The following is a 57,671-nucleotide window of genomic DNA, read 5'->3' on the forward strand; positions in this document are numbered from 1 at the left end:
GGCCTTTTTAATGTCGTTTCTCCAGTATTTCAATGAACTTTTACCGCCTCATCCGGCAGTATCGCAGGACTCTCGACCCATCTCTTTCTCCCGTTCCTTACAAACAGGAGTGCAAAGGTATGAATAATTAGAAGTTTTACAAGAGATGAAAATAAAGAAAATCAATTCTATAATTAAGTTTCATCTAACTTGTTGAAATTGTGGAACAAATTCTTTTAAAATTTTTCCCAGTTTCCAAAAAAGAACTATATATCCTCCAGCTGCCATTCAATAATTATCACATACCGTTGTCATGTGAAGTGTGACCTCGTCAGGATTCAAACCTGAAACCTCTTGAGCCGTAATCAAGTGCTCTATTCAATTGAGCTACGAGGCCATATTGGGGACACAAAAGTAGTTACGAATTTCGGATTTACAAAAACAAGATCAATTGTTTTGAGGAGCAAAATCTTTTCTTCAAAAAACAATTAAGAATTATTAAGACAAAAAGAAACGCAAATCAAGTTTGATTTTATAATTTAGCCCGAATTTTAAATATAATACCCTTTTCATGAAAAGCTTCTCATTAGTAATTTTACTGAATTTAATCATTGTATATTCCCTTTTTGCACAGGAACGAGAGAAAACACCTATCGGTGGAAGGCCAAATATTAAAGGTGACCTATTTTTAGAACTGGGTTTTAATACCCTAAACAATAAACCGAGTGAATTGAATACAGAGTTTTTTAAGTCCAGGTCTTTCAATGTCTATTACCAATATCCAATCAATATTTTTGGAGAAAATTCCGGATTTTCTTTCAACCCCGGAATAGGTATTGCTTCGGATAAATTTGCGTTTGAAGGAGGAAAAAATCTATTCAACAACGCTGAGGTTGGACCTAATTCAAGCGAATTGCTACCAGTATCTGAAGTATATGGAGACGATATTGTTCTAGGGGTAAATAATGTGGGACTTAATTTCTTGGAAGTGCCTCTTGAATTTAGGTACCACTTCAATAAAAATAATTATGACAAAAGTGTCAGGTTAGCGATCGGTGGAAAAGTGGGTTATCTATTCCAAGCACAGTCCAAAATTGCCTTTAGTGATCCGGATGGTCTGGAAAGAAAAATCAAGGACAGACAGGCCTTTGGCTTCAACCAGTTCAGATATGGTGTTCATGCCAGATTGGGATTTCCAGGGTTTAACCTTTGGGGCTATTATGGACTAAATGAAGTATTCCAAAAAAATAAAGGCCCTTTCAATACCCAAGCAACCCAAATTAATTTTGGAGTTTCTATAGCCTTGTTTTAAGACCATAAATTTTAATATCTAATGAAAAAAGGCCGGACATCCGGCCTTTTTTTATAAATATGAATAGAAGGTACCGAAGCAAACCGAAAACCCCAATAAGAAGCCTCCAAAAATTTCAATCGGCGTATGGGCATTAAGGTAAAGTCTGGAGGAAGCTACCGAACCAGATAATATTATACCTGCCAACAAAAAATTGACAAGGTTGAAAGCGGGATTTTTTAGCGCAATCACAATAATTATTGCAAGAAACCCAGCTATACCTGTCATGTGGGCACTGATTTTCCAAAAAAATGTGACACTGGTCAATAAGATAACGCAAATGGTAATAGAGGCCAGGGCGAGGATAAAAACCGGTTCAATTTCAAATTTTAAATAAAACAAGTAGGTTGAAATTCCATAAAACAGGCTGACTGTAGAAAAAGGGAAAACTCTCTCGTCTCTGTTCTCGAGATGTATTGATCCAATATTACCGGTTAGTTTCATAGTCAGCAGGCTCAAAACGGGGATAACAAAGGTGGTTACAAACACCATCATTAAAATAAACCACTCATTGTAATACTGAGATGCCGAAACCTCCGGTATACCAAACAATAAAAACACAAATATCAGCGTGGGAATTAACAATGGCTGAAAGGTATAAGAAAGAAACAATGCTAATTTATGTGCCACTTACAGTTCCTTTCTAAGTCTAGCAACGGGGATCTGCAATTGCTCCCTATATTTGGCAACTGTCCTCCTTGCAATGTTATACCCCTTATCATTCAGGATTTTAACCAATTTATCATCAGAAAGAGGCCTTTTTTTACTTTCTCCATCCACCATCGTCTGCAATACACTCTTAACTTCTTTATTGCTTACGTCTTCTCCGGAATCGGTAGCAATGCCTTCAGAGAAGAAATATTTCAGTGGAAAAATACCTACTTCAGTTTGAATTGACTTGCTGTTTGCCACACGGGAAACAGTTGAAATATCCATTTCGATCTTGTCTGCGATGTCTTTGAGGATCATCGGCTTCAGCTTCGTCTCTTCTCCGTCTACAAAAAATTCCTCTTGATAATCCAAAATTGCCTGCATGGTTCTAAGCAATGTTTGCTGTCGTTGTTTGATGGCATCAATAAACCAACGCGCGGCATCTAGTTTTTGCTTGACGAATGTGACTGTGTCTTTGAGCTTTTTATCCTTTTTATCGCTTTTGTCATACGCATCAAACATTTCTGAATAGGACCTACTCACACGAAGTTCAGGCGCATTTTTAGAATTCAGAGATATTTCGAATTTGCCATTGACGTTGGTCAAAATAAAATCCGGGATAATATATTGGGTCTTTATTAAACCATCAGAAGTGCCTCCTGGCTTAGGATTGAGGCGGGTTATCATATTGACCGCATCTTTTATATCCTCATCATTGAGATCAAGCTTTTTTTGAATTTTGGTGTAATGCTTTTTGGTGAATTCGTCAAAACATTCACTGATGATTTTAATTGAGTTTTGAACATTAGGATCATCAGGGTGCTCTTTTCTCTCCAATTGGATCAGTAGACATTCCTGGAGATTCCTTGCCGCTATGCCAGCCGGATCAAAACTCTGGATTTTTCTTAATATCTCTTCAATTTCATCAAGGTCTGTTTCAATATTTTGTCCGAAAGCCAAATCATTGATAATGGCCTCTAGATCCCTTCTTATGTAGCCGTCGTTTTCTATACTGCCGATCAATTGTCTCCCGATCAGCTTCTGCCTATCGTTTAACTTCAAAAAACCCAATTGAGTGATCAGCTGCTCATGCAATGAAGCGCCTCCGGAGATTGGAATCTCCCTGTCATCCTCATCAGGAGAATAATTGCCGTCTCCCTGCATTTTGTAACCACTGTAATCATCACTCAAGTAATCATCGATATTTACATCTTTGTCCTCAAATCCGGATTCATCATCAAAACTGTCTTCGTATTCATTTTCTTCAGATTCATTGCTATCCTCTTCTTTTCCTTCTTCCAGAGCCGGGTTGATCTCCAGCTCTTCCTCTACACGTGATTCCAATTCTGCAGTCGGAACCTGCAACAGCTTGATGAATTGGATCTGCTGTGGAGAAAGTTTCTGGGAAAGTACCTGACTTAAATGTAGTTTTTGCATACGCTAATATATTTCTAAAGAATTTAAACTGAAGGCTCACCAAAAACGGTGTTTATTATACTTTCAGTATTTCAAATTTAGGAAATAAGAACAAATTATTGATAAAAAGCTTATTTAATCGTTTTTTTGCATTCCCTTTAATTATCCATCATCCGTTGGGGTTATTTAAACAAAATCAATCTTCCATTTCTATGGCTTTCAATACAAGAATTAAAGTAAAAAAACTTCTCGAAAATGACTTAATCGGTCAGGATGCAACACTAATGGGATGGGTCAGGACCAAAAGAAGCAATAAAAACGTGACTTTCATAGCTGTCAATGACGGTTCCTCCATCCATAACTACCAAGTAGTGGCGGATCCCGCATATATCAGTGAGGAAATTCTGAAGAAAGTCACCACAGGAGCCTGTCTAAAAATAACCGGAAAAATAGTGGCGTCCCAAGGTGCAGGGCAGCAGGCCGAATTGGCTGCTTCCACCATCGAAATCCTTGGTGAAGCTGATTCTGAGACCTATCCACTTCAGCCAAAAAAACATTCTCTTGAATTTCTAAGAGAAATTGCCCACTTGAGAATCCGTACCAATACTTTTGGAGCTGTTTTCAGGATCAGGCACGCCTTGGCTTTTGCGGTCCATAAATATTTCAATGACAAAGGATTCTTTTATATCCATACACCGATCATTACCTCTTCAGACGCAGAAGGTGCAGGAGAGACTTTTAAGGTGACCATATTGGATTTGAAAAATCCTCCTTTGACGGATGAAGGTAAAATCAATTTCAAAGAGGATTTCTTTGAAAAAGAAACAAATCTGACGGTATCCGGTCAGCTTGAAGGTGAACTTGCTGCTATGGGTTTGGCAGAGATTTATACTTTTGGGCCAACATTCCGGGCAGAAAATTCCAATACAGCGCGGCATTTAGCTGAATTTTGGATGATCGAGCCTGAGATGGCATTCTATGATGCCCAGGACAATCAGGATTTGGCAGAAGATTTCCTGAAATATGTGATTTCTTATGCCTTGGAAAACTGTAAAGATGATCTGGAATTTTTGGACAAAAGAGCAGCTGAAGAAGAAACCTCCAAAAAAGCGGATCAAAGGAGTGAAATGGGACTCATTGATAGACTCAGGTTTGTGGTAGAAAATGAATTTCAGAGAATCACGTATACCGAGGCCATTGATATTTTAAAAAATTCAAACCATAACAAAAAGAAGAAATTCCAGTACCTGATAGAATCATGGGGCGTAGATCTGCAATCTGAGCATGAAAGATACCTCGTCGAAAAGCATTTCAACAAGCCTGTAATCCTCACCGATTACCCAAAAGACATCAAGGCATTCTATATGAGGCAAAATGATGACGGCAAAACAGTGGCTGCCATGGATATCTTATTCCCAGGGATAGGTGAAATTGTTGGCGGTTCTCAACGTGAAGAAAGACTTGAATATTTGACAAAAAGGATGGAAGAAATGCATATCCCAACTGAAGAGATGTGGTGGTATCTAGATACAAGAAGATTCGGATCAACCCCACATGCCGGCTTCGGACTTGGCTTTGAACGCTTGGTTCTTTTTGTCACGGGGATGGGAAATATCAGGGACGTCATTGCATTTCCAAGGACTCCCGGACATGCTGAGTTTTAATCAAAAAAAAAGCCGCTTAATCAGCGGCTTTTTTTTTACCTAGTTTTTTCAACTTCAAGCTTTACAGATGCTTCGCCTATATCGACTACTTTTATTCTCCTTGCCAGAGGAATACAAAGTAAACTAAAGAATATAGCCAAATATCCCACAAAATTGAAATTGAGCAATAACCCCCCTTCACCTTCTACCAAAATCAAACCGGCAATAAATGAGGCAATACCTGCTGCCAATTGTTGAACTGCGGAATTGAAACTCAGAAAACTTCCCCTGTTTTCGGGTTTTGCTGTTCCTGTAATCAAAGCCGCCGCAGGAACCATTCTTCCATTGGAAGTCACAAAAAACAGGGTTGATATCATCAATACAAAAGGAATGGGTGTTTGCCCCAAATGGGTTATCAACCCAATCGGGATGATATTCAAAGCCATAAAGACTGTAAAAACTTTAATCTTTCCATGGTTATCTGTCAATTTGCCGACCCAAGGAGAAGTAAATATGGTAAATAACCCTCCAGCCATATAAATATAAGTGAGCTGGATTTCCGAAAAACCAACATTTGCGACCATATACGGACTCAAAAAGGGTATGATCATAAACTGCCCAAACATCATCATAATGGTAAGAGAAATTGCCCTCATCTGATTGCTGTTTCCGGTCACCCGTCTGATAACCTGCATCGGAGTTGGCTTCATTTGATGGCTATCGAGATGTGCTGTAATGGAAGGAATAAATTTGAAAATCAATACCAATATGATCAGGGATAATCCGGTCAGAAAAATGAAAGGGGCGTGCCAATTCGAAATGCTTGCGATAAACAACCCAAAAGGAACACCTACGACTGAAGCTACAGAAAATGCCGCCATTACCAGACCCATGGCTTTGCCCCTTCTGGAATCAGGGATAACATCTCCGATAATGGCCATGATCAAAGCGGAAGTAAGTCCTCCAAAAACACCTGAAATAATTCGGGAAATCAAAAGGATCGGATAATTTGGAGAAAGTGCACAGGCTATTGTTCCAAGTAAAAAGCCCGTAAATACCCACAAAAGGATAGTTCTTCGGTCATATTTATCCAATACAAAAGCACCTAGAAAGCTACTTATTCCGGCGCTAAAAGTGTAAGAGGAAACAAGCAATCCAAATTCTCTTGGTGTAATTTCAAATATCCGCATCAATTGCGGACCAAGAGGCATCAAAATCATGAAATCCACTATGTGGGTAAAATTGATAGCCGCAATGGTCCAAAGTATTAATTTTTCTTTATTCATGAGATTGAAAAGATTCTTAATGCAACCACTGCGATTTTGTTAAAGTTCTCATTTAGGAAAAAAACTCAATCAATCCCAAGATTTAAATATGTTTCGGGTATGGCGTTAATAATATCGGAGGCAATCATTCCCCTTCTCTTATTTTTGGAAGCCAATTCCCCTGCAAGTCCATGATGGTAAACTCCGCAAATCGCTGCTTGAAACGGGCTATATCTTTGACCCAGAAAAGAGGTAATCATCCCTGTGAGGACATCTCCTGATCCCGCTGTGGCCATATATTTGGTTCCGGTAGAATTAAAATACTGAATACCATCAGGACAAGATATAGATGTTAATGCTCCTTTCAATATAAGATAAATTCCAAATTTTGAGGAAAATTCCCGTGCTTTATCAAGTCTATCAAAATGGTCTTTACTTGTCCCGACTAGCCTTTCAAACTCTTTGAGATGGGGAGTAAGGATACTGTTTGAAGGCAAACTTTGCAGCAAATGTTTATTTTTCGAAAGGAGATTTAAACCATCCGCATCGATGACCACCGGTTTTTTTGCTGATTTTAGAATCTTCTCCAAATAATTAGGATCAACATCAGTTCCCCAACCCGGACCTATTCCCAGCGCATCAAAAAGACCTATTTCGGAGAAATCCAGTTTGTCACTAACCATCACTTCGGGAGCACCGATCTGCAAAACAAACCTTTCCTCAAAAGGGGCGTGGACATGAACCAGTCCACTTCCGGTTCTTAATGCTGCCTTTGAACTAAGCAAAATCGCCCCCATCTTTCCAATGCTTCCACCAATCAGAAGGATCTTTCCGAAGTCTCCTTTGTGACTGAAACTATTAAAGTGCTTATGCAATGGTGGGACATCTCCCTGCTGAACAAAACATCTGTTTTGCCCAAAGGATTTCAAAAACGAGGAAGGAATACCTATGTCCAAAACTTCAATTTCCCCGGTATAACCTGCATGTTCAGGAACCAGGAGGCCCAGTTTTGGAAATTGAAAAGTACAAGTAATGTCCGCATGGAATGCTGCCCCTTCCAAAACAGATTCAGAAGGAATTCCAGAAGGCATATCAATTGCGATTTTTAAAGCATTTGACAGATTTAAGGAATCGATACAGTCTAAGTATTTCCCCGAAATCGGTTTATTTATGCCTACTCCAAAAATTGCATCGATACAAATATTGTCCTGTAATTGATGGTAATCGAATCCTTCATAACTCTTGACCCTAACACCGATTGGTAGTTTTTTGAAATTAATTTGATAATCGTGGCTACAATTCATAAAATCTTCAAAAGTCACTACAGTCAAGCCATAGCCTTCCATTTCTAGTAATCTGGCAATAGCCAAACCATCTCCCCCATTATTTCCTGGTCCACAAAAAATAAAAATACCTTTGTCGCAATTTTTGAAATGAATTTTAAACCAGTCCAAAAAAGAGGTTGCAGCCGATTCCATCAAATCCCAAGATGATATGCCCTTTGACTGAACAAAAGCCTTGTCCAATTCTGACACCCTATTTCCCTTAATGATTTCAAGCATTTTTTATCTCGACAATGTTTTGAAAATCCTGTTTTGGAATCCTTAAAAGAAGCAAAAACCCAAGACCAACAAAGAAAAACAAACCCAAAGCCAAAGAGCTGTTTCTCATATTTCCGGTAATCTGCTCTATGATTCCATATGAAAATGTACCCAAAACTATGGCAATTTTCTCTGTCACATCATAGAAGCTAAAGAATGAAGCATGTTGGGTTGTGTCTTTCGGAATTAACTTGGAATATGTTGATCGAGAAAGGGATTGTATTCCGCCCATTACCATTCCCACTACAAAAGCCAAAGCATAAAACTGGTATTCATTGACTACATAATATGCCGCACCGCATATCAAAACCCAGATAAAAACCATGATCACCAAAGAAATTTTATTCCCCAAAGCTTTAGACAAATAAGCAAACAAGTAGCTTCCTACAATGGCTACAATCTGGATAATCAATATGGTAATTATCAATTTGTCACCAGGCATGCCAAGTTCTTTGTCCCCAAATGATGCTGCCAAATACATGACGGTTTGAACTCCCATACTATAAAAGAAGAAAGCAACTAAAAATCTGTGCATTACTTTGGTCTTTTTTACGACTTGAAAGATCTTATTTATCTCTCGATAACCCTTTAGGAACAAAGCCTTTTTAACCTTTCTATGATAAGGATTTTCCGGAAGGTACTTAAATGGTATCTGTGAAAATCCTGCCCACCAGATCCCCGTTATCAAGAAAGACCACCGTGCTGCTTGACCACCGTCGGAGAGACCAAATGTTTCCGGAGATTGAATCATAAATAAATTCAATACCAATAAAATTACACTTCCTATATAGCCAAGGGCAAAACCTCTGGCGCTTAAAAAATCAAATTCATCTTCAGTGGCGATTTCAGGCAAAAAAGCATTGTAGAATACTATACTTCCGGCATAACCAATACTTGCCAAAACTGCGCAGATAATCCCATACTCTAAATTATTACCATCGAAAAAAAATAGTCCAAGGCATGAAAGGGAACCTAGATAGGCAAAAAATTTCATGTACTTTAATTTTTTCCCTCCATAATCAGCCATCCCGGAAAGCAAAGGCGAAACCAGAGCGATGACAAAAAAAGAAAATGAGATGGAATAGGAGTACAAAACTGTATTGACAATCTTAAACCCAAAAAAAGAGACTACATCTCCATATTCTTCAGACTTGGTAACCCCATTGAAATAAACAGGAAAGATGGTAGAAGTAATTACCAAGCTATAAACAGAATTGGCCCAGTCATACATTGCCCAGGCATTCTGAACTTTCTTTTTCTCATTAGTTTTTACCATCTCCATTTTAAATAAAAGTAAAAAAAGCTATCCTTTTGGGATAGCTTTCCATTTTTAAGTTTATTATAAACTAGTTTACAACCTTAGTAGTTGACGCATACAAGAGTTTTCTAGCATCAGCTTCTCTCAGTTCAAATTGAACATCAGAAATTGCACCCATTTTTACTTCCCTGTCGGCTTTTAAGGAAATTGTTATTTGATCCCTTTCAACCTCAGACAACATATCTTTCTCTTGGTTTACCCAAAGCACGATATCTTTTGTATTGATCAGCACATCATTGGCTTGAACCCTTGGCTCTGTACCATACAATGCGGGGTTCCTAGGTTTACCAATAAACAAGTAGGAAATCAAAGTTTTATTCTCCAGTTTTTGAAGCTGAGTTGCTTGTGGCAATCTTTGTTCCACCAGGATATCCTGCTCTCTCAACACAGTTGTCACCATGAAGAAAAACAAAAGCATGAAAATAATATCAGGCAATGCTGATGTCGGAATGTTTTCCGAGGTTTTGGTTTTTTTCTTGAACTTTCCCATATCAACTTCCTCCTATTTTATCTGGTTCTGCTATCGAGATTGCTAGAGGAATCCCTTCTTTCCCTCTATCCATCAATTCTTTTTCAGCCGGATTCTTCCCGGTCAAGGCTCTATATTGTTCAGCGGTCAGACCAACTCTTTCTGCATAAATTTCAAAATATGCTTTTTTGACTTGATCAAGCACCTCAAGGTATTTTTCATAACTTGTTCCCCTATTGGTCTTTATAGAAACAACTGCACCACCGCTCATTGGATGATCCGATGATTTAGGGTCTCTGTTTGCTCTTGCTTTTAAAGATTGGGGTAGGCCGTTGAATAAAGCTACTGCTTCCTCATCAGGGGCACCAAAGTTCAAAAGAAAATCTTTGATGTCTTCTGCAAGCATATCAGTATTCTCAACATATTCTCCTTCTACCAAAAGCTGGTCATTTGCATTCACCAAAATATTGAAAATGTTTCTTTCATTTAGGTTAATTTCCGGTGGGGGAACATTAGGGTCCTGCTTAGGGGGAAGAAGGTTTTGAATACCTTTGTTTGAGGCAATAGTGGTCGTGACCAAAAAGAAAATCAGCAACAGGAATGCAATATCCGCCATGGATCCTGCATTTACTTCCTGAACCATTCTATTCTTACTTTTTGCCATTACTTTACCGCTTTATTAATTTCCGCATAAACAATAGCAACCAAACTAACAATACCCAATAAATAGGTCGCCAACAAACAGCCTCCAATAAATTTTGACATTTCAGGAGTCAAATTAAACGGGTCAGCGGCAAACTTAGCACTGACTTCACCATCAGAAATAAGGTAGGATACCACCAAAATTCCTGCAATCGCTACAAATCCAATTCCAGTTTTAACCAGAGATCCGGGATCATCGAGTGATTTTATTAAAGGCAATACTATCGCCAATACTATACCCAATAAGAGCATTATATCAGCAAGATATATAAAGAAATCTATTAGATCCATATCATTTTTTAGATTAGGTTAGACGCAATTTAAATTGGATAACCAATTCAAACTACTTTGATAATTTATGCTTCACTAAGATATCTACCAAAGAAATTGATGCATCTTCCATATCATTCACAATAGAATCGATTTTGGAAATCAAATAATTGTAAAATAGTTGGAGGATAATTGCAACAATCAAACCCGCAACTGTAGTCAAGAGGGCCACTTTAATACCACTCGCAACCAAGGATGGAGATATATCACCTGCAGCTTCAATAGCATCGAAAGCCTGAATCATACCAACAACCGTTCCCAAGAATCCAAGCATTGGACCAAGAGCGATAAATAGGGATATCCAGACCAATCCTCTTTCCAAACGACCCATTTCAACTGAACCGTAAGAGATGATTGATTTCTCTACCATGTCGATACCTTCCGTGTATCTCATCAGACCTTGAGTGAAAATAGATGCAACAGGGCCTTTTGTGTTTTTGGTAACATCTTTTGCAGCTTCAATTCCACCTGAATTAAGGGCATCTTCAACTTTAATCAATAATTTTTTAGTGTTTGTTGTAGCAAGATTTAGAGTAAAAATTCTCTCAATTGCGATAGCAAGACCAAGAATCAAACACAACAATACTGGGGCCATCCAAAGTGGATCACCTTCAATGAACTTTTCTTTGATCATTTGATGAAATCCTTTTTCCTCACCAATTACTTCGTCATCGACGAGAACGGGTGCCGGTTCGGGAGCTGCTTCCACAACTTCAGTAGTTTCAACTGCGGCAGAATCCTGAGCTTCTGCATCTTGAGCTTTCGTAGTCACCGGAAACATCAATATTCCGGAAAGCATGAATAAAGCGATTAACTTTTTCATAGAGTAGTTTTTAAAGAGAATTAAATTAAGGTTAAACGGTTTCTAAAGTAATAATGAGATTTTAAAGTTATCATTTTTTCATTTCAAATTGCAAAGGAAACTTTCATAAATTTTTTAAAAATGACTTCTGCACCTTTGAAACTTAAATTCCCGAAAGCTAAACCAAGGAAAATGAAAGGTTTAGAAAATTTATATAAATGGACTTAGACGGGAAATAAAAGGAATGAAAAAGTGATTTGAGGAATTTTTGCGATTAAATCCTTCGTAATTTTGATTTAAAACAGGTATTTCACTTAATTTTTGAAGAATAAAAAAATGATGATATGTATCAAAATAAGGTAAAAAAAAAGATAAGTCTTGGACTTATCTTTTTTGCAGAGAGGAAGGGATTCGAACCCTCGATACCCTTTAGAGGTATACACACTTTCCAGGCGTGCTCCTTCAACCACTCGGACACCTCTCTAGTTTGATCCTTTTCTGAATCGGAGTGCAAAGAAATAAATTAATCGGAGGCTATCCAAACTTCTCCCGTAAAAAAAGGCCCTTAATTTGGCGGGGACATTTCGCCGGCAATCGGCAATACTAGCTTTCTCCTGATTTCCGCATCATCTGTTTCATTGCCTAAAAGAAACATCATCTTGGTAACCGCCGCTTCGGTGGTAATATCGCTACCACTCAATACACCGATCCTTTTCAAATCTTTGCTTGTATGGTATCTTCCTTGGATGACCCTGCCACCGTTGCATTGTGACACATTGAGGATGATGATTCCATTTTTGACTGCTTTTTCCAAGGATTCAATAAACCACTTTTCACTTGGGCTATTGCCTGAACCGTAGGTTTCTAATACAACACCCCTCAGTCCCTTGATGCTGAAACAGGAATCCAAGACTGCTGCTGTGATGCCTGGAAAAAGTTTGATGATGATCACATTGTTGTCCAGCTTGTTGAAAAACTTCAGTTTCTTGATTTGTTCATATGGCCTAATCGCTGCAAAATTATAATCAATGATAATCCCTGCTTCCGCCAAGGCAGGATAGTTTTCAGATTCGTAAGCATCAAAATGGACACTCTGCACCTTCTTGGATCGATTGCCTCTCAATAACATATGGTTGAAAAAAATACAGACTTCTGGTACCACCGGCTTTCCGTTTGATTTTGCAGAAGCGATCTCCAAGGCAGTCATCAGGTTTTCCCGGGCATCTGACCGCATCGCAGAAATCGGCAACTGCGCACCGGTAAATACCACGGGCTTACTCAGTCCATTAAGCATATAGCTCATCATCGAAGCAGAATACGCCATGGTATCTGTGCCATGTAAAATCACAAACCCATCATAGCTGTCATAATTTTCATAAATGATATAGGCCATATCAAACCAATGCTGCATGTTGATATTAGAGGAATCAATCGGTTCAGGAAAGGAAATGACAGTGATCGCAATATTCATATTGGTCAAGGTCGGGACCTTTTCCATAATCTGCCCAAAGTTGAAAGGGACCAAAGCGCCTGATTCGTCATAGGCCATGCCCAAAGTTCCTCCTGTATAAATAATGAGAACAGAGGAATGAACTGCATTTTTGGCGGCTGAATTGATCCTGATTATTTTATAATTCATAACTAAAAATGATGAAATATTTTTCTTGAATTTTCTTCTGTAACCTCAGAAACCCGCTCCAAGGTACTCATCGTCAAGTCTCCCACACGCTGCGCAATCAAGGGAATGTATTCCGGGGAATTCCTTTTGCCCCGATGGGGTATCGGTGCAAGGTAAGGTCCGTCCGTCTCCAAAACGAGGTGTTCTAGACCGATATCAGGAAGTACTTTATCCAAGCCTCCGTTTTTGTAAGTTGACACACCACCGATTCCAAGCAAAAAACCCAATTCAATGATTTCCTTGGCTTGATCTACTGACCCAGTAAAACAATGGAAAATCCCTTTCAGGTCATCCGTTTTTTCTTCCCTGATGATGGCGATGGTCTCGTCCATGGATTCCCGACAATGCAATATGATCGGCCATTTCATTTTCTTTGCCCATTGGATCTGGATTTTTAGTGCTTCCTTTTGCTGCTCAAAGAAGGTCTTGTCCCAATACAGGTCTAGTCCCGTCTCCCCGATTCCTGCAAACTCCCGCTTTCCGATCCATTCCTCCATAACATATAGCTGCTTTTCAAATTCAGCGTTGACATCGCAGGGATGCAAGCCCATCATAGGGATACAGACACCAGGGTTTTTCATCTCTGCTTCCAACATCGCATCAATGGAGTCCACATCAACATTGGGCATGTAGATTTTGTGTACGCCATTCTCCACAGTCCTCCTTATCACTTCATCCCTATCCGCATTATATTTGTCTGAATAGATATGGGCATGTGTATCTGTAAACTTCATCCGTATTTTCTCCCTTTCCAGTCTGTTTTTGACGGCCAAAAATAATAAACTATTGTGGACCATGAGGTAAACAAATAATATATTTCAAAAAGGAACAAAGTGGCAATTTTTAATTTTTGACCTGTTTTGAGCGAGAATAAGTAAATAAATAAGGATTGGATTGCCACTTTAATCAGCCAAACCGTGACTCCTTCAAAAGGATGTAAAAAACACAAATAAATAATACCGGGAAAAAAAAAGACCTGCATAGCCAAAACAGCTCTCCAATATATCGGCAAATCCATTGCCCCATGCATCCACCTTTTTCTTTGGTCCAATAATCCTTTCAGATTTTGTTGAGGCAAAGTCTCCACGAGATTATCAGCTGAGACATGATGGACAGCTTTATATCCTTTCTTTTCGATGGCTTTGCCCATTTCAAAATCTTCTGTGAGGGAAAATGGAATTCCTTCAAATCCTCCCACGGAGTTATAAGCCTTTTTTGTAATCAGCATGTTATTTCCCATAGAGGTCACAGATATGCCGAGGTCATTCATAACCTTGACCATTCCTAAGGAAAGCCACCAATCGAAGGCTTGCATTTTTCCAAATAAAGAACCGGAACCAATATGCGTAATACCTGTCACTATACCGGCATCAGCGTTTTTTTGAGCCAAAACCATGGATTTGACCCAATTTGAAGGTACAACACAATCCGCATCAGTAAACAAATAGAAATCCCCATCTGCGGATTTAGCCATTTGGATAAGGGCATTCGCCTTGCCGTTCCTTCTCTTACTATCACCTTCAACCACCTCCACCAATATGGAATTGGAATGGCTAGCCACCCAAGAACTGAGGATTGCGGATGTCTCGTCTGTGCTTCTGTCATTTCCAAAGACAAATTGGATCCTGTCTTTTGGATAATCAAGTTTCTCTATGGAATCAAGACAACGCGGTAAGTTTTGAGCTTCATTCCTACAAGGAATCAATACACTGACTTTTGGAAAATCCGGTTTTTGGGTTTCGTCGTATTTTTCAAAATTCATCTGAAGCAAAACCACAAGCAAAAAATCCTGCAGCAGCAATAAAAAAACAACTATTACCGCCAATCCATAAATCATAACACCCCCGTTTGAAAGCCCTTATCTATTATAAAGTCCAGATAATCGGGCAACACCTTCTTAACAACCCTTTCTGTTTTTTGTTGGTCGTGAAAAAGTACGATAGATCCGTTTCTGCTGTACTGTATGGTTTTGGCCAGGCATTTCTCCGCACTTTGATCCTGGTCATAATCCCCTGACAAAACATCCCACATGACGATCTGATGTTGTGCAAGTACAAGCTTAGATTGGGTTTTGGAAATCTTTCCATATGGTGGACGGAAATTTACCGGGCTTACATCAAGTGTATCTTGAAGGATCTTCTGGCACTTTTCAATATTTTCCAGATATAAGGCATCAGGATTTCGGTATCCATCCAAATGGTTAAAAGTGTGGTTACCGATTCCATTTCCTGCTTGAAGTACTTCTTTGGCAAGGTTAGGATGCTTTTCGACATTGGCGCCTACCATAAAAAACGTGGCTTTCATGTTTCTTTTTGAAAGTTCATTCAGTACAAAATCCGTAATCCCCGGCACCGGGCCATCATCAAAGGTCAGATAAATCGTCTTTTCATCCCGGTTTTTGTTCCAGATAAATTTATCGAAAACTTTCGGGATCAAGGAGGGCACGTGATGCATCCAGACCATGCTATTGCAATCTTAAGCTGAGCAAGGTAATGTCGTCCCTTTGCTCACCACCGGTGGAAAAAATTCTCAATTCCTCAAAAAACAGCTGATGAAACATACTTGGATCAAGGCAAAGGTGGCTTTTGACAAATTGATTGAAGCGGTCATCTCCATATTCCTTTTCATTCTTGTCAAAGCTTTCGGTCAAGCCATCTGTATAAAGATGGAGTGTAAAGCCTTTAAGATGGATTCTTTTACCCACTTCCAGGAATGGCAATTGCTCAAAAGCACCAAGTACAGTTGTCCCTGCACCCAATGTCTCCGTCCTTTTTTCTCCCTCCCAACACAAAACCGGAGGATTGTGCCCGGCATTGACGTAGGTCAGTTCTCTTTTTTTGTAATTGTAATAACCTAGAAAAAAAGTAATGAAGCGCTCCCCTTTGGTATTGTCAAAGATGGTATAATTCAACTGCTCCACGATCATTTTCAAATCTGAAGAACTCCTCAGCAAGGTCCTCAATGCTGCCTGGAAATTGGACATGAGCAAAGCCGCCGGCATGCCCTTGCCTGAGACATCGGCAATACAGAAAAAGACCTCTTCCTCGGATTTTTGGATCAGATCATAATAATCCCCGCCTACCGTAGAATGGGGAATGTAAGTCACTTTGGCTTTGAGTTTATCAGTCTGTGGAAGGACTGCAGGAAAAAGCATCCGCTGCACATTGGAGGCAATTTCCATTTCTTTATTGAGCCTTTCCTGCTCAAGTTGCCGCTTGGCAAAGCGCTTGTTTTCCAATGCCACCACCATGATATTGGTCAGGGCTTGGGTAAAATCAAGGTCTAAGTCCTCTTTTTCATCTTTCTTTTTGAGAAAAAGAATGGCAAGCATTTTCTCCTTGTGGAAAACAGGAAGGTAATTTTCAAGTTCAGCAAACGAAAAACCTTCACCCACCTCAATATTCAATTCCCCGCTCGCTTTGTCAAAATTTATTTTTTCAGAAAGAATCGCGTCAGGGACTTTGCTTTTGATCCCATGGCTGATTTTTTTTTCAAAGTGGTCATGGTTTGACATGTACAAAAGAATCGACTTGATATTCAAATGCACCAAGCAGGTAAATTTGAATATATCAAAAAGCACAGCCGCAGACTTATTCTCATTGATAGCCTGAGTGATTTCCAAGAGTGCCTTGAGCTCAAGTTCCTTCTTTTGATATTTGACTAGTTGTACGGTCACGTCAGTTTTTTTAGAGGGCATTATGTTCCATAAGGCCTTTTTTGGTGGCGAGGTAAAATAAATCCTTTCCTTTTGCTTCAAAATCCACCGTACCGAAAACCTCATCGTCAGGTGCAAAAAGACATTTGATAAATCCTTTCGAATGGAGAGCTTTCAAGGTAATCAAAAGCCTTTGGTCTTCCCATCCCAAGGTTTCTTTCAGGTAACTAAAGGGCTGGACGAAATACAATTCATCCAGTAAATCAAACTCATTGTCAGTCATTTTATTTTGTATTCAGACCCAAAATTAACCCTTCCCAGAAGAATATCTTCCTTTCCACTCAAATTTTACAAATAAAGCCCCGAATGCACTTACAAGAACGTAAACAGGATGGACTATTCCTGTAAACAAAAACCAGATCCAATGCGGTCTAATCCCAAAACTCCTCAAAACATTTCCCAAGGTTTTTGCTTCAAAGTAAATCTTCAAAATCCAGACTGCTGCAAATACCAACATCCCAGGGATTCCCATAAAAAGCAGGGAAAAACTCCAAAGGAAGGCAACCTGAACAGGAACCGGCAGGACTGAAGCCAAGGTATGGGAGAATGATTTGTGGGAATTCCATTTTGATGCCCATCTGATCCTTTGTGAAAAGAGTGCCTTCCACGAACCTTGCGGTTGTGTGCAAACAAGGCTTTCTTGGAGGTAGACAACAGATTCAGGCCCGAATTTATTGACCAACTTTTTCAATAAAAACTCATCATCTCCCGACAAAAGATCCTCATTCCCCTGATATCCCTCCACCTCCAAAAAGGCCGATTTTCTATAAGCCATATTGGCCGCACTGCACATGATGGGAGAACCCAAATGAAACCCGGCCTGCGTGACCAACAGAATACTTGCCCATTCGATCTGTTGGAAGTTTTCAAAAAAACCGATATCTCCTTTGGGTAAAACAGGACCTGCGACCATTTTTATACTTTCATCGGAAAAAAGCCGGATCATTTTCTCCACCCAATCCGTGGGTAGAAAACAATCTGCATCGGTGGTCAGGATAAGACTTCCAAAGGCTTTTTTGATTCCTGTTTTCAGTGCGGCTTTCTTTCCTTCACCTTCGCTTTCCGGCGAAATAACGTCCAATTGCTCATCTGATAGCGATTCAATCAATTCATCAAGCTTCTTTTTCCCACCATCTTCACTATTGTCATTGATAAAAACAAGCTGTAGCGGCCTATGGGAAAGGCCGGACAATTGGCCAAAAAGTGTCGGAATATTTTGTTCTTCATTTCTGTAAGGAATCAAAATGGTAACCAACTCAGGCTCTCTATATTTCGGGAAAATTTGGGACTTTTGCTTCCAGGTTTTGCCCAATAAAAGCAGCAGAAGCCCATAAACTATCCCAAACAAAAGGTAAAATGTTAGCATGAATTGCTTTAACTTGCGGTAATGAGTAAAGAAGATAAAAAAGACGCAAAGGAAAAAATAATTTTGGGGATTGACCCCGGCACCAATGTGATGGGCTATGGTTTGATCCTGATTGAAGGAAAAAAGTACAGTCTATTGCAGTTTGGTGTCATCCATCTCAAAAAGTATGTCGGGCATGAATTGAAGCTGAAAAAGATATTTGAGAGAGTCACAGGGATCATTGATGAATTTCATCCTGACACGGTGGCTTTAGAAGCTCCATTCTATGGCGAAAACGTCCAATCCATGCTCAAACTAGGACGTGCACAGGGGGTTGCCATGGCAGCAGCTTTGGCGAGGGATATTCCGATTACGGAGTATTCTCCCAAAAAAGTCAAGCAATCAGTCACCGGAAATGGAAATGCTTCGAAAATCCAAGTGGCAGAAATGCTCAAAACCCTGCTCAAAATTGAAGAAATCCCAAAACTTCTTGATGCGACTGATGCGCTTGCAGTAGCCCTCTGCCATCATTTTCACGATGGTAGGCTGCAGACAAGAGGCCGGACGGAAGGATGGAAATCATTCCTGGAAGACAACCCTAACCGGGTAAAAAGTCCAAAATGAAGTTTTCTATCTTATTTTTGGTTGACGTTTTCAGATAAACCGCATATCCATTGAATATCTGATTTGACATTTCTTTAGGTATACCAAATATGGAAGCCATCCTCAATATCCTTCAAAAATTTTCAAACATCCCACAAGAATCCTTGGAGCGGTTTGTCGGGAAACTTCACGAAAAAAGCATTCCCAAAGGAGAAACATTGATCCGGGAAGGGGAAGTTTGCAATCAGCTTTCATTCATAAACAAAGGATTTGTGCGGAGTTATTATTTCAAGGATAAAAAGGACATCACCATCAGCTTCAGCATGACCGGTGAGTTCATCGCATCCATGTCCAGCTTTATTTCCCAAAAGCCTTCTTACGAAACCATCGAAGCCCTCGAGCACTGCCACCTGTACCAAATCAGCTACCAAGACTTAATGGATTTGTTTGAAAAAGACAGTCATTTGGAGCATTTGTACCGGCTGATTCTGGAACAATATTATGTGGCTTTGGAGGAGCACCTCATTTTTTCAAAGTTCAAAACCGCCAAAGAGCGCTACCTTGAATTGATAGAAACCAAACCTCTTATCATCCAAAAAGCAGCAGTCGGTCAGGTTGCTTCTTACCTCGATATGAGCCTGGAAACGCTGAGCAGAATCCGTGCAAACATCTGATTTTTTGATTTTTATCAATAGCCTTCCCTCACAATAAATTGTAATTTTGGCAATTATCAAAATTGGTAAAGCGTATTTTCTCTTTATCCGATTCAAATTTCTTTTCAAAAAAACCCAAAATCTACTATGAAAGATCTCAGTCGATACATTCCCTTTTTTGCTTTGGTATTTTTGTACCCTGTACTATTTTCTTGCAACAGCAGCACGACGGAGAGTACTTTTGATTCCTCCAAATTAAGAATAGCCACGCAGGAAGAAATCGAGAAAGTCATCGAGCAGTTTGTACTTGCAGAAGACAGTACTGTCATTGAAATACCTGCGGGATTCTATGCCTTGAAAACCCAACTGATCCTTGACAACAAAAACCACATTACCATCAAAGGGGCGGGACTGACCGAAACTGTCCTTTCCTTCAGGGACCTTAAAGCCGGAGGTGAAGGTGTCAAATTGGTAGGCAACAATATTTCCATCCAAGACCTGAGTGTCGAAGATGCACCCGGTGACGGCATCAAATCACAGCACTGCGACGGGATCACTTTCCGAAAAGTCAATGTCACCTGGACCAATGGCGACAAATCCAAAAACGGAACTTATGCCATCTATCCTGTCCAATGTAAAAATGTCCTGATCGACGAATGCATCGCCTCCCATTCCAAAGATGCCGGGATTTATGTCGGCCAATCTGAAAACATCATTGTCCGAAATTCTCTAGCCTTTGGCAATGTGGCAGGAATCGAAATCGAGAATTCAGACAATGCCGAAGTTTACGGAAATACAGTCAGGGATAACTCAGGAGGGATTTTGGTATTCAATCTACCCGGTCTTCCAAAGTCCGATGGGCGGGGCACAAAAATCTACAACAACGAAATCCTCCACAACAACCATAAAAATTTTGCCACTGCGCTGAGTGAGGATCCTAACGGAAATACCGTGACGATGATTCCTCCCGGTTCGGGCATCGTCATTTTGGCTGCCAAGGAAGTGGAGATTTTTGACAACCGAATCCACAAAAACAAAACAGTGGGGCTCGCCATTGCCAACTACCACGTCACAGGATTCCCGATGGATGCACCAAATTGGTCTCCATTTACCTCCAATATTTTTGTACATGACAATGACTACCAAAGAACCTGGCATTTTCCTGACTTCACCAAGGAATTTGGGCAGCTGATTTCAGTTTACAATGCCCATGGATTTGCCCGAACTCAGGACATCATCTATGATGGATTTTGGGACAAGACCATATCAGACAATATCCAATCAAATCCCATGAAAATCTGTATCAGGGAAAAGGAAATGGAAAAAATGCATTTTACGCTTTTTGACCTTTGGGAGGGTGAGGACAATATCAAATCTTCAAAGGATTATGCGCCTTTCAATTGTGAAGTGCAGGTCAAAACAGATGTCAGTGCCATTGCGAATCTTTAAGTTATGAAATCGTATAAAAAGCACTTTTCGATTAACCTGGCTTTAGGCCTACTGCTTTTGGTTTTTTCCTGCGAAAAAAAACAGGATCAAACCGCAGTCAGCAAAGTCGAAATCTCAGAAACAGAAGCCCCTTTGGTCGAGACTGCTTCTCTGGATTTCAGCCAGATTCCTTTCAAAAACCTGTCGGATTATGGTTTTTTCAAAGGAAAACTGAAATCCCTTGATCCTGATGATGGAGTGCTTTTGTATGAACCTGCTTCTTCACTCTTTACGGATTACGCGCACAAGTCAAGGTTTATCTGGATGCCGGAAGGTGCTGCTGCTAGCATCCGGGAAGATGTCGAAGGCAGCATGGATTTCCCTGACAATACGTTCATCATCAAGAACTTCTATTATCCGGCAGATTTCAGAAAACCTGAAGAGGAAAAAAGAATCGTAGAAACCCGCCTGATGGTAAAAAGAAACGGGGTTTGGGATGCCTTTCCATACGTTTGGAAAGAAGACCAAAGCGATGCAATATACAAAGTTGTAGGAGCAGAAATCGAGGTGGGGTGGACAGACCTTCAAGGAAAAGAGCAAGTCATCAATTACATCGTGCCCAACAAAAACCAATGCAAAAGCTGCCACAATGAGAAAGAGCAACTTGTTCCTATCGGTGTCAAAGCCAAGCATCTCAACCATGAAATCAGATTTGCCGAAGGAGAAAAAAACCAACTCGTAAAATGGCAAGAGATGGGATACCTCTCGGATCTGAATGATCCAACAACTTATCCAGCCATGGTGGATTACAACATTTCTTCCCATTCCTTAGAGCTCCGCGCAAAAGCTTATTTAGACATCAACTGCGGACATTGCCACCGGGCTGATGGACCCGCAAGCACTTCAGGGTTGTTTTTGACTTATGAAGAAAAAGATCCCTTGAAACTTGGCATCAACAAAACCCCTGTTGCGGCAGGCTTCGGTGCGGGGACATTCAAATACGATATTGTTCCCGGACAGGCAGACCAATCCATCCTGACTTACCGTATGTCCACCAATCAGGTGGGTGCCGCCATGCCCGAAATCGGCAGGGTTACGGTACATCAGGAAGGACTGGAATTAATCAAGGAGTGGATCAATGGGATGAAGTAGACAAAAAAAAGGAGGCATAAGCCTCCTTTTTATTTTAGATGGTAAACCAATCTTAATCCTTATACACCCCACTAGGCCATTTGTCATTGGCAACATTGATATCTGTGATCACTTTGTCAGGATCAATTTCAACACCGACAACTTTTTTATCTACTTTGAGCAGGTGACTCCATTGGTTTCCTTTGAACCAGATTTCTACAGGTAGCATTCTTCTTTCCTTTTGACCGTCATCGTAGGTGATTTCCAAAAGTACCGGCATCGGCATTTCACCGAGATTGGATAGTGAAACCAAATAATTTGCTCCGTAAGGCTGCACGCTGTTGATAGCGAGGTCGATATTGGCATTGCTATAGAACCATCCTTTCCAGAACCAATCCAGGTTTTCCCCTGCAACATTTTCCATGTGGTTGAAGAAATCCGTGGGCTGTGGATGCTTGTAAGCCCAGGTTTTGATATAAGACCTGAAGGCATTGTCAAAACGCTCCGCCCCTAGGACATATTCCCTTAACATCATCAGACCCAAAGCAGGTTTCATGTAGGCAACCATGCCAAGATTGTTGGATTGGGTTCTGTCAGCATGTGTGGCGATCGGTTCGCGGTCTTTGCTAGTCAGCCAACCAAGGTATCTTCTTGTTTGGATCAAAGAGTTGGTATATTCCCCGTTATTGAATTCCAGGAAACTGTAATAATTGATGAAAGTATTGAATCCCTCATCCATCCATGCATGTCTTCTTTCGTTTGTTCCTACCACCATTGGGAACCAATTGTGTCCAAACTCATGGTCAGTCACCCCCCATAGTCCCGATCCTTTGGATCTCCAGCTACAGAAATTGACTCCGGGATATTCCATCCCATTGATTTCTGCGGCGACATTGACCGCAACAGGATAAGGGTATTCATACCATTTTTTGGAATAATGTTCAATGGAGGCTTTGCCATATTCTGTTGATCTTCCCCAAGCTTCCTGCCCGTCACTTTCCTTTGGATAGACAGACTGTGCCATGGATTTCTTTCCGCTTGGTAAGTTGATCCTTGCTGCATCCCAGATAAAAGCTTTGGAAGTTGAAAATGCCACATCCCGAGCATTGTTGATTTTAAAATGCCAAGTCATGGTTCCTTCCTGTTTTGGACGGTGATTGGCATAATCTGTCACTTCTTCAGGGCTGATGAGGTACACACGCTCATCACTTTCAGCAGCTTTATTCATCCTGTTCTGCTGCTCTTTGGTAAGCACTTGGGTAGGATTGAGCAACTCACCAGAAGCAACTACAATGTGATCAAAAGGTACAGTGACCTTGTATTCAAAATCCCCATATCCGAGATAAAACTCACCTGCACCAAGATAGGGATCGGTATTCCAACCTTTGACATCATCGAAGACTGCGACTTTGGGATACCATTGCGCCATGGCATATATCGTCCCGTCTTTGACTTTGAGGCGGCCCATGCGGTCCATTCCTTTTTCAGGAATTTTGTATTCGAAGTCCATAGAAACAATCGCCTTTCCACCATTGGCAGGAATAGGTTCTGCAAAAAATACCTGCATCCTTGTGTCGCTGATCAGGTGTTTTTCCGAAACAGGTCTGTTTTTCCCGACGACTTGGGCTTTGAGGTTTTCGATTTTATAGCCGCCATCCACATCACCGTTGTAGCGGTTGCCCTGTACAGGAGTGGTCAGTTGTCCCCTTGAGTCTGAAGTAAACCTGTTTTGCTCTAGGTAAAGCCATACAAAATCCAGATTCTCAGGGCTGTTGTTTTTGTAGGTGATGGTGATTTTTCCTTTTAGGATATGGTTGGTTTCGTCCAAAGCCACGTCAATCAGGTAATCGGCACCGTTTTGCCAGTACATCGGACCGGGCTTACCGGAAGCAGTCCGATAGGCTGTACCTTGTCTATACCCAAATTCGGTGAATGCCCCGTCTCTGTTGTCTGTGACTACTTGGGCCCGAATGTCCTGTCCAAAAACCAATGCAATAACAAATGCAAAAATTTTTACACTTTTAATTCTTATCATAAATTCCAACTATTTAATATTTCGGCTAAAATACAGAATAGCATGAGAAGAAAAAATTCATTTTTAAGCTCCCAAATCCCAAAAAACCAAACATTCGCGCAAAAAGGGAAATTTGGAAATCGAAATAAATCCTAGGTACTTTGCCGGATCAAAAACCACAGCTATTCATGCGGATTAGATTTACGATTTTGGGTTTGTTACTTTCATTTGGCATTGCGAAAGCCTCTCAGGATACCACGACTGTGGATTTGGGCGAAGTAACCATCATGGAAAACAGGATGGAAATCCCTTTTAACAAAGTTTCCAGAAACATTACCGTCATCAACAGAAAAGCCATTGAAACCACTCCTGCGAGAAGTTTGCAGGAAGTTCTTTCTTTTACCCCGGGAGTGGATGTAAGACAACGGGGAGTCAGCGGCGTGCAGGCAGATATCGGGATCAGAGGTGGAAACTTTGAGCAGACACTGATGTTGATCAACGGCATCAAACTCACCGATCCTCAGACCGGTCACCATATGGTCAATATTCCAGTTCCCCTTCAGGCCATCCAACGGGTGGAAGTGCTGAAAGGACCGGGGTCGAGGATTTTTGGACAAAATGCTTTTGCAGGTGCTGTCAATGTCATCACCACGCTTTCAGATAAAAAAAGTCTCAATATCCAGGGATTTGGAGGTGATTTTGGAATGCGTGGGGGAAGTATTGTTTCTTCCCTTCCTGTCGGAAAATACAAACAAACCATCTCCGCTTCCCATGATGCTTCAGACGGACATTGGTACAATTCAGATTTTAAAGTGACCAACCTGTTCTATGAATCGGGATTTGACATCAATGACCGAAATGAAATCCGGGCCATGGCAGGATATTCCGATCGGGACTTTGGGGCAAATGGCTTCTACACCAATTCCTTTCCCGACCAATGGGAAAGCGTTCAGACTTTTCTTTCTGCCCTGAGTCATACTTACAGATTTGACAAACTCTATTTTCAGACACGCGGATATTGGAGAAGAAATGACGATGAGTTCAGACTCAAGAGAAATGAACCGGCTTTCTACACCAATCTCCATACCTCAGATGTTTTTGCTTTGGAGCTGAATGGCACCTATACTTCCAAAATCGGAACCACGGGATTTGGGATTGAAGGCAGGGAAGAGAAAATCGAGAGCACCAACCTTGGCAACAGAAGCCGGACTTTTGCGGGGATCTTTGCAGAACACAGGATTGAATTCGCCGAGAAATTTGACTTCCGGGCGGGACTTTATTCCAATTACTACAACGAATACAAATGGAAGCATTTTCCCGGAGCGGAAATCGGCTTTCAGGTCAATGCCTATTCCAGGCTTTATTCCAATTATGGAATCAGCTTCCGTATCCCATCTTTCACTGAATTGTATTATGAAGATCCAAGCAACCAAAGCAATCCTAACCTCTTGCCCGAAGAAGCTGAAAACTTTGAAATCGGCTGGAAATTCAGCAAAAGTAGGTTGCGCACTGAGTTGGTGTTTTTTCACAGATTCACCCAAAACCTAATCGATTGGAACAGAGAACCAAGCGAAACCCAACCCAACCGCAACAAGTGGACGCCACAAAATATCTCCGAAGTGCGGTTTAACGGCGTCGAGACATCTATCCAATACCTTGCTGATTTGGGAGGCGAAAATGCCAAAATCAAGGAATTGATGCTCAGCTACAACTATATCAATGCGGACCTGAATCAAGCCTCAGGCGTAGAATCGAGATATTCCCTGAATTCGCTAAGACATCAGGTAATCGGCGGCATTCAGGCGGAATTTGCGAAGCGTGCCGAACTCACCATCAAGGGAAGGTATATCGAAAGGATGGCTTTGGAACCATATTTCCTATTGGATGCGAGATTGGATTACAACAGGCTGAAGAAATTCGGGCTTTTCCTGGAAGTCTCCAACATTACCGATGCCGATTATGTCGAAGCGGGATTTGTGCAGATGCCAGGAAGATGGTTTAAGGCCGGGTTTATGATTAATCTGGATTGAAAAAAATTAGGTATTCAGAATCAGGACTTTACTTAAGTCATTCAAAAAATTAAAGGCATTTTTTGCCAACATATAATTTAAAGTTTACATTTGCACTCCGTTCTGAAAGAGAGTGGATTTGATAATGGGAGTTTATCCCGATAGCTATCGGGATGGTTCAGAACATTCTGATCAAAATGGTTAAAATTTTGGGAGTTTAGCTCAGCTGGTTCAGAGCATCTGCCTTACAAGCAGAGGGTCGGGGGTTCGAATCCCTCAACTCCCACAACATTTTCAAAATTACAATTCAAATTTTCTCGGGAGTTTAGCTCAGCTGGTTCAGAGCATCTGCCTTACAAGCAGAGGGTCGGGGGTTCGAATCCCTCAACTCCCACATAGCCTCAAGAGAGGCTTTTTTTATGCCTTGCAGTTTTTATATCCTCTATTCAAAAAACCTTGACAAATATTACGTCGGACATACATGCGAAGTAATGGATGAAAGATTGCGAAAACACAACTCCAATCATAAAGGATTTACGGGCAAATCTCCGGATTGGATCTTGGTATACAAGGAAGAGTTTGAGGATAAAAAATCAGCTTATGCCAGAGAACGACAAATAAAATCAATGAAGAGCAGAAAAAAAATCATCGAATTGATCAATCAATAATAGCTCAGCTGGTTTAGAGCATTCCGATTTATAATCGGAAGGGTCGGGGGTTCGAATCCCTCAACTCCCACATAGCCTCAAAAGAGGCTTTTTTTATGCCTTTGATTTTTTTAACTTCTTTTGGTATCTGGTTACATTTGAAACTCTGTTTAATCATGATTGTAAATAACTTACAGAAATTGAACGTGGTGGACTTATATCTCAAGTAGCCAAAATTGGCAAAAACCTTTATCCAGATTTTAGTCGACTAATTTCCTTTCGGTAATTGCAGGCTCAGTTTTCAATTCCTATTTTTCAGAAACTATACAATTCACCTTTTTACATGATAAATACATTAGAAATTCAGTTTCAAGCCCAGAAAGATGCAAATGCAGAAGTTACTTAAAGCCATTCTTTCAGCAGGATTTCTAGTTTTGGCTATTAGCCTCTATTTCATAAAATGGAGCCCTGGCGCCATCAAAGGGAATGAAAATGCCAAGAAAATCCTGTTGATCAAGAATGGAATGAGCATGGGAGAGGTATTTGAAATTATGGGTTTACCGATTGAAAAAATGGGAAATACGAATGGAGATAGCACCTATTACTACCAGACACCATTTGCTGCAGCTTCCAATATTTCCGTTTCATTTGATCATTCAGGAAGAGTTGTCCACGTTCAGCCTTTGGAGTGACAATGAAAAATATAGCTGCATGAAATTTATCCTTTGCCACATGCTTTAGCAAGCCATCCTTTGGTTCAAAAAGCAGCAAAATCAGCAGATAAATTCCATATGAATGAAGCATTAAATGGTAAAATTTGCCCCTAAAATAGTGTGACAAACTTTTCATCAAGCATCAAGAAAAATCAAAACGATATTTGCATGAAAATCCAAATTGCAGATAAATCTTTATCAAAAAGAAAAAGTAACTGATAGTATTAGCCATATCCACAAAATTGCAATCAAAAATGCTTAAGAAAACAACCCAATTTATAATGGGATATCTTATAACCTTAATTTCCTATTCATTGGTTGCAGGCTTATTCTTAGCAAATGACTATGGAGAAATGTCATTCATTAGACAAATATTTGGATGGGCGCTTTATGTATTTCTATTAGCTTCAGCAACAGTATTTGGATTTTACCTCTTGTCCTTTACAATTTTTATTGCATTGAGACATCAACTCAAAAAATACTACTGGTTTTTGATTGTCCCTTTTCTGGCAATTGTTTATGTGTACCTGATGAGTTTCCACTTTAGGATTTCTTCTAATTTCGATGCGCCACATAATTATCTGGGAGATTACTTGGCAATGGTTGTGGGCGGGATAGTAGGATTCACTTATTTAGTAAGAAAAACAACTTGAAAAAAAGCCCTTGGAATTCCTTCCAAGGGCTTTTTCTTTTTAATTAGATATCAAACTTGATCCCCTGCGCCAAAGGCAGGGAAGTACTGTAATTGATGGTATTGGTTTGTCGACGCATATAGGCTTTCCAAGAGTCGGAACCGGATTCGCGGCCTCCACCTGTTTCTTTTTCTCCGCCAAAAGCACCTCCGATCTCTGCGCCGGATGTTCCGATATTGACATTGGCAATGCCGCAATCCGACCCTGCAGCCGAAAGAAATGCTTCCGCCTCCCGCATATTCAGCGTCATGATGGCTGAGGACAATCCCTGAGGCACACCGTTGTGCATAGCGATGGCTTCTTCAAGGGTATTGTATTTCATAATATAGAGGATCGGTGCAAAAGTCTCATGCTGTACCATTTCAAAATGGTTTTCAGCTTCAATGATACAAGGCTTCACATAGCAGCCGGATTCATAACCTGACCCGCTGAGCACTCCACCTCCGACCAACTCTTTTCCTCCCTCCTTTTTTACTTTTTCTATGGCTTTGAGATACATGTCCACGGCTTCTTTGTCGATCAAAGGTCCGACATGGTTTTTCTCATCCAAAGGATTTCCTATAACCAATTTGGTGTAGGCCGCGGCCAACCTTTGCTTGAAGTTATCATAAATGGATTCGTGGATAATCAGCCTTCTTGTGGTAGTGCAGCGCTGTCCTGCTGTTCCCACTGCCCCGAAAAGTGCACCACGGATGGCAATTTCCAGGTCAGCGTTTTCGGTTATGATAATGGCATTGTTGCCACCAAGTTCTAACAACGACCTTCCTAACCTTGCTGCAACCGCTTGGCCGACGATTTTTCCCATACGGGTGGATCCTGTAGCGGAAATCAAAGGAACCCGGGTATCCTCTGTCATCATCTGCCCTACTTTGTAATCTCCTACAATCAAACCTGATATTCCTTCGGGCAAGTTATTTTCTTTCAGGACTTTACTGATAATATGCTGACAGGCAACTCCCGAAAGCGGCGCTTTTTCAGATGGCTTCCAAATACAGACATCCCCGCATACCCAAGCTATCATGCTGTTCCACGACCAAACTGCCACCGGAAAGTTGAAAGCGGAAATGATTCCCACGATTCCAAGAGGATGCCATTGCTCATACATCCTGTGTCCGGGACGCTCGGAGTGCATCGTCAATCCGTATAATTGCCTGGAAAGGCCAACTGCAAAATCACAGATATCGATCATCTCCTGCACTTCGCCGAGTCCTTCCTGATAAGATTTGCCCATTTCATAAGATACCAATTTACCCAAATCGGCTTTTACTTCTCGGAGTGCATTGCCCATTTGGCGGACGATTTCCCCCCGCTTTGGTGCAGGAGTAGTTCTCCATATTTGGAATGCTTCTTGGGATTTGGAGATGACCTGTTCATAACTTTGACGGTCTGTCACCTGGACTTTGCCGATAAGGGTACCATCTGCTGGAGAATAGGAGCTGATATACTCTTTTCCTGTATTGATCCACTCGTTGCCGGTGGAAGTTCCTAAGTTTTCAGGCTGGAGGCCAAGGTTTTGGAGTGCGGATTTGATGCCGAATTGATCTGACATGATATATTTAATTTTCTTCTGATCGGATGGTTAAATCTAAAAAAATTCTGGAAAAGTTCAGGTTTAATTCTTATCCCTATATTTTTTTGGAAGATACTTGTTGAGATCAACATGTTCCAAAATTGGACTGAGCTTTGGCCCAACAGTGAAACGGTAAACAAAATTGATCCTATAATTACCTGTCTGAAAATCTGTTACATAATTCCTCGCCTCTTCAATGCGGACATTATTATGGACATAATTGGCATTAATAGACCAAACTGGACCATTATACCCAGCAAAGCCCCTCAAAAAATAATTGGTGTTAAATCCCCAACTTCCCTCTTGGGCCAAATCTGAAGAAATTCTGGTGTTTCCTATGCCAATATTGCCTGAAACCATTCCTGTGATGAAAAAATGTTTGGCAATCACAATAGTGTGCACATATCCCAAATTGGGTCCAATTTCAAAAAAATTCATCCTGTTAAATTGTAAGGGCACAGGAATGAATTCGGCCAAAATATTTTGGGTGTCCTCTGCCATTCCAAAGTAAAATTCCATGCCTGCTACAAAACTTCCCGCGGATTTTTTTTGCCAAGCGCTTTGAAGAAAAGCTGCCTTTAGTGATAACTTTTCACCATTTAATAGGTACTGCACATTGGCTCCAAACTTTCTTACTTTCATATCCGGAAATGCCAAATCGGGTGGAATATTTTGTAAGGGACCTGTATAACTTTGAAGAAAAAAGCCTCGGTAAAATTGGCCAAAAAGGTCAATCACCCAATTTTTAGGATAAATATGTGCCTGCAAATCCAAATATTTTGTTTCTACCTGGTCTCGATTAGGATTCATGAAATTGAAGCCATAGGCAAGGTTCAAAGTGAAATCGTTGTAGGTAGCTCCAATTCCCAAGTTAAGTGTAGAATTGGGTTCAAGTCCTATTCGTGAATTCTTGTTTTTTTCAGTTATCAACAGTGAGGTATATTTTCTAGAAGTGTATAGCCTGGTAGTCAATAACTTCCTGTAAGAAACGTAATAGGTCGTATCCCCTTGGGCTAAGGATGTAGATGGCAAAAGGAAAAAGAAACCTAGTGCTATTGAAAATCCTATGAAAAAATTTCTTGCAAAGTGCCCGAAACAATTAACATGCAGTTTTACCATGTCCAAAAATAAGCAATATCAGGTCCACAAATAAAAAAATCCGCAACAAGTGCGGATTTTTATAATGTCAAATGGAGATTAGGAAAAGTAATTATCTAAATAATCTCCATTCAGTTTTATTAACAAAAGTCTTTAGCAGAAAAAGTTGCTTAATCACCCGAGACAAATATAAAAAACTTTTGTTGAAAATTGCAATAGGTATTTCACGGTATTTTTTGATTAAATAGCCAAAAAATTATAAACTGATTTTTACTTGAACCTAAAATCAAGGTTCTAAGGCAGTTAAAACTATTTAGCAAAAGTCAAAAAAATTAAAATATAACATAAAGGAAACATTCAAGTTTCCGATTCGGCTCAAAAAAAAGGGGATAAATCACTGTAATTCAATATATTAATTAATTAGTATGAAAAACAAACCTCTATAGAGTTTCTCCAAATAACAATTCCCCTAAATTCTGAAGGAACATTATTCAAGAAATAGAAAAGTAAAAAAAATCTTTAAATTTTTATATTATCAAATAACCAGGATTGACAAATCACAATATTTGGGGTCAATTATGGATAATGCTATAAAACTCCCTTATATCTTATCCCGGCCTTTCCAGAATTTTAAAAAATAATATTTGAAAGGGTTACTGTATTTCAGCAACTTCCATGGCCTGCTACCATGGGGCCTGTGAAGAACGGGAGTCTTCATCAAAACAAAATTTTCAAAACCCTCTTCTACCGCTTTTTTTGACATAAAAGTATCATACCAATCTTTAGTATCATCAAGGTCCATGAAATTGTACTTCCCCAAAAAAGAGGGGGAAAACAGAGTGCAGCAAAAACTCAGGCTTCTATGGGTTTTGATGACCGATTCTTTTGAAGATTTGAATTTGAGGTAAGGAAAATTCACTTTTCCGTCTTCACCAACAGTTATTGCCCCTATCAAACCTGATTTGGGGGATTTCTTCAAAAATTCAATCATCTCACTGATCGTATTTTTCTTGATAATCACATCGGATTCGACGACAATCAAAGGCAAACCCAAACGAAGGGCTTCCTTTTGGGCCATTTGAAGCACCAGCTTATAATTCGGGGAAGGCGTGTCGGTAATATCTTCCAAGTGGATCAATTGGTACCCTATCTTTCCTTTTGCTCCCTCCAATTTTTCCTTTGTCTCTTCCGAACTGAAATCATTGAATATAATATGCTTTACAGGATAACTTGAATCGGCTATGGCTTGGGCGCATTCCAAAGTACTTTCGACGGAATTTTTGACGGGTGTGATGACTAAAACTTCAGACATAGGAATGTATTTGGGTTAAAAACCCAAAGTTATCAGATTAAAATGCATAAAAAAACCCTGAGATATGGACCTCAGGGTTGTCTGGAAATATTTGCAAATTATTATTTTAACAAAGCCAATGCTTCTTTCATTCTTTTCAAAGCTTCCACCAGTTCTTCATCAGAGGCAGCATAGGACAAGCGGATGCAATTTGGCGCACCAAAAGCTTCTCCTGTTACTAAAGATACATTGGCTTTCTCAAGAATATATAGACAGAAATCATCTGCTGTTTTGATGGTGTGACCATCGGCGGATTTTCCAAAGAAATATGAAATATCCGGAAAGAAATAGAATGCTCCTTCAGGGATATGGGTTTTGATTCCGGGGATTTCTTTGATCAGTCCCAAAACCAAATTCCTTCTTCTCAAATAAGCTTTTTCCATCTCTTTGGAAGGCTCCTGATCTCCGGAAATGGCAGCCAACGCCGCCCTTTGCGCAATACCGGTATTGCCTGATGTAAATTGACCCTGCATTTTTTCACATGCTTTGGCAATGAACAAAGGTGCACATATATAACCCACTCTCCATCCTGTCATGGCGTATCCCTTTGAGAATCCATTGACAGTGATCGTTCTTTCAAACATTCCCGGGAAGGAGGCGATACTTGTATTTTTCCCCTTGAAATTGATCAATTCATAAATTTCATCCGCAATCACAAAAAGATTTTCTCTCTTTTTGACCACTTCAGCGATGGCTTCCAACTCCTCTTTGCTGAATACAGATCCGGTAGGATTGCATGGAGAGGAATAAATCACCGCTTTGGTCCTATCGGTCAAGGCTGCTTCAAGCTGTGCTGCTGAAGCTTTGAAATTGTTTTCAAGATTACCTTCGATCAAAACAGGCACACCTCCGGCAAGCTTGATGATCTCGGCATAACTCACCCAATAAGGAGAGAAAATGACCACCTCATCGCCTTCATTGATGATACACATGAATACGTTTGCGATCGAATGCTTGGCCCCTGTGGATACGACGATATTTTCCGCCTTTGCTTGGGATATATGGTTTTCCTCTCTCAGTTTTTTGGCAATTGCCTCTCTAAGATCCTGATAACCTGCCACAGGTGAATAAGCAAAGTATTTGCCTTCATCGATTGCTGATTTTGCAGCTTCCTGAATGTGCTTTGGAGTTTTGAAATCTGGCTCACCCAAACTCAGACTGATGATATCCTTGCCTTGGGCTTTGAGTTCCCGGGCTTTCTTTGCCATGGCCAATGTGGCCGATTCTTCCATCTGAATGATGCGATCGGATAAAATAGAATTCATTTTCTTGGTTGTTATTTTTTAAATTCCGCCAAAAATACAGATTCCGATGATTAATTCTAAACTTAACCGACGATTTGGAAAGGATTCTATATTTTTGAGATAAAATAATGTCACCCGACAAATCGTTAGAGAATTACATGAAAACAAGGCATTTATATATTTTAACTTTCATCCTTTTTTCCAATTCGGTATTTGGACAAAAAGAGAAAAAAGGAGAAACAGTAGATCCTGATTCCTCAGGGGTTGTTTCAGACAGGTTTTTACCTACAGCTGCCCCTTTGTTGTTATTTGATGACAATACCAAGACAGAAAAAAAGAAAGCTGACAAAAAGAAAGTAAAAAAGAATATCTACTTCGGTGAAAAAACCAAAAAAGGATACGTCAGACAAAATATCAGGGAGCAGACGCAATACCAGATTTACAACTACACCACCCAAAACAGACCTGCTGACCCTTACATTCGGGATATCCATTGGATTGATAGCCGGGACAAAGTAATACGTACAAAAGATTTTGATCCTGCAAGAGGATATCTTCTCCATGGCCCTTATGAAAGGGAAATAGGGGAAGTTTTGGTAGAAAAAGGGTATTTCTACTTTGGCACCAAACATGGGACATGGTTGACTTTTGACACCAAAACTGTACTTCAGGACAAATTGCATTACTCAGAAGGTTGGCCAAAAGATTCAAAAGTCACCTATTATAACAGAGAAGAAAAAAAAATAGAAAAGCTGATTCCAATAGAATATGATTTGATGGAAGGAAATTTTTTCCACTTTCATGAAGATGGACAGGTCGGCGTTGTCGGCGAATACCACTTCGGCGAAAAAGTGGGACTTTGGACAGAGTATTGGAATACCAAAGGAAAAACAGTCAGAAAGAGGGAAATCCAATACCAAGAGCATCCTTTTACTAAAAATTTTACTCCCTATATCAGAGCTGAATGGGACAAGGATGGCAATCTAATTTACCGAAAAGAAGGATTGGCTTCCAATTGATCGCATTTTTACAAATCCCTATTCCCTATAATTTTTGTAGGTTAATATTTTTAATTTATTTCTAATTGCTATATTTGTCATGCTAATAATTGGTATGACACAGGAACAATTCAGTAAGTATTCATTCCTCTTAGACAGGACAGCCAAAAGAGTCAAGCAATATGCCCAAAGGAAATTCAAATTGGAGGACTTTGACATTACTGTGGACCAATGGCTGATCATGAAAAACCTTTCTGAAAATGAACTGCTGAGTCAGGCGGAATTGGCCCAAATGGTGTTCAAGGACCAGCCTACCCTCACCAGAATCATTGATATTCTTACCAAGAAAGGGTATGTGGAGCGTGTCCCCCATCCTTTGGACAGGAGGAGTTTTCATTTGGTATTGACACCGGAGGGGATTTCAAAAGTAGAAGAACTGAAGCCTAAGATTGCTTCTATCCGGGAAAAGGCTTGGGAAAACCTTGGAGAAACCGATTTTGAAGAGTTCAAGAGGATTTTAAATACCATTTATAACAATCTGGAATAGATTATAAAGGCAAATTTAAAATATACTTGTTATACTAATTATATTTGCACGAACAATAACATTGCTTGTTGGTTTAAAAAAATAAAAAGCACACATCATGATTACTACTGACCTTTGTATCATCGGAGCCGGACCTGTTGGGTTATTTGCAGTTTTTGAAGCAGGCTTACTTAAGATGCGTTGTCATCTGATCGATTACCTTCCCCAGGTAGGCGGACAGCTTTCAGAAATTTACCCCCAAAAGCCCATCTATGATATACCGGGTTATCCTGAAATCAAGGCACAGGATCTGGTAGATAACCTGATGGAACAGATCAAGCCTTTCAAACCGACTTTTACTTTGGGGGAAAGAGTAGACCATTTGGCAAAACAGACGGATGGTTCATTCATTGTCACGACCAACGACAAGACCCAGGTGCATGCTCAAGTGATTATCATTGCAGGTGGTTTGGGAGTATTCGAACCAAGAAAACCGGTTTTAGAAAACTTGGAGAAATTTGAAGGCAAGGGTGTGACTTATATGGTCAAAAATCCTGAGCACTTCAGGAATAAAAAGGTGATGTTGGCAGGTGGTGGTGATTCGGCCCTTGATTGGGCAATTTACCTCTCCAATGTTGCGGAAAGAGTCACTTTGGTACACAGAAATGAAACATTCAGAGGTGCACCTGATTCTGCAGCCAAAGTATATGACCTTGCCAATAAAGGAAAAATAGATTTGATTCTTTCTGCTAACCTGAAGGAACTAGGTGGTAATGGCACACTCAAGACAGTGGTCTTAGAAGGAAAAAGCAAGGAGGAAATCACAGTAGATATTGATTACCTGATCCCTCTTTTTGGCCTCAGCCCAAAATTAGGACCTATCGCTGATTGGGGACTGAACATCGATAAGAACGCCATTGAAGTTGATACCAGGGATTATTCTACCGGTGTGGAAAGAATATATGCCATTGGCGATATCAACACTTATCCGGGCAAATTGAAACTGATTCTATGTGGATTCCATGAAGCCGCGATCATGATGCATTCGGCATTCAAATTTGTATACCCTGACCAAAAATTGAGCTTTAAATATACTACCGTAAATGGAGTCAATTCATTTTAATCTTACTTTTGGGACATGGTAACATTCACTGTAGAAGATCACGACGGCAACCGTCAATCCGTAGAAGCTCCCGATGATATGGGATTGAGCTTGATGGAAATATTAAAAGCCTCTGAGTATCCTGTTTTGGCTACCTGCGGCGGGATGGCATTATGCGCCACTTGTCACGTTGAGATTTTGGAGGGGAAGGATGAGTTGGGACACGCCTCAGATGTGGAACTTGACCAATTGGAAAATCTTCCCGAATACTATCCCACCAGCAGATTGGCCTGTCAGGTCAGGATAGGTCCCATTCTCGAAGGGGCTGTGGTCAAATTAAGAGGCGAAGACAATTGAATTCTTTCCCCGGCAAACACCGGGGATTTTTTATTTTTTCTTAAATAGCTTTGAAACAGAATTTGAAAAAGATGTGAAGTCCTGCCCGTCAACAGACAAAGGACTGAATATGGCCGTCCCCAAATAATTGTGTCTTCCAATTTCTTCCAGATCGAATTGCATCGGATAGATAAGGATATAATTGTTTTTACTGAAATACCGGTTCAGGTATTTTGGAATTTTATTCATCACAGGATTATGGGAGGTACCGTTTTTGCGGCTCAAAACCACTATGAGTGCATCATTTTCTTTCAAATCCCTTGAAATGATCAAAAAATCCTCCCAATCAGAAAATTCTACAAAACCTGCATCGATACTGAATTTTTTTTGAACCTGTTGGATATATTTCAAGGTTTCCTCAGCCCCGTAAAAAATCAATTTGCAGCCGGTATTCCTGCCGATATTCCATACTCGCAGAAGCCAAAAGACAAATCCCATTTCTTTTTCAGCATTGGCAGGTACTATGATGATATATCTGCCAACAGTATTTAACGGTTGATGACTTTGGTAGATAAATGCTGTGATGTTGCTTTTGCTTAGAATGCCTTCGGTCAGTTTCCCCAAGAATGTATCAGTCAATCCTTGTTGTTTGTGTAGCCCCAAAATGATATCGGTGACCTTGTTTTCTTTTACCACGTTGGTGATTCCATTGACCAAATTGGAATCATACCGGATCAATTCTGTCAATTTATTGTCAGTGGCGGCTGCACTCACGCTTGCTTTTTCCAAAAGCTTTTTGGCGAATTTTTCTTTACTCTCATCTGAGGAATCTGACGGGACAATGTTCAGGGCATAAAGGGAATTCTTCGATGTTTTTGATTTGATGGTTACCCCCAAGTGGACCAATTCCTCAATATTTTCAGAATAGTTTACCGGAATCAAAATTCTTTCTTCCGCTTCATTGTCTTGTTCTGTTTCACCTTCAATCGCCTCTTCCTCCAAGGCAAGTTTGGCTGCACCTTTTTGTGCAACAATAGAAGCAATCGTACAGGTCACCAAGATCATCAGGATCGTTCCGTTCAAAATACTATCACCAAGCAACCTAATTGGTTCACCGGTTTCCGTTTCGCCAACAATAACTTTGTAACCGACCAAAACCGCAGCCAAGGTGGCTGCTGCCTGTGCATTGCTCAGTCCGAAAATAACATCTCGCTGCGCTCTTGAAAATTTGAATGTTTTTTGGGTGAAATATGCCGCCAAGAACTTGGAAAAAGTAGCGACCACGGTCATTACAATGGCCACAAAGATGGTTTCTTTATCCATGTAAAAAACCCTGAAATCTATCAGCATCCCTACACCGATAAGAAAGAAAGGGATAAACAAAGCATTCCCGACAAACTCAATCCTGTTCATCAAAGGAGAGGTATGGGGCACAAGTCTGTTCAAAGCCAATCCCGCGAGAAATGCTCCGATGATGGCCTCAATTCCGGCTGCCTCAGCCAAAAATGCGCCCAGAAAAACCAATGCCAAGACAAAAATATACTGAGAGATATTGTCATCATTCCTTTTGAAAAACCACCTCCCGAGTATCGGAAACAAGAAAATGATGATTCCCGCAAAGACAATGATCGAAATCACGAGCTTCACCCAAAAGCCTCCTGTAACTTCACCTGCAGACATCCCCACCACCACGGCTAATACCAACAAAGCAAGTGTATCAGTAATCAAGGTCCCGCCCACTGCGACACTGACTGCTTTGTTTTTGATCACTCCCATTTTGCTGATGATCGGATAAGCGATCAGGGTATGGGAGGCAAACATACTAGCTAAAAGTATAGAGGTCGGAATACTGAAATTGAGAATATAAATTCCTGCCACAGTTCCCAAGCCCATAGGAATGAGAAAGGTATACATACCAAAAATCATGCTTTTGCCACTGTTTTTCTTGAAGTCTCCAAGGTCGATTTCAAGACCCGCCAAAAACATGATATAAAGCAACCCAACAGTACCAAAAAGGATCACACTACTGTCCCGTTGGAGGAGATTGATGCCATTAGGACCGATAGCGGCACCTGCCAGAATCAACCCAATCAATTGGGGGATTTTTATTTTATTAAGTAAAATAGGTGCAAAAAGAATGATGAAAAGGATGCTGGAAAAAATCAATACCGGGTTTTCCCAAGGAAGCTTAAAGCTTAATTCTGCAGCAAAAATCATAAAGTTCTGTTTAAGGCCAATTCCAATAAATTTCGCCAAAATATCTGGAAACCAACCAATACAAAACCAAAAAGACTGAAAATATTCAGCCTTTTTGGTTTTCTTTTTACAACAACTCCTTCTTGTTAAAAAACTCGGTTCATTCTTCGGCAATCAATTTTTCTAAGATTTCTATCGCGGCATTGGAAAGCACTGTCCCCGGACCAAAAACAGCAGCAACTCCGGCGTTTTGCAGGAATTCATAATCATTGGGAGGAATGACCCCGCCTGCAATGACCATAATATCTCCCCTCCCCAGCTTTTTCAACTCTGCTATCAAGGCAGGCACCAAAGTCTTATGCCCAGCTGCCAAAGAAGAAGCACCGACGATATGGACATCATTTTCTACTGCCTGCATCGCAACTTCCTCAGGTGTCTGGAAAAGTGGCCCTATATCCACATCAAATCCCAGATCCGCAAAACCGGTAGCAATGATTTTGGCACCCCTGTCATGTCCATCCTGACCCATTTTAGCAACCATGATTCTTGGCCTACGACCTTCTAATTCCGCAAATTTATCTGCCAAACCTTTTGCTTCTTTGAAACTTTCATCGTCTTTTGCCTCGGCGGAATAAACCCCGGATATGGACTTTATATTGGCTTTGTGCCTGCCAAATTCTTTTTCCATAGCTTCTGATATTTCTCCTAAAGTAGCTCTTTTTCTTGCCGCCTCTACTGCCAAAGCCAATAAGTTGCCTTCTCCTGTTTTGGCTGCATGGGTAATAGCCTCCAAGGCCAATATGACTTCTTCATTGTTGCGGTCTGCTTTCAATTTCTTTAATCTTTCGATTTGGGAAAGTCTGACTGCATCATTGTCCACCTCCCGGATTTCAAATTCCGCATTGTCTTCATTTTGGTACCTGTTGACACCCACAATTACATCCTTGCCGCTGTCGATTCTTGCCTGCTTTCGTGCTGCGGCTTCCTCGATTCTCATTTTTGGGATTCCGGCTTCAATCGCCTTGGACATTCCGCCAAGTTGCTCTACTTCCAAAATCAGATTCCATGATTTCTCCACCAATTGGTCGGTCAGGTACTCCACATAAAATGAACCTCCCCAAGGATCCACGACCTTGGTAATGCCAGTTTCTTCCTGTAGGTACAATTGGGTGTTCCGGGCAATTCTTGCCGAAAAATCCGTCGGCAACGCAATCGCTTCATCAAAAGAATTGGTATGGAGGGACTGTGTATGTCCCAATGCTGCAGCCAAAGCCTCCACGGTAGTCCTTGCCACATTGTTGAAGACATCTTGAGCTGTCAGCGACCAGCCTGAAGTCTGACAGTGTGTTCTCAAAACAAGGGATTTGGGATCTTTGGGGTTAAATTGATTGACGATTTTGGACCAAATCAATCTAGCTGCCCGCATTTTTGCGATTTCCATGAAATGGTTCATCCCAATGGCCCAAAAAAAAGACAATCTTGGAGCAAAGTCATCGATGTCCAAACCGGCCCTGATCCCCGTTCTCAAATATTCCCAGCCATCAGCCAAGGTATAAGCCAATTCCAATTCCGCTGTTGCGCCTGCCTCCTGCATATGATAGCCAGAGATGGAAATGGAATTGAACTTCGGCATATGCTTGGAAGTATATTCAAAAATATCAGCTATGATCCTCATCGAGGGTGATGGCGGATAGATATAGGTATTCCGCACCATAAATTCCTTCAAAATGTCATTTTGGATCGTGCCGCTGAGCTGATCGGGACTGACACCCTGCTCCTCGGCAGCAATTATATAAAATGCCAGAATAGGAATAACCGCACCGTTCATGGTCATTGAGACCGACATTTGATCCAAAGGAATCCCATCAAAAAGTATTTTCATATCCAAAACCGAATCAATGGCAACACCGGCTTTGCCGACATCTCCCACCACTCTCGGATGGTCAGAGTCATATCCCCTGTGTGTAGCCAAATCAAATGCAACCGAAAGTCCTTTTTGGCCTCCGGCAAGGTTGCGGCGATAAAAGGCATTGGACTCCTCAGCTGTCGAAAACCCGGCGTATTGCCTGATGGTCCAAGGACGCATCACATACATGGTACTGTAAGGTCCCCGCAAAAATGGAGGCAGGCCTGCAGCATATCCGGTATGTTGGATTTCAATCATTTCTTTTTCAGAAACAACACTTGGAACGCTGATTTTCTCTGCAGTCTCCCAAATAGATTCTGAGGTAAATACGCTGTTACTTTTGACAGGATCCAAATTCAATTTGCTGATGTCAGGTCTCATAGATTCCAGATTAAATTTTCAGCCAACATACTTTCTCTACATGGGGATAAAGCCCAACTTTCTTCCTCCTCAGCCTTACTTTTTGGATTCATGATTTCCTTCCGGATAGTATATTTATTGACTCCGATTTTGGATCTTCTTCCTTCCAAAACATCCTCCATTTTCTTTTTTCGCAGGGTCTTTACTTCCTTTTGGATAAACCTGGATTCATAACAAGTCCACCAACCTCCCAATTCTTCCACATGGGACAGGGATTCTTTCACTTTTTGAAAAATCGCAACCATCAAATTTTCTATGAAGTAAGACCCGGCCACAGGGTCCAAAATCTTGTCCAAGTAACTTTCCTCCTTCAGGATATTGGAAACGTTTCTTGCCAGTCTTTCCGCCAAGGTGCCGGGAATTTCGGTAGCGATGTCATGTGGAAGCACATACAATGCATTGGCACCTCCGATGATGCCGGCCATGGCTTCGGTGGTATTTCTTATCATATCGGTATCGGGATCTGAGGTTGTTTTTGTCCAAAAGCTTGTCTCGACAAAGAAAAATAAATCCTCCGCAGGAATATCCAACTGGTAAAGTGAAATCATCCTATGCATCAATATCCTTGCGGCCTTTACTTTGGCGATTTCAAGAAAAAAATCTGAGCCTACAGCCAGTCTAAACATTGTTTTTTGGATGATTTCCTGAGGATAAAAACCCTCTCCAACCAAAACATCTATCAAATCAATCCATGCGGCCAACCCAAACGTCAGTTCCTGCACCGGACTTGCCCCCGAATTATGGTAAGCTGAAGCATCAATGCTTAAAACTTTGAAATTGCAAAACTCCTCTCCGATCTGCAAAAGTGATTTTGCAATCTCCACAACGGTTCTTTTATCAGTTTTTTCAATAAGAGCAGCGGCAAAGCCGTCCCACAAAATTCCGCCATAAATGGTGTCAGGCCTCCATCCATTTTGATTTACCCACTCCATAAAGCCGTTCAAAACTTGAATTGGGTCGCCAACCGGATTTAAAAAAATCTGAATGTATTGCGGCTCCACTCCCTTGAGTAATACCGACAAATCTTCGTCTCCTTTTAGATCAAGCAGCAAGCCGTCGGCGCCATTGAGTAAGGCGTCGAGAATTTCTTCATTGGTGGATTTTCCATTTGTCCCTTCAAATGAAGAAACATTGGTCCAAATCCTAGGTGGCAAACCGGGAATGGATGGTGCGGGATTGACCCTATTTCTGTAACCGGACAATGAGTCTGCCAAGTTCATGTCCTCCGCCGTGTAGAAAGGATTGACTTTTATTCCATCTTCGGTGACTGAAACCAGTGTTTTTCCAAAATCCTTTCCCTTCAAATCACGGATGATCTGGTCCATCCAATCTTTTTTGGAATGACTTGGAAAGTCCTCAAACAAATTAATTTTCATATTCGGGTTTATAATTAAGGCTAAAGCTCCACGCACCCTATTCAAAATCAATTGGGATTCAGGAAGTGGCTCTTTTTATTTAGCTAGGTAAAAATAGGAGTTAGAACTTTCAAAACCCATCATTTACTAAGAATTCAAAAACGAAGCAGAAAGGAACTATTTTCAAAAGTTGCATCATTTTTTCAAATGGCTTCCTTGAATTCTACTTTTGCCAATTGGCAAAAAATCAGGCTGATAACCGCCTTCCGATTGAAGGTTGGCTGATTGCTATTTTGCTTTTCGGGATGTCAAAAAAATTAAAAGTGAATAGATTAAAAGTTTACTTAATTATTGAAAAGTCAAGGGCTTTTCGATTTTTTATTTAAATATATTTTCCGCAATTTTGAAGCCCTCCAAAAAAGGGGGAGGTTTTCCCAGTTATTCTATCTATAGTTTATTAAAATATAAATGAGTTCAGAGGCAAATGCTGTATGGAATGAATGCCTGCGTGTGATAGAACAACACGTCAATGAACAGAGTTTTTCTACTTGGTTTAAACCTATCAATCCTGTCCGTTTAGAAGGCGGCACCTTGACTATTCAGGTACCAAGCCAGTTTTTTTACGAGTGGCTGGAAGACAATTACGTCAATGTATTGAAGCTTGCCATCAAGTCCACCTTGGGCAACAACGGACGCCTGGAATATGCCGTAGTGGTCGATCGGGGCAATTCCCAGAACCAGCCTTACATGGTTAATTTCCCCCAGGGAAATTCCAACAATCCCCCGAAAAAAACGCCGCTTCCTACCGAAAACCGAAGCCCGTTTGACATGCAGTCGCTCAACAGCGACACCTTACTTCAATCCAACCTGAATCCAAATTATACTTTCAATACCTACATCGAAGGAGACTGTAACCGCTTGGCGAGATCTGCGGGTTTTGCTGTCGCTACCAAGCCGGGAGTGACCTCTTTCAATCCACTCATGGTCTATGGTGGGGTGGGGTTGGGAAAAACCCACTTGGTGCAGGCCATCGGAAACGAAATCAAAAACGGTCCCGAAGAGAAATTTGTACTGTATGTTTCTTCGGAAAAATTCGTGAACCAGTTCATGGATTCCATCAAAGACGGAAACGTAAAGAGCTTCACCAATTTTTATATGCAGGTGGATGTCCTGATCATTGATGATATCCAGTTTTTGGCAGGAAAAGACAGGACGCAGGAGATGTTTTTCCATATTTTCAACCACCTTCATCAGAACAAAAAGCAGATCATCATGACTTCTGATTGTCCACCAAAAGATTTGAAGGGATTGGAAGAAAGGCTGCTATCCAGATTCAAATGGGGACTGACCGCTGATCTACAGATGCCGGATTTTGAGACGAGAGTGGCTATCATCAAGCGCAAAATGCAGTCTGAAGGAATCTATATCCCGGATGATGTGATTGAATATTTGGCTTATACAGTCGACACCAATGTCAGGGAACTCGAAGGCGTCATGATTTCACTGTTGGCCCATGCCTCGTTGAACAGGGTGGAAATCGACCTTGCTTTGGCCAAGGCGATTATGAAAAATATTGTCAAGGACATAGAAACAGAAGTCGGGATAGACTTTATCCAAAAGACTGTTTCGGATTACTTCGACATCAAGATTGACGATCTCAAAGCCAAAACAAGAAAAAAGGAAATTGTGACTGCCCGTCAGGTGGCCATGTATTTTGCCAAGGAATTTACCAACCATTCTTTGAAGTCAATCGGATATCATTTTGGAGGACGTGACCACAGCACTGTAATCCATGCCGTCCAAACAGTGAATGATTTTATGGAAACAGATTCGGCTTTTAGGAATTCGGTGAATGACCTGAAGAAAAAATTCAAAATGAGGTCTTATTGATTTTTTTCATTCCCCAGTACTGATACTGCGGACAGATTATTTCTTCCTAAAGTCAAGGAATAATCACCAAGCTCCTGATCTCTTCTCTGGTAAATCTCAATTCGGTAGAACCCATTACATAAGGCCCGATTTCGTAGGGATTGAAGAACAAAACAAACTCTTCTCCTTCAAATCCCATCGCTGCAGGCAGGAAAAAATCCTTGTCATTCGCCAAAAAAAACGATCCATCTTTTTCCAATGAAACACTGTCAGGGACATCATGGTAATCCTTAAATTTGGCTTCAGCCAATGTCAACAAGCCTTTTTTGTCCAAAATCAGGTCTTCATTTTTAATGGGTGCATTCTTTGTCAGATCAAAATTCAAATACATCCTATAAGTATTTGGATGTGCGCCTCCAGTAAAGGAAAAAGAATTAAAGACAAGGCTTACCAAAGCTTTACCATGAAGTGTGACCTTGGAATCTACTGAGATTTCCCATTCCTGTGGTGAATCAAAATCTTTTTTAAAAGCAACATAGGAATCAAGAAAAGCTTTGACTGCAGAATCCAAGGGAACGATTTCCTGGTTTTCACCAATATTCAAAAACATCACCATCTGTTGGTCCACATGGACATTGAGAAAATCAGCAGATTCAGATGATCCTGTAAAGAAAGGATAGGATAAACTGATTTTGGCGCAATCCTCTCCGACACAGGCTTCTTTATCAAAGGTTCGCTGTTCAAATTCCAGAGAAACGGCTTCCGTCGTACCGGATTTACAGCTATAGACTAGAAGGCTAATGAAAATCAAAATGCCTGTTTCTATAATTTTCATCTCTATGATCTGTCTAATTTTTCCCCTTTACTTTTTGTAAATATATCTACCAATTCCCTCGCTTTGGCGATAGGGGAAAGTCTTCCTGAGGTGATATCAGGCAAAATTTGATCCAAATGGTTTTTGATATTTTTATTTTGGAAAAAGCTTCTTTCCAAAAGATACCTGATATGTTCATGAAGCCAATTGATCCTTTGGCCTGCCCTGTTGTTCTCCCAATAACCATTTGCAAGCATTCTTTCCCTGTAGTCCATGATCATTTCCAGAATTTCATCCAATCCGGTTTTTTCTACCGCCGAACAGGTTTTGACCTGGGGGATCCAACCATTTTCCTTTTCGGGAAAAAGATGAAGGGCATTGGCATATTCTCTTTTGGCATTTTTTGCAGGCTCGAAATTGGCCCCATCAGCCTTATTGATCACCATTGCATCACATATTTCGATGATGCCTTTTTTGATTCCCTGAAGTTCGTCTCCTGCACCTGCCAACATCAAGAGCAAGAAAAAATCCACCATTCCTTTGACAGCAATTTCGGATTGGCCTACGCCTACTGTCTCTATCAATATCACGTCGAATCCAGCCGCTTCACAGATCAGCATTGCCTCCCGGGTCCTCGCGCTCACCCCACCCAATGTACTTCCTGCCGGAGAGGGACGGATATAGGCCCTTTTGTCAGAAGCAAGATTTTCCATCCTCGTCTTGTCCCCCAAGATGCTACCGCGGGATTGCTGACTGCTCGGGTCTATGGCCAAGACAGCTACCTTATGACCCTTTTCTACCAAAGTTTTTCCAAAATTTTCTATAAATGTACTTTTGCCTACACCCGGTACGCCTGTGATTCCGATTCTGATTGAATTTCCGGAATAAGGCAAAATCCCTTCCATTACCTTCTCGGCGATAAGTTGATCCGTAGGCAATTCGCTTTCAACCAAGGTTATTGCCCTGCTGATCATTACCCTATCGGAATGAAGGATCCCTTGGATATATTCAGATACTGAAAGTCTTTTTTTGGTCAAAATCACATGCTCGGTTAAAAGTTAAACACTTAAAGTTAAGGGAATTATTTGAAAGGATATTTTACAAAACTGACCTGACCCATCGCATTCTTTTCATACATGGCCAAGCAAAATGATACCGCCTCGGTATCAAAGTAGGGCGGGTCAGGACGGAGATTTTTTGGAGTCTTCTCTAGTTGGCTGAAGAAATAGACTTTGGTGTTTCCATATTTGGTGTGGGGCATATAATTGCCATACTTTTCCATTTCTGCCCATAAGGAATCCGGCGAATGCACTGCATATATCCTGACTATTGGACCGGTATTGTTTTCATTTCTGTAAAATGCCACTTCTGTATATTCCCCTTTCAGCTCATTGACTCCCGGCTGGGAAAGACTGTCCACAATAATCCAAATCACCAAGGCGGCAACCACAATTCCCAATCCATAAAATAACTTTCGCGAGCCCATATTTAGCGGTATTTAGATTTTAAGCTTTAATTTAGAAGAAAAATTTCAAGATGGCATTTGAATACATCAAGGCATTACATATCATTTTCGTAACTACGTGGTTTGCAGGGCTGTTTTATATTGTCAGACTTTTTATCTATCAGACAGAGGCATTGGAAAAGCCCGAAGAAGAAAGACGCATCCTTGCGCCGCAATTGAATCTGATGGCAAACCGGCTTTGGTATATTATAACCTGGCCTTCGGCAATCCTGACATTGATTTTTGGCACATGGGTTTTTTATTACCGTTGGGGTTATATCCATTCGGGATTTATGCAGGCCAAACTTGGATTTGTTTTGGCTCTTTACATTTATCACTATATCTGCCACAGGATTTACAAAGATTTACAAGAGGGCAAAACAAAATGGACCTCCACACAATTAAGGATGTGGAATGAAGTAGCGACAGTTTTGCTTTTCGCCATTGTTTTCCTGATCGTGCTCAAAAGCCTGATCAGCGTAGTTTGGGGAATCGGAGGTTTGCTTGTTTTGAGCATCACCATGATGCTTGGAATCAAATGGTATAAAAAAGTCAGGGAAAACAATCAGTCCAAAAATTAAAAAACTGGTCCATAGTCCACCGTCGATAGTCCATAGCCACTACCATGGATTTTCAGTCAAAGTTTTAAATGGTTAGTGAAAAAAACGTAAATACAAAAACCAAAATTATGAACACATCATTTCTCAATAAAATATTTATTCCCGCTCTAGCATTGTTGGTTTGGAATTGCTCCCCAAAGAATAGTCAGGAGAATTCAAATCTTCCGCTTCCTATTTTGGGCAATAGGCATGTTGAGGAATTTGAAAAAGATGGAAAGAAGGTACAGGACACTGTTTACCATAAGATTGCCGAATTTTCCTTTACCAACCAGGAAGGAAAAGAAATCAATAATCTATCAGTGAAAGACAAAGTGTATGTCGCTGATTTTTTCTTTACGAGCTGTCCTACCATTTGTCCCATCATGAAAACCCAAATGCTCAGGGTTTATGAAAAGTTTAAAGACCAACAGGATTTCCTCATCCTAAGTCACACCTTGGATCCAACCCACGATACACCGGAATTGCTTAAGGATTTTGCTTCCAAAATTGGCGTTGAAAATGACAAAACATGGCATTTCCTGACCGGTGATCAGGAGAAGATTTTTGAAATAGGACAGACAAGCTATATGACCACCGCCATGTCAGATCAGGCCGAACCTGGAGGATATCTCCATTCCGGCGCATTTATACTTGTGGATCAAAATGGCCACATCAGAGGAGTATACGACGGTACAAAAGAAGATCAAGTAAACAGATTGATGAATGACATTCCAAAATTGCTACAGAAGTAATCCATGAATAAAGTCTTCTTTACTATTGCCATTATTCTACTTGGGTTAAATTCCTGCAAACCAAAATCCTCCAATCCTGAGAATACACTTGCTACCATTTCGGATACCAAAGTACTCCAATATGCCATAGAGGGCAAAGCGCTATACGAAGCAAACTGCGCCAACTGTCATCAGAAAAACGGAACAGGATTGGGAAAACTTATCCCGCCCATATACCAGTCTGATTATTTTTTAGAGGATGTCCCAAGATCAGCAAAAATCATCAAGCACGGCCAAAAAGGAGAAATCACAGTCAATGGCGTTGTCTACAATCAAGAAATGCCCGGGAATCCAAAACTTACCAATATTGAAATTGCCCACATCATGACTTATCTATACAATATATGGGGAATCGAAAAAGGGGTGATCGACGCGACTATGGTGGAAGAATACTTGAAAAAATGAGATTTTACGATTTTTCCAGCTCTGTTTTGGCTGCTTCAATGGAAGTTTTTATTTCATCATTAACCTTTTGGACTTTGATTTTTTGATCAAGAAGGTAGGTTTCGATTTCCTCTTCGGTCATTTCATCATAAGTGGATTTGAATTCCCTCATCCAAACAAACATTCCTTCAAAAGCTGAATCCAAATCAGCAGAAATAGCGTTGAGTTTTTCAATTTCTCCCGACATTGCTACGCTGTCAGCCGACAGTTCCCCTGACTTTTGGAGGATGTCCTTTTTAAGCTTTTTCAACTCATCCATTTTGGGCATCACCTCATCATGGATGGCAATAACTTCCTTTTTCAGGATCTCGTTTGATTCTTTTCTGTCAGATCCACAGGCAGACAAAAAGAAAAACAGGGCAACAAAAAATCTTAAATAGTTCGGGCTCATAAGTTTAGATTTTGAGCAAAGAAAATATAATTTTATTATAAAAAGAAATTAAATCTAATATTTTTGATAATTATATAATTTTTCATATTTTTTTTATGATTTAAATTGATAAAATTAAGAATTAGCTGCTTCCTTTAATCGGTCAAATATTCTAACCCAAAAAGGAATGTTGACCCTAAAATGTATAAAGGGGAAAAAGCTATCCTGTTTATATCCGTCAGGAATTTGTATTTTTGGACAAATCCAAAGCATCGCAAATGCTTGGTTTCATTTGGCTCTTAAACTCAAATTATGAAACAGTTTTGCTTCTCCAACGACCAGATTATTGATTCCAAAAATGCTGCAATCCATCCGATGGATATAGGTTTGATAAGGGGTTATGGGATATTTGATTTCTTTCGGACTTCAGGATACATCCCTCTCTTTTTAACGGATTATCTGGACAGATTTATCCGGTCTGCGGCAAAAACCCATCTCCACCTTGCTTATTCTAAGGAGGAACTTGCACAGATTATCCATGATTTGATACAAAAGAATGACTTGGAACAGGGCGGGATCAGAATGTTGCTTACAGGTGGAGTTTCTGACAACCATTTTTCGCCGACTGCCGGTTCACTTTTCATTTTTTGTGAGGACCTGGACTTCCCTGCCGCCTCAAAATATGAAACAGGAGTCAAACTATTAGCTGCAGACCATGTACGCGCGATTGCAGATGTCAAGACCACCAATTATGCTTTCCCTGTCTGGCACAGTGTCAATTGGAAAAAGGAAGGTGCCGAAGATGTGATCTACCATCACAACGGATACATTTCCGAGAGCTCAAGGTCAAATATTTTTGTGATAAAAAATGGAAAAACAGCCACTCCTGACCAAAACATATTGCACGGAATCACCAGAAAAAGAGTGTTGGAACTTGATAAGACTATCGAAATCCGGCCAATCAGTTTTGATGAATTGATTGATGCCGATGAAGTATTTATGACCGCAACTACCAAAAAAATACTTCCGGTCACCATGATTGATGATTTAAAAATCAAAGATGGTAAACCGGGTCCAAAGACAATTGAACTCATGGCAGCATTTGCTTCTATGGAAAAGAAAAGCGTATTGGTCTAAATTCCGAGCGAAAACCTCAAAAAAAAATGTCAGTGGTATTCACTGACATTTTTTTTTGCTTGGTATTTAACCTTCTCAGTTTGCAAGAAGCTCTGCTTCTTTGAGGATATACATGAGTTTTTCAGGGTCTTTGTCATTCAGGGTAAGTTTTCCTCTTACCCTCACTCTTTTGGAAGTGTATTTGATCGGTGTTTTCAGCATTACTTCCATGACTGTCTCAGGCCCTCCAGAACCACAAAAGAAGCACTCAGCCAATGGCAATGAAGAAAGGATGATATGTTCGGGCTTAAACATGCCTTCAAAAGGAATGATATATCCGTCAGCTTCCACCACTTTTCCTTCCATTCCTTTGATACTTGGGCCAAATACCGGAATGTAAAGTTCCCCAAACTCATCCTGACCTATCTTGTAGGTCACTTGGGCCAAATCTTTCCAAACAGTTGTGCTTTGTCCATAAGCAAGGCTTGTGACAAGGGCTAACATCATTAAGACTACGGTTCTCTTCACTATCATGGTAATTCCCATTTTGATTAATTATTGGTGATAATCTGACTTGCAAATCTATGCTTTGGTCAGTTGTTTGGCAATATCTGTTTGATAAGCGTTCCATGCAGGGATAAGGGAGGCAAGAATTCCCACAATTACTGCATATCCGAGAATCCAAAGTTCTTCTTTCAGAAAAACTGCGGCACTCAAAGTACTGATGGCACCCTGATCATTTTGCATAACGAGAATGACCAAGAAAAGGTGCCCGATTGCGATACCAACGACTGCTCCCATGATAGTCAAAATCACTCCTTCCAAAACAATATGGAGAAAGAGTTGCCAACTCGAAGCTCCCAACGTACGCATCACCGCAAGGTCATATTTCCTTTCTTTTAATGAATTGAACAGGGCAATAAAAATCCCCAAGCCAGCAATGATGATGATCACGATCGCCAATCCTTGAATCAGCTTGACTCCGATCCCCAACAATTCGAATAACCTCGATATTTCAAAGGATGGTGAGGCTGCCTGAAGGGCGCTTTTGCTATTGATAAATCTCGGTAACTGTACGGCCGCGATGGGATTTCGGTATTGGATCAAAAGAGAAGTAACTTCCCTGTCTTGATCAGTGATCGGAAATCCTTTCTTGGCAACGGGCGCTTCATGGGTAGCATGGTCATGTTCCTCATCATGGGTATACCATACAGACTCGATGCTAGTGAGGATCAACTTGTCAAGAACATTTCCCATCGGGGCCAAAACTCCCGTAATCACATAAGGATGCGCATCATGCTCGTGGCTGCTGCTCCCGATTCCATGTGAACCTATGAATGTATTTCCTGTTTTTAATCCGATTTTTTCAGCTACTTCATGACCCAAAACTACTTCAAAAGGCTTTTCCCAAGCATTTCCCTGAGAAAATGTAGCCGAATACAAGGCTAGATAATCATGGTTGGTTCCCACAATTCTATATCCCTGATAATTGTCACCCAGGCCAAGCGGTATGATATTCTTTACCAGTCTGTTTTTTGAAAGTGCCATGGCATCTTTCAAATCAATGTTTCCCGTCGGAAAATCGATATGATAAACACTCGAAAGGATCAACTGAAGCGGGCTTCCTTTGGCACCGACGACAAGGTCAATTCCCTCCGCATCTTTGGTCATTTTGTTTTCGAATTGATCTTGGATCAAAATCAAAACCGTGATAATCGCCAAGCCCAAGCCCAATAACAGGATATTCAAACCTGTACTCAGGGGTTTGGCGATCAGGTATTTCCAACTCAATTTGATCATATTCATAATTGGCCTCCTATGATTATTAGGTTGGGAATATGGTCTTTGACCCGCTGGTCATGGGTAACGATGATCAGAGCTGCGTTGTATTTTTTGGCCTGCGTCTGGAGAAGTCTGACCACGGCAGCGGCATTTTCATCATCTAAACTCGCTGTAGGTTCGTCGGCCAAAATGAGTTTTGGCTTGTTGACCAATGCCCGGGCGATGGATACACGCTGGGCCTCACCTTCGCTCAGGGTATTGATACGTGCTTTCTTTTTGTCAAAAATCCCTAATTCTTTCAACAAAGGTTCGATCATTTGGGTATTTTCCCTTACAAAAAAGTTGGCAAGCTGAAGGTTTTCTTCCACCGTCAGAGGTGCCAGAATATGTGGTTTTTGAAAAATGATTCCGATATTTTTCCCCCTGAATTTATCCAATTGTGATCCTTTCAATGAATAAATATCCGTTCCGTCGATGGTGACAGACCCTGATTTGGGTTTCAATAATCCGGCGATGATGTTCAATATGGTGGTTTTTCCACTTCCGGATTTGCCGATGACGAGCATTTGGTCACCTGCATCTAGGCTGATATCCGGGATTTGGAATTTTTGATTGGAATCGTAATAAAACTCGATGTTTTTGGCTCTTAAGATCATTATTCTTGGATGGGTATGCTGATTTGGAATGTAGTCCCTTTTCCTTGCGCACTTTCAAAAGCGATATCTCCGTTCAATACTTCCAGGCTTTTTTTCACGATAGACAACCCAAGTCCGGAACCTTCGATGATACCGACGTTTTTTGCCCTGAAAAACCGGTCATAAAGCTGGTCATGTTCTTTTTCAGGGATGCCAATTCCTTTGTCTTTGACTGTGGCTTTCAGGTTGCCTTTCTCTAACCATACGGTGAAATCAACTTCCTGTCCATCTTTGGAATATTTCACGGCATTAGAAAGCAGGTTTTCAAAGATCTGATATAACAAGTCAGAATCAGACACGATTGTTTTCGGGAGGTTTTCCAATTTCACATTGATCTTGACATCATGCTCAGAACCTGCCTTGACCACATCCAATATTTCATTGAAAAGTGCGGCAACAAACATCTTCTTCGGTCTAAAGTCTATCTTATTGGCATCTGCCTTTCCGAAGAAAAGAACAGAAGTCAGCAGGCTGTTAAGACTGCGGACTGAATTCTCTATTTTATTGGCATGCTTGACGATCTTGGCTTTAAAAGGATGTTCTTTTTCTGCATACTGCTGAAGGAGTTGCGCAGAACTCAGGATAGAAGTCAAAGGAGTTTTGAATCCGTGAGAAACATTCAACACAATCCTTGATTTGAGTTCACCGATTTCCCTTTCTTTTTCCAGGGCTCTTGTAAGTTCTTTGTTGGCTTCGGCAAGGTCTTTGGTTCGCTGCCTTACTTTTTCCTCCAACTCATTATTGAGCTTCTGAAGTTCTTTTTCTTTTCTGTCTTTAAAAATAGCCAGTTCAATCACCATGTTCAGTTCACGGATATTGAAAGGCTTGATGACATAAGCACTCGGATTGGTACCGACGACTTTGGTGAGCGTCTCGGCATCAGAACTCGCACTGAGATAGACCACCGGGATATCATATTTTTCATTGATGATTTCGGTAGTCTTGATCCCATCAAGCTCGCCGGCGAGATTGATGTCCATCATGACAATATCTGCCTGATTGTGTTCGAGGATTTCTAGGGCTTTTTCACCGGAATCCGAAATGCCGATGATCTCATGGTTGTTCTTTTCAAGTGCTTTTTTGAGTAAAAGCGCCGAAACGTGGTCATCCTCTGTAATTAATATCCGAAGTGGAAACATGTGTGCTGTTTGAATATGGGTGCAAATTACAAGTTTAAATCATTTCCAAAAATCATTTTTTACCTAATGGAAGGATTACAATCACCTTGGTCCCTTCTTCTTTTTGACTTTCTACCCGGATACTTCCCCCAAGGATATCAACGAGGTTTTTGGTAATGGCCAGTCCCAGACCAGTTCCTTCATAATTCCTGTTGTTTCCCTTACTTTCCTGCTCAAAAGGTTTGAACAGGATCTGCTGAAAATCCTGACTCATACCTATTCCCTGATCGGTAACCGTCAGCGTGATTTTTTCACCCGATCCATTTAACGTAATGGAAATAATGCCTTTTTCTGAATATTTGATGGCATTGCCGACAAGGTTATTGACAATCATCTCAAAATACCTTTGGTCAATCAATCCCTTCAAAGGTTGGGTTTCATATTTGACAGAAAGCAAAAGCCCTTTTTTTATGGCAAGCCCCTTCAACGGCAAAAGGATGGTGGCCAAAAAATCATTGATGTTGGATTCTTTGTAAATCACCTCGAGTTTTTTTGCTTCAATTTTGGAAAGGTCAAGGATGCTGTTGATCGTACTCAAAAGCCGCTCTCCCGATTCCTGGATTATTTCAAGCTGAGAGATCAAATTAGAATCGTCCTGCCTCTGCAAAATAATATTTTCGGTACTTCCCAAAATCCCGTTGAGCGGTGTCCTGATTTCATGGCTGATGTTAGACAGGAAGTTTGATTTGAGCTTGTTGGCTTCCTCTGCTTTGCCTTTTGCTTCCTGAAGCCCTTTTTCAAATGCCTTTTCGGCAGTGACATCACGAAATACGGAAAGAATCAAAGGATTGCCTGCATGGTCGGATTTTAACCTTGCCACATAAAGTTCAATCTCCCTCATCCCATCCCTCAAAGGCATGCTGAATTCAAAGGTAATTCCCTTATTTTCCTCATTGGCGATGGCAGGCAAGATGATCGATCTTTTGCTCGGGTAAAATTCCGGATCTGTGAATAAATTGGTGATTAATCCCTTTTCGATTTCTTTGATCGGAAGTGAAACCAATTTTGCAAGACTTGGATTGGCGGCAATGATTTTGCCTCCATCGGTTGAAAGCAACAAACCATCCTTGGAACTGTTCCACACATTCCTAAACTGGTCTTCTGTATTGAATACCTGCTTGATCTTTTCATCGATTGTCTTTTTGAGCAGGCCTTCTTTTCTCAACAAGTTGAGGAGGGTATTGAAAAGAAATCCTATCAACAGAAAAACAAAAAGCACCGAAATCACAAACCATGGCTGAAGATAGACGGGCTTCAAAATCCTGAATTCTTCAGAAACCACCTCAGGTGTAAAATTATCATCTACGCCTGCTTGAAGAAGAAGTCTATAATTCCCCGCAGGAAGGTTGTTGAAAGTCAACACGTTTGTTCTCGGATTGACTATTTCTGTCCATTCATCTTGGAGGCCTTCCAGCTTGTACTTGATGACAAGGTCATTAGGTTGGATAAAAGAAACAGCCCTGTAGGTAATTTCGATATTATTGACTCCGAAGGGAATCCGCATCAAGTCAACCCCTTCACTTTCACTCCCAAGAACTTTGACTGAAAGTATTTTGGTAATTGGAGAGTATACCCGGTCAATATTTTCTTCCGGAATAAATACAGAAAGCCCTTTGCTGGTACCGATCCAGATTCTGCCATTGTCACTTTCCAAAAGTGCCCCCCTATTTGTTTCCAATCCTGATAGCCCTGATATCTCTGTGTAATGGTCCATTTTTCCATTTTTGATCCGGTATAAACCCTTATCAGTCCCGGCCCACAGGTACCCTTTGGAATCTTTTAGAAGTGAATAAACAGGCCTGTCAATATTGCTTCCTCCAGTTTGAAAATAGTAAAACTTACCCTCACAAAAATATTTGAGCCCGGATTCTGTGCCAAGAATCAGGCAGCCATTCTCTTCCTCGATATAATCAAACCCAACAGCAGTAACAAAACCTTTTCTTTCTAAGACCCCGTCTGAAAAAATCGGATTGCTGCCCTGTATAAAAATTATCCTTCCATCCCGGAGTTTCCCTGTTTTTCGGACAAACATCTGGTCCTGACCAAAAGTCTTCAAAATGTTGTCTGTGATTTCATTCTGGAAATGAGATCCCCTGTTAATAATGGAGGAAAGATAGAGACTTCCCCTAGCCGCAATAAACAGACTGTCTCCGATAACCCTGACTGATGTTACAAATTTTTGTAGAGGACTTGGTTGAAAGTCAACTTTCGAAGTTTTGGGATCCATTCTCCCAATCCCCTTCAGGTTGGATGAAAACCAGATAATGCCGTTTTTATCCTTGTCAAAATTGCTGATCCTAAATTTGGGATGCCCTACCAGCCCTTCATAACCGTAAAGGGTCTTGACATCTGAATCCCTGGACCATATCTGAAGACCGTTGTTAAAACCAATCAAATACCTGGAGGAATCAAGCCCAATTATAGCTGTGACCTCATCATCTAAAAGGGACTTGGAACTATAATTTATAAACCTAAATGAACTGATGTTGGCCAATCCACGGTTGGTCGCGATCCATTTGATCCCCTCCCTATCCACAAGAAAACCATGGATAAAATAGGCCTTTAGGACATCATAAGAATCTATTTCAAGGCTTCTGTCAGGTTTGGGATCATATTTATACAGCTGGGAATTGTAATTGTAATACACCCTGCCTTCAAAAACCTGCAAGTGACTGAAATCTACAACACTGAATATCTCTCTTTCAAAATTTTGTCTTAGGATTTTTTCCGGGGATTCGTAGGATTTGCCATAAGCCAAGAAGTCTAAGCCCAAAAAATAATACCCTTTGGTGACCTCGTCAAAAGCAATATGTTGGACCTTTGCGGGCAAATCAATTCCCTTGAATGCATATTCCTGAAGCTGTCCGTCACTGAAAATGTAAGTCCGGTTCCTAAACAAAACCAGAATCCCATCCGCAGTTCCCAAGTCGGATTTGAAAGGTCCTGCATTTCTAAAATCAAATTCCTGAATTTGCCAGGTGTTTTCATTTTCATTCCTGAAAAATAATTTGCTTTCAGAAAACAAAAGATATTGCCATCCATCCTTTGTCTTTTTGGGAAGGAAAAGCAGAAGGTCTTGATTTCCATCGATTGGAAGGTTAGTTTTTAGGTCAAACTCCTCCCATATCCCATCCTGGTAAAAATAGGCCTTTGGTTCATTGATCAAATTGCTTATCCAGATTCGATTATCCTCATCTTTAAAAATCCTCACTTCATTGGTCAAACCACTTTGGATATTTTCAGGTAAAGGATAGGTATCAAAACCATCCGAATAGAAAACCCCAAGAGAGGTATTAAACCACATGAGCCCTTCTTTGTCCTGCAAAACCTGGTAGATAATATCAGAAGGCAGGTCAACTCCTTTGATCTGATTATTGAATTGGAAAGTCTGCGCAAAAGCAGTATTTCCAAACCAAACCAAGAAAATAAGAAGCAGGGCTTTTTGCATAGGGGTACCGTACGCCGTCTAAATTAGAAAAAGATACGGATAGTGTAAATTAATTGGATATTGTTTCCCTTTTCTTTTTGTGGACGGGGTTAATCCTTTATTTTTGTGCAAACTATAAAAATCGCAGCATGAGTGTTTTAGTCAATAAAGATTCCAAAATAATTGTGCAGGGCTTTACCGGTTCGGAAGGTTCTTTTCACGCACAGCAAATGATCGAATACGGAACCAACGTTGTTGGCGGTGTGACTCCCGGAAAAGGAGGTACAAGCCACTTGGAAAGGCCAGTTTTTAACTCGGTAGAAGAAGCTGTCCAAAAGACAGGCGCCAATACCTCGATTATTTTTGTTCCACCGGCATTCGCTGCTGATGCCATCATGGAAGCTGCAGACGCAGGGATCAAAGTCATCATCACCATCACGGAAGGTATTCCTGTAGCGGATATGATGAGGGCAAAACCATATATGAAGGAAAGAGGTGCGACGCTGATCGGACCTAACTGTCCGGGTGTCATCACTCCGGGAGAAGCCAAAGTAGGTATCATGCCGGGCTTTGTATTCAAAAAAGGTAGAATCGGAATAGTGTCCAAGTCAGGAACATTGACCTATGAAGCAGCGGATCAAATCGCAAAAGCAGGTCTCGGTGTATCCACTGCCATCGGTATCGGCGGAGATCCGATCATCGGAACCTCCACCAAAGATGCGGTTCAACTGTTGATGGAGGATCCTGAGACGGATGCTATCGTCATGATCGGCGAAATCGGAGGAAATTACGAAGCTGATGCAGCAAGATGGATCAGGGCAAACG

General features: G+C 40.8%; 53 protein-coding genes and 5 tRNA genes (1 of these 58 running past the window's edge). 23 read left to right on the forward strand and 35 right to left on the reverse strand.

The features are described from left to right. Positions 1–302: 302 nt before the first annotated feature. Positions 303–376 (reverse strand) — tRNA-Arg (locus tag DQW11_RS18340). 174 nt (positions 377–550) lie between these two features. Between DQW11_RS18340 and DQW11_RS18345 the strand changes: the two genes are divergently transcribed. Beyond that, positions 551–1,291 carry a porin family protein gene (locus DQW11_RS18345; protein WP_113925581.1) on the forward strand — a complete coding sequence of 247 codons (741 nt, stop codon included), beginning with the start codon at positions 551–553 and terminating at the stop codon, positions 1,289–1,291. 51 nt (positions 1,292–1,342) lie between these two features. Here the strand turns inward: DQW11_RS18345 and DQW11_RS18350 are convergent, their stop codons facing one another. After that, entirely contained in the window at positions 1,343–1,960 is a 618-nt protein-coding gene (locus DQW11_RS18350) for a phosphatase PAP2 family protein (RefSeq protein WP_232826797.1), read from the reverse strand. Further along, a complete protein-coding gene (rpoN, locus tag DQW11_RS18355) occupies positions 1,961–3,418 on the reverse strand; it encodes an RNA polymerase factor sigma-54 (protein ID WP_113925582.1) in 1,458 nt (485 codons plus the stop codon). It lies immediately after the preceding gene. A gap of 191 nt (positions 3,419–3,609) precedes the next feature. Between rpoN and asnS the strand changes: the two genes are divergently transcribed. Continuing rightward, a complete protein-coding gene (asnS, locus tag DQW11_RS18360; protein WP_113925583.1) occupies positions 3,610–5,061 on the forward strand; it encodes an asparagine--tRNA ligase in 1,452 nt (483 codons plus the stop codon). Positions 5,062–5,096: 35 nt separating this feature from the next. Here asnS and DQW11_RS18365 read toward each other — a convergent pair whose 3' ends face one another. The 15 genes from DQW11_RS18365 to DQW11_RS18435 all read right to left on the reverse strand — a co-directional run bounded on the left by DQW11_RS18365 (position 5,097) and on the right by DQW11_RS18435 (position 18,286). Next, positions 5,097–6,326 carry an MFS transporter gene (locus tag DQW11_RS18365; protein WP_113925584.1) on the reverse strand — a complete coding sequence of 410 codons (1,230 nt, stop codon included), beginning with the start codon at positions 6,324–6,326 and terminating at the stop codon, positions 5,097–5,099. A 65-nt stretch (positions 6,327–6,391) separates the two neighbouring features. Further along, a complete protein-coding gene (locus DQW11_RS18370; RefSeq protein ID WP_113925585.1) occupies positions 6,392–7,867 on the reverse strand; it encodes an NAD(P)H-hydrate dehydratase in 1,476 nt (491 codons plus the stop codon). After that, complete coding sequence (locus DQW11_RS18375; RefSeq protein WP_113925788.1) at positions 7,860–9,182, reverse strand: MFS transporter; 1,323 nt, start codon at positions 9,180–9,182, stop codon at positions 7,860–7,862. Before DQW11_RS18375 ends, DQW11_RS18370 begins: the two co-directional genes overlap by 8 nt. A gap of 70 nt (positions 9,183–9,252) precedes the next feature. Beyond that, a complete protein-coding gene (locus DQW11_RS18380; protein ID WP_113925586.1) occupies positions 9,253–9,714 on the reverse strand; it encodes an ExbD/TolR family protein in 462 nt (153 codons plus the stop codon). Between the two features lies 1 nt (position 9,715). After that, positions 9,716–10,357, reverse strand: coding sequence for an ExbD/TolR family protein (locus DQW11_RS18385; RefSeq protein WP_113925587.1), 642 nt, complete (start codon positions 10,355–10,357; stop codon positions 9,716–9,718). Further along, the gene (locus tag DQW11_RS18390; protein ID WP_113925588.1) at positions 10,357–10,686 is read right to left on the reverse strand and encodes a hypothetical protein; all 330 of its coding nucleotides are present in this window, start codon (positions 10,684–10,686) and stop codon (positions 10,357–10,359) included. The genes DQW11_RS18385 and DQW11_RS18390 overlap by 1 nt, the downstream gene beginning before the upstream one ends. Before the next feature lie 52 nt (positions 10,687–10,738). Further along, the gene (locus DQW11_RS18395; protein WP_113925589.1) at positions 10,739–11,548 is read right to left on the reverse strand and encodes a MotA/TolQ/ExbB proton channel family protein; all 810 of its coding nucleotides are present in this window, start codon (positions 11,546–11,548) and stop codon (positions 10,739–10,741) included. A 375-nt stretch (positions 11,549–11,923) separates the two neighbouring features. After that, positions 11,924–12,011, reverse strand: a tRNA-Ser gene (locus tag DQW11_RS18400). Between the two features lie 81 nt (positions 12,012–12,092). Further along, on the reverse strand, positions 12,093–13,166 hold the full coding sequence (locus DQW11_RS18405; RefSeq protein WP_113925590.1) for an asparaginase: 1,074 nt from the start codon (positions 13,164–13,166) through the stop codon (positions 12,093–12,095). A 2-nt stretch (positions 13,167–13,168) separates the two neighbouring features. Further along, positions 13,169–13,939, reverse strand: a complete 771-nt coding sequence (locus DQW11_RS18410; protein WP_113925591.1) for a TatD family hydrolase — start codon at positions 13,937–13,939, stop codon at positions 13,169–13,171. Further along, positions 13,936–15,042 carry a glycosyltransferase gene (locus DQW11_RS18415; RefSeq protein WP_113925592.1) on the reverse strand — a complete coding sequence of 369 codons (1,107 nt, stop codon included), beginning with the start codon at positions 15,040–15,042 and terminating at the stop codon, positions 13,936–13,938. Before DQW11_RS18415 ends, DQW11_RS18410 begins: the two co-directional genes overlap by 4 nt. Next, positions 15,039–15,668 (reverse strand): polysaccharide deacetylase family protein, encoded by a 630-nt coding sequence (locus tag DQW11_RS18420; RefSeq protein WP_113925593.1) that lies wholly within the window; start codon positions 15,666–15,668, stop codon positions 15,039–15,041. The genes DQW11_RS18415 and DQW11_RS18420 overlap by 4 nt, the downstream gene beginning before the upstream one ends. A gap of 1 nt (position 15,669) precedes the next feature. Next, the gene (locus tag DQW11_RS18425) at positions 15,670–16,881 is read right to left on the reverse strand and encodes a PP2C family protein-serine/threonine phosphatase (RefSeq protein ID WP_113925789.1); all 1,212 of its coding nucleotides are present in this window, start codon (positions 16,879–16,881) and stop codon (positions 15,670–15,672) included. Positions 16,882–16,891: 10 nt separating this feature from the next. Beyond that, entirely contained in the window at positions 16,892–17,143 is a 252-nt protein-coding gene (locus tag DQW11_RS18430) for a hypothetical protein (protein WP_113925594.1), read from the reverse strand. A 24-nt stretch (positions 17,144–17,167) separates the two neighbouring features. Continuing rightward, complete coding sequence (locus DQW11_RS18435; RefSeq protein WP_113925595.1) at positions 17,168–18,286, reverse strand: glycosyltransferase; 1,119 nt, start codon at positions 18,284–18,286, stop codon at positions 17,168–17,170. A 21-nt stretch (positions 18,287–18,307) separates the two neighbouring features. Between DQW11_RS18435 and ruvC the strand changes: the two genes are divergently transcribed. The 4 genes from ruvC (at position 18,308) to DQW11_RS18455 (ending at position 22,101) form a co-directional block, all read left to right on the forward strand. Next, entirely contained in the window at positions 18,308–18,889 is a 582-nt protein-coding gene (gene ruvC, locus DQW11_RS18440) for a crossover junction endodeoxyribonuclease RuvC (protein ID WP_113925596.1), read from the forward strand. An 89-nt stretch (positions 18,890–18,978) separates the two neighbouring features. Further along, positions 18,979–19,542, forward strand: coding sequence for a Crp/Fnr family transcriptional regulator (locus tag DQW11_RS18445; protein WP_113925597.1), 564 nt, complete (start codon positions 18,979–18,981; stop codon positions 19,540–19,542). Positions 19,543–19,668: 126 nt separating this feature from the next. Beyond that, complete coding sequence (locus DQW11_RS18450; protein WP_113925598.1) at positions 19,669–20,970, forward strand: parallel beta-helix domain-containing protein; 1,302 nt, start codon at positions 19,669–19,671, stop codon at positions 20,968–20,970. Positions 20,971–20,973: 3 nt separating this feature from the next. Beyond that, the gene (locus tag DQW11_RS18455; protein ID WP_113925599.1) at positions 20,974–22,101 is read left to right on the forward strand and encodes an SO2930 family diheme c-type cytochrome; all 1,128 of its coding nucleotides are present in this window, start codon (positions 20,974–20,976) and stop codon (positions 22,099–22,101) included. Positions 22,102–22,153: 52 nt separating this feature from the next. On the opposite strand, the gene DQW11_RS18460 is transcribed toward DQW11_RS18455, so the two are convergent. Then, the gene (locus DQW11_RS18460; protein WP_113925600.1) at positions 22,154–24,115 is read right to left on the reverse strand and encodes a M1 family metallopeptidase; all 1,962 of its coding nucleotides are present in this window, start codon (positions 24,113–24,115) and stop codon (positions 22,154–22,156) included. A gap of 167 nt (positions 24,116–24,282) precedes the next feature. Between DQW11_RS18460 and DQW11_RS18465 the strand changes: the two genes are divergently transcribed. The 7 genes from DQW11_RS18465 to DQW11_RS18495 all read left to right on the forward strand — a co-directional run bounded on the left by DQW11_RS18465 (position 24,283) and on the right by DQW11_RS18495 (position 28,116). Further along, positions 24,283–26,124: a TonB-dependent receptor plug domain-containing protein gene (locus DQW11_RS18465; protein WP_198669927.1), complete on the forward strand. Its 1,842-nt coding sequence runs from the start codon at positions 24,283–24,285 to the stop codon at positions 26,122–26,124. Positions 26,125–26,314: 190 nt separating this feature from the next. Continuing rightward, positions 26,315–26,389: transfer RNA gene (locus DQW11_RS18470), tRNA-Val, on the forward strand. A 33-nt stretch (positions 26,390–26,422) separates the two neighbouring features. Next, positions 26,423–26,497 (forward strand) — tRNA-Val (locus DQW11_RS18475). Between the two features lie 25 nt (positions 26,498–26,522). Then, on the forward strand, positions 26,523–26,771 hold the full coding sequence (locus tag DQW11_RS18480; protein ID WP_113925601.1) for a GIY-YIG nuclease family protein: 249 nt from the start codon (positions 26,523–26,525) through the stop codon (positions 26,769–26,771). Between the two features lies 1 nt (position 26,772). Beyond that, positions 26,773–26,834: transfer RNA gene (locus DQW11_RS18485), tRNA-Ile, on the forward strand. A 305-nt stretch (positions 26,835–27,139) separates the two neighbouring features. Next, entirely contained in the window at positions 27,140–27,442 is a 303-nt protein-coding gene (locus DQW11_RS18490; protein WP_157966149.1) for a hypothetical protein, read from the forward strand. 275 nt (positions 27,443–27,717) lie between these two features. After that, positions 27,718–28,116: a hypothetical protein gene (locus tag DQW11_RS18495; RefSeq protein ID WP_198669928.1), complete on the forward strand. Its 399-nt coding sequence runs from the start codon at positions 27,718–27,720 to the stop codon at positions 28,114–28,116. Between the two features lie 43 nt (positions 28,117–28,159). Here the strand turns inward: DQW11_RS18495 and amaB are convergent, their stop codons facing one another. The 4 genes from amaB to DQW11_RS18515 all read right to left on the reverse strand — a co-directional run bounded on the left by amaB (position 28,160) and on the right by DQW11_RS18515 (position 33,439). Beyond that, positions 28,160–29,704, reverse strand: a complete 1,545-nt coding sequence (gene amaB / locus DQW11_RS18500) for an L-piperidine-6-carboxylate dehydrogenase (RefSeq protein ID WP_113925604.1) — start codon at positions 29,702–29,704, stop codon at positions 28,160–28,162. A 63-nt stretch (positions 29,705–29,767) separates the two neighbouring features. Then, positions 29,768–30,757 (reverse strand): DUF4421 domain-containing protein, encoded by a 990-nt coding sequence (locus tag DQW11_RS18505; protein ID WP_232826798.1) that lies wholly within the window; start codon positions 30,755–30,757, stop codon positions 29,768–29,770. Between the two features lie 667 nt (positions 30,758–31,424). Further along, the gene (locus tag DQW11_RS18510; RefSeq protein ID WP_113925606.1) at positions 31,425–32,135 is read right to left on the reverse strand and encodes a glycosyltransferase; all 711 of its coding nucleotides are present in this window, start codon (positions 32,133–32,135) and stop codon (positions 31,425–31,427) included. Positions 32,136–32,236: 101 nt separating this feature from the next. Next, positions 32,237–33,439, reverse strand: coding sequence for a pyridoxal phosphate-dependent aminotransferase (locus tag DQW11_RS18515; RefSeq protein WP_113925607.1), 1,203 nt, complete (start codon positions 33,437–33,439; stop codon positions 32,237–32,239). Positions 33,440–33,576: 137 nt separating this feature from the next. Here DQW11_RS18515 and DQW11_RS18520 point away from each other — a divergent pair, with 137 nt between their 5' ends. The 4 genes from DQW11_RS18520 (at position 33,577) to DQW11_RS18535 (ending at position 36,401) form a co-directional block, all read left to right on the forward strand. After that, positions 33,577–34,437: a toxin-antitoxin system YwqK family antitoxin gene (locus tag DQW11_RS18520; protein WP_113925791.1), complete on the forward strand. Its 861-nt coding sequence runs from the start codon at positions 33,577–33,579 to the stop codon at positions 34,435–34,437. Positions 34,438–34,531: 94 nt separating this feature from the next. Next, entirely contained in the window at positions 34,532–34,963 is a 432-nt protein-coding gene (locus DQW11_RS18525) for a MarR family winged helix-turn-helix transcriptional regulator (RefSeq protein WP_113925608.1), read from the forward strand. 97 nt (positions 34,964–35,060) lie between these two features. Then, positions 35,061–36,065 (forward strand): NAD(P)/FAD-dependent oxidoreductase, encoded by a 1,005-nt coding sequence (locus DQW11_RS18530; protein WP_113925609.1) that lies wholly within the window; start codon positions 35,061–35,063, stop codon positions 36,063–36,065. A gap of 15 nt (positions 36,066–36,080) precedes the next feature. Next, on the forward strand, positions 36,081–36,401 hold the full coding sequence (locus DQW11_RS18535) for a 2Fe-2S iron-sulfur cluster-binding protein (RefSeq protein ID WP_113925610.1): 321 nt from the start codon (positions 36,081–36,083) through the stop codon (positions 36,399–36,401). 30 nt (positions 36,402–36,431) lie between these two features. Here the strand turns inward: DQW11_RS18535 and DQW11_RS18540 are convergent, their stop codons facing one another. The 3 genes from DQW11_RS18540 to DQW11_RS18550 all read right to left on the reverse strand — a co-directional run bounded on the left by DQW11_RS18540 (position 36,432) and on the right by DQW11_RS18550 (position 42,278). After that, positions 36,432–38,597, reverse strand: a complete 2,166-nt coding sequence (locus tag DQW11_RS18540; protein ID WP_113925792.1) for a cation:proton antiporter — start codon at positions 38,595–38,597, stop codon at positions 36,432–36,434. 139 nt (positions 38,598–38,736) lie between these two features. Next, positions 38,737–40,863 (reverse strand): methylmalonyl-CoA mutase, encoded by a 2,127-nt coding sequence (scpA, locus tag DQW11_RS18545; protein ID WP_113925611.1) that lies wholly within the window; start codon positions 40,861–40,863, stop codon positions 38,737–38,739. Then, on the reverse strand, positions 40,860–42,278 hold the full coding sequence (locus tag DQW11_RS18550; RefSeq protein WP_113925612.1) for a methylmalonyl-CoA mutase family protein: 1,419 nt from the start codon (positions 42,276–42,278) through the stop codon (positions 40,860–40,862). The genes scpA and DQW11_RS18550 overlap by 4 nt, the downstream gene beginning before the upstream one ends. A gap of 447 nt (positions 42,279–42,725) precedes the next feature. Here DQW11_RS18550 and dnaA point away from each other — a divergent pair, with 447 nt between their 5' ends. Beyond that, positions 42,726–44,147, forward strand: coding sequence for a chromosomal replication initiator protein DnaA (dnaA, locus tag DQW11_RS18555; protein WP_113925613.1), 1,422 nt, complete (start codon positions 42,726–42,728; stop codon positions 44,145–44,147). Between the two features lie 52 nt (positions 44,148–44,199). Here dnaA and DQW11_RS18560 read toward each other — a convergent pair whose 3' ends face one another. From DQW11_RS18560 to DQW11_RS18570, 3 genes are read right to left on the reverse strand one after another with little or no spacing between them, the layout of a single operon-like run. Next, positions 44,200–44,961, reverse strand: a complete 762-nt coding sequence (locus DQW11_RS18560) for a DUF3298 and DUF4163 domain-containing protein (RefSeq protein ID WP_113925614.1) — start codon at positions 44,959–44,961, stop codon at positions 44,200–44,202. 2 nt (positions 44,962–44,963) lie between these two features. Next, positions 44,964–45,977, reverse strand: coding sequence for a methylmalonyl Co-A mutase-associated GTPase MeaB (gene meaB / locus DQW11_RS18565; RefSeq protein WP_394337150.1), 1,014 nt, complete (start codon positions 45,975–45,977; stop codon positions 44,964–44,966). 44 nt (positions 45,978–46,021) lie between these two features. Then, complete coding sequence (locus DQW11_RS18570) at positions 46,022–46,426, reverse strand: hypothetical protein (RefSeq protein ID WP_113925615.1); 405 nt, start codon at positions 46,424–46,426, stop codon at positions 46,022–46,024. A 50-nt stretch (positions 46,427–46,476) separates the two neighbouring features. Between DQW11_RS18570 and DQW11_RS18575 the strand changes: the two genes are divergently transcribed. The 3 genes from DQW11_RS18575 (at position 46,477) to DQW11_RS18585 (ending at position 48,239) form a co-directional block, all read left to right on the forward strand. Next, the gene (locus DQW11_RS18575) at positions 46,477–47,025 is read left to right on the forward strand and encodes a CopD family protein (RefSeq protein WP_113925616.1); all 549 of its coding nucleotides are present in this window, start codon (positions 46,477–46,479) and stop codon (positions 47,023–47,025) included. Positions 47,026–47,132: 107 nt separating this feature from the next. Continuing rightward, positions 47,133–47,795 (forward strand): SCO family protein, encoded by a 663-nt coding sequence (locus DQW11_RS18580; protein WP_113925794.1) that lies wholly within the window; start codon positions 47,133–47,135, stop codon positions 47,793–47,795. A gap of 3 nt (positions 47,796–47,798) precedes the next feature. Further along, the gene (locus DQW11_RS18585; protein WP_113925617.1) at positions 47,799–48,239 is read left to right on the forward strand and encodes a c-type cytochrome; all 441 of its coding nucleotides are present in this window, start codon (positions 47,799–47,801) and stop codon (positions 48,237–48,239) included. A 4-nt stretch (positions 48,240–48,243) separates the two neighbouring features. Here DQW11_RS18585 and DQW11_RS18590 read toward each other — a convergent pair whose 3' ends face one another. Further along, positions 48,244–48,669 carry a hypothetical protein gene (locus DQW11_RS18590; RefSeq protein ID WP_113925618.1) on the reverse strand — a complete coding sequence of 142 codons (426 nt, stop codon included), beginning with the start codon at positions 48,667–48,669 and terminating at the stop codon, positions 48,244–48,246. Between the two features lie 291 nt (positions 48,670–48,960). Between DQW11_RS18590 and DQW11_RS18595 the strand changes: the two genes are divergently transcribed. Beyond that, positions 48,961–49,785, forward strand: coding sequence for an aminotransferase class IV (locus tag DQW11_RS18595; protein WP_113925619.1), 825 nt, complete (start codon positions 48,961–48,963; stop codon positions 49,783–49,785). A 75-nt stretch (positions 49,786–49,860) separates the two neighbouring features. Here DQW11_RS18595 and DQW11_RS18600 read toward each other — a convergent pair whose 3' ends face one another. The 5 genes from DQW11_RS18600 to DQW11_RS18620 are packed head-to-tail and all read right to left on the reverse strand — an operon-like array spanning position 49,861 to position 56,867. Continuing rightward, entirely contained in the window at positions 49,861–50,298 is a 438-nt protein-coding gene (locus DQW11_RS18600; RefSeq protein WP_113925795.1) for a hypothetical protein, read from the reverse strand. A 48-nt stretch (positions 50,299–50,346) separates the two neighbouring features. Next, positions 50,347–51,570: an ABC transporter permease gene (locus DQW11_RS18605; RefSeq protein ID WP_113925620.1), complete on the reverse strand. Its 1,224-nt coding sequence runs from the start codon at positions 51,568–51,570 to the stop codon at positions 50,347–50,349. Next, positions 51,567–52,202 carry an ABC transporter ATP-binding protein gene (locus DQW11_RS18610; RefSeq protein WP_113925621.1) on the reverse strand — a complete coding sequence of 212 codons (636 nt, stop codon included), beginning with the start codon at positions 52,200–52,202 and terminating at the stop codon, positions 51,567–51,569. The genes DQW11_RS18605 and DQW11_RS18610 overlap by 4 nt, the downstream gene beginning before the upstream one ends. Next, complete coding sequence (locus DQW11_RS18615) at positions 52,202–53,380, reverse strand: hybrid sensor histidine kinase/response regulator (protein ID WP_113925622.1); 1,179 nt, start codon at positions 53,378–53,380, stop codon at positions 52,202–52,204. Before DQW11_RS18615 ends, DQW11_RS18610 begins: the two co-directional genes overlap by 1 nt. A gap of 52 nt (positions 53,381–53,432) precedes the next feature. Then, entirely contained in the window at positions 53,433–56,867 is a 3,435-nt protein-coding gene (locus tag DQW11_RS18620; protein WP_113925623.1) for a sensor histidine kinase, read from the reverse strand. Between the two features lie 128 nt (positions 56,868–56,995). Here DQW11_RS18620 and sucD point away from each other — a divergent pair, with 128 nt between their 5' ends. Next, positions 56,996–57,671 carry the 5' portion of a succinate--CoA ligase subunit alpha gene (sucD, locus tag DQW11_RS18625; protein WP_113925624.1) on the forward strand. Its footprint extends 206 nt past the window's final position, so the window shows 676 of its 882 coding nt (coding positions 1–676); it begins with the start codon at positions 56,996–56,998; its stop codon lies off the right edge, out of view.

This window comes from Cognataquiflexum aquatile (assembly GCF_003316845.1).
Lineage (GTDB): Bacteria > Bacteroidota > Bacteroidia > Cytophagales > Cyclobacteriaceae > Cognataquiflexum > Cognataquiflexum aquatile.

Excerpts from the sequence above, each read along its gene's own strand:
- DQW11_RS18615 (WP_113925622.1), bottom strand. The coding sequence starts at position 53,380 with ATGTTTCCACTTCGGATATTAATTACAGAGGATGACCACGTTTCGGCG.
- DQW11_RS18595 (WP_113925619.1), top strand. The coding sequence starts at position 48,961 with ATGAAACAGTTTTGCTTCTCCAACGACCAGATTATTGATTCCAAAAAT.
- DQW11_RS18510 (WP_113925606.1), bottom strand. The coding sequence starts at position 32,135 with ATGTCTGAAGTTTTAGTCATCACACCCGTCAAAAATTCCGTCGAAAGT.
- amaB (WP_113925604.1), bottom strand. The coding sequence starts at position 29,704 with ATGTCAGATCAATTCGGCATCAAATCCGCACTCCAAAACCTTGGCCTC.
- DQW11_RS18585 (WP_113925617.1), top strand. The coding sequence starts at position 47,799 with ATGAATAAAGTCTTCTTTACTATTGCCATTATTCTACTTGGGTTAAAT.
- DQW11_RS18495 (WP_198669928.1), top strand. The coding sequence starts at position 27,718 with ATGCTTAAGAAAACAACCCAATTTATAATGGGATATCTTATAACCTTA.
- DQW11_RS18535 (WP_113925610.1), top strand. The coding sequence starts at position 36,081 with ATGGTAACATTCACTGTAGAAGATCACGACGGCAACCGTCAATCCGTA.
- asnS (WP_113925583.1), top strand. The coding sequence starts at position 3,610 with ATGGCTTTCAATACAAGAATTAAAGTAAAAAAACTTCTCGAAAATGAC.
- DQW11_RS18610 (WP_113925621.1), bottom strand. The coding sequence starts at position 52,202 with ATGATCTTAAGAGCCAAAAACATCGAGTTTTATTACGATTCCAATCAA.
- DQW11_RS18530 (WP_113925609.1), top strand. The coding sequence starts at position 35,061 with ATGATTACTACTGACCTTTGTATCATCGGAGCCGGACCTGTTGGGTTA.
- DQW11_RS18515 (WP_113925607.1), bottom strand. The coding sequence starts at position 33,439 with ATGAATTCTATTTTATCCGATCGCATCATTCAGATGGAAGAATCGGCC.
- DQW11_RS18375 (WP_113925788.1), bottom strand. The coding sequence starts at position 9,182 with ATGGTAAAAACTAATGAGAAAAAGAAAGTTCAGAATGCCTGGGCAATG.
- DQW11_RS18550 (WP_113925612.1), bottom strand. The coding sequence starts at position 42,278 with ATGAAAATTAATTTGTTTGAGGACTTTCCAAGTCATTCCAAAAAAGAT.
- DQW11_RS18580 (WP_113925794.1), top strand. The coding sequence starts at position 47,133 with ATGAACACATCATTTCTCAATAAAATATTTATTCCCGCTCTAGCATTG.
- DQW11_RS18345 (WP_113925581.1), top strand. The coding sequence starts at position 551 with ATGAAAAGCTTCTCATTAGTAATTTTACTGAATTTAATCATTGTATAT.
- DQW11_RS18450 (WP_113925598.1), top strand. The coding sequence starts at position 19,669 with ATGAAAGATCTCAGTCGATACATTCCCTTTTTTGCTTTGGTATTTTTG.
- DQW11_RS18385 (WP_113925587.1), bottom strand. The coding sequence starts at position 10,357 with ATGGCAAAAAGTAAGAATAGAATGGTTCAGGAAGTAAATGCAGGATCC.
- DQW11_RS18390 (WP_113925588.1), bottom strand. The coding sequence starts at position 10,686 with ATGGATCTAATAGATTTCTTTATATATCTTGCTGATATAATGCTCTTA.
- DQW11_RS18380 (WP_113925586.1), bottom strand. The coding sequence starts at position 9,714 with ATGGGAAAGTTCAAGAAAAAAACCAAAACCTCGGAAAACATTCCGACA.
- ruvC (WP_113925596.1), top strand. The coding sequence starts at position 18,308 with ATGAGTAAAGAAGATAAAAAAGACGCAAAGGAAAAAATAATTTTGGGG.
- DQW11_RS18605 (WP_113925620.1), bottom strand. The coding sequence starts at position 51,570 with ATGAATATGATCAAATTGAGTTGGAAATACCTGATCGCCAAACCCCTG.
- DQW11_RS18395 (WP_113925589.1), bottom strand. The coding sequence starts at position 11,548 with ATGAAAAAGTTAATCGCTTTATTCATGCTTTCCGGAATATTGATGTTT.
- DQW11_RS18490 (WP_157966149.1), top strand. The coding sequence starts at position 27,140 with ATGCAGAAGTTACTTAAAGCCATTCTTTCAGCAGGATTTCTAGTTTTG.
- DQW11_RS18455 (WP_113925599.1), top strand. The coding sequence starts at position 20,974 with ATGAAATCGTATAAAAAGCACTTTTCGATTAACCTGGCTTTAGGCCTA.
- DQW11_RS18465 (WP_198669927.1), top strand. The coding sequence starts at position 24,283 with ATGCGGATTAGATTTACGATTTTGGGTTTGTTACTTTCATTTGGCATT.
- DQW11_RS18445 (WP_113925597.1), top strand. The coding sequence starts at position 18,979 with ATGGAAGCCATCCTCAATATCCTTCAAAAATTTTCAAACATCCCACAA.
- DQW11_RS18480 (WP_113925601.1), top strand. The coding sequence starts at position 26,523 with ATGCCTTGCAGTTTTTATATCCTCTATTCAAAAAACCTTGACAAATAT.
- DQW11_RS18410 (WP_113925591.1), bottom strand. The coding sequence starts at position 13,939 with ATGAAGTTTACAGATACACATGCCCATATCTATTCAGACAAATATAAT.
- DQW11_RS18435 (WP_113925595.1), bottom strand. The coding sequence starts at position 18,286 with ATGCTAACATTTTACCTTTTGTTTGGGATAGTTTATGGGCTTCTGCTG.
- DQW11_RS18560 (WP_113925614.1), bottom strand. The coding sequence starts at position 44,961 with ATGAAAATTATAGAAACAGGCATTTTGATTTTCATTAGCCTTCTAGTC.
- rpoN (WP_113925582.1), bottom strand. The coding sequence starts at position 3,418 with ATGCAAAAACTACATTTAAGTCAGGTACTTTCCCAGAAACTTTCTCCA.
- DQW11_RS18370 (WP_113925585.1), bottom strand. The coding sequence starts at position 7,867 with ATGCTTGAAATCATTAAGGGAAATAGGGTGTCAGAATTGGACAAGGCT.
- DQW11_RS18365 (WP_113925584.1), bottom strand. The coding sequence starts at position 6,326 with ATGAATAAAGAAAAATTAATACTTTGGACCATTGCGGCTATCAATTTT.
- DQW11_RS18600 (WP_113925795.1), bottom strand. The coding sequence starts at position 50,298 with ATGATAGTGAAGAGAACCGTAGTCTTAATGATGTTAGCCCTTGTCACA.
- DQW11_RS18570 (WP_113925615.1), bottom strand. The coding sequence starts at position 46,426 with ATGGGCTCGCGAAAGTTATTTTATGGATTGGGAATTGTGGTTGCCGCC.
- DQW11_RS18430 (WP_113925594.1), bottom strand. The coding sequence starts at position 17,143 with ATGACTGACAATGAGTTTGATTTACTGGATGAATTGTATTTCGTCCAG.
- DQW11_RS18460 (WP_113925600.1), bottom strand. The coding sequence starts at position 24,115 with ATGATAAGAATTAAAAGTGTAAAAATTTTTGCATTTGTTATTGCATTG.
- DQW11_RS18415 (WP_113925592.1), bottom strand. The coding sequence starts at position 15,042 with ATGATTTATGGATTGGCGGTAATAGTTGTTTTTTTATTGCTGCTGCAG.
- DQW11_RS18590 (WP_113925618.1), bottom strand. The coding sequence starts at position 48,669 with ATGAGCCCGAACTATTTAAGATTTTTTGTTGCCCTGTTTTTCTTTTTG.
- DQW11_RS18405 (WP_113925590.1), bottom strand. The coding sequence starts at position 13,166 with ATGAATTATAAAATAATCAGGATCAATTCAGCCGCCAAAAATGCAGTT.
- DQW11_RS18520 (WP_113925791.1), top strand. The coding sequence starts at position 33,577 with ATGAAAACAAGGCATTTATATATTTTAACTTTCATCCTTTTTTCCAAT.
- scpA (WP_113925611.1), bottom strand. The coding sequence starts at position 40,863 with ATGAGACCTGACATCAGCAAATTGAATTTGGATCCTGTCAAAAGTAAC.
- DQW11_RS18420 (WP_113925593.1), bottom strand. The coding sequence starts at position 15,668 with ATGGTCTGGATGCATCACGTGCCCTCCTTGATCCCGAAAGTTTTCGAT.
- dnaA (WP_113925613.1), top strand. The coding sequence starts at position 42,726 with ATGAGTTCAGAGGCAAATGCTGTATGGAATGAATGCCTGCGTGTGATA.
- DQW11_RS18620 (WP_113925623.1), bottom strand. The coding sequence starts at position 56,867 with ATGCAAAAAGCCCTGCTTCTTATTTTCTTGGTTTGGTTTGGAAATACT.
- DQW11_RS18575 (WP_113925616.1), top strand. The coding sequence starts at position 46,477 with ATGGCATTTGAATACATCAAGGCATTACATATCATTTTCGTAACTACG.
- DQW11_RS18540 (WP_113925792.1), bottom strand. The coding sequence starts at position 38,597 with ATGATTTTTGCTGCAGAATTAAGCTTTAAGCTTCCTTGGGAAAACCCG.
- DQW11_RS18525 (WP_113925608.1), top strand. The coding sequence starts at position 34,532 with ATGACACAGGAACAATTCAGTAAGTATTCATTCCTCTTAGACAGGACA.